This is a genomic window from Undibacterium sp. GW821-FHT07F11, assembly GCF_059418665.1.
Genome location: NZ_JBWKQH010000004.1, coordinates 273205 through 330875, shown reverse-complemented (window position 1 = coordinate 330875; position 57671 = coordinate 273205). Strand labels below are relative to the sequence as shown.

The window sequence follows — 57671 nt, the reverse complement described above, 5'->3', positions numbered from 1 at the left end:
CCAGACCCTGACATGGCAATTATCCTGGTGATACTGGGTGTGTTCTATCTTTTGGGCGGCATTGCCTTACTGCAAAAGAAAATGTTTACAAACCAGGTGGCTGCGCGATATTTGCTGATCTATGCCTTGCTGGTATTTCCATTGACCTTGGCAATCCCGCTGTTGACGATCTATAGCGAAAATATGAAGGTGCCACATACCCGTTATTTTTTTGGTGACTTCTATGCTTATGGGCCGATGATATTGGCGCTGGTCTTTGCGGTGAATTTAAGGGAAGCCGACAAGGTTCAATTCAAGCCTTACTATATGAAGGTATTTAAACTTTCCGGGCTGGCCGCCTTGTTTGTCGTCTTTTTGGTGCTGCATGAAGTGGTATATGTTATGGCGCACATGGTTTGAGTGACATGGTAGCCCCTGCTGCTCAATGAGGGCATTCCATATCGGCCTGCGAACTTATTTCGTCGCCTTGTCAATTGCCCGGTTCATGGCCTTCAGGCGCAGGTCTTCATCAGCCGCACTGGAAGCGGGAGCGTTTTTACCCAGTGCCTGTTCCATGATTTTTTTCTTCATCTCTTCATTGCTCATGGAAGCCGGGTAGTTATTATCCGCGCTCTTACCGCCATCTTCTCTGGCGACCGCAGTTTTTGGCGGCTCCATGCCTTTGGAGTCGTTGAGCTTGATTTTTTTGGTGGTGGGATTGGTATCCAGGCACAAGGTGTCTGAATACACGGTCTTGCCATCAATCGTGCAGCGGCGTACGCCTTCGCTGGTAGTGGCGGCCTGGCGCATGCCCGGGCCCTCGCTGCTGCCAATTGGCAGGCCGGTACTGTCTTTGACGTCATTGCCGATGACGGCAGCAGCTTTGCCAAAGCGTGCCCACACGTCTTGCATGGGCAGGTGACCATAGCGCATGTAATACAGGAAAGCCATGCCCAGTGCAGCCACCAGCATGGAGAGGATGGCGACTGCGACAAGACTGAGACCGCGTTGTTTTGTATATTTCATGGCAGTTCGGAGTTATTCATGCGCTGCAGGATAATTTCGCTACGTCTTTGCAAATAGCCAGAGCCCGGGTTTTTATAAAAGTAGCGTGGTTTGGGCAACATCACAGCCAGCCTGGCTGCCTGGGACGGGCTCAGATTGGCGGCACTGGTACGATAATAATTTTGGGCTGCAGCTTCCGCGCCGAAGACACCCACCCCCCATTCTACGACATTCAGGTAAATCTCAAGGATGCGCTGTTTGTCCATGCATTTTTCCAGCATATAGGTGATGATCAACTCCTCACCCTTACGAAAATAACTGCGGTCAGGTGAGAGAAACAGGTTCTTGGCCAATTGCTGGGTAATGGTAGAACCGCCAGAAACGACCTTGCCTTTTTTCTGGTTTTTTTCGTAAGCGGCTTGCATGGCTTCCCACTCCACACCCTCATGATCGACAAAGCCATCATCTTCTGAAGCGATGACCGCACGCTTGAGATGATTGGAGATGCGGTTATACGGTACCCATTTATGCTTAAGTTGAAAGTCTGGCTTTTTCTCTTGCAAGACATCCAGTTGCTGACGCATGAAACTGGTAGAGGTCGGGTTATGGTCTATCCACCACCATACATGCGCCAGATAATAGGCTTGCAAAAGCGTAAACAATAGCAAGGGCACGAGCACCAGCCAAAACAGGAGACGGCCAAATAATTTCATGCCTGGCTCGCTAGCAGGGTCGCACGCATTTCTGCCAGTACTTGAGCTGATGGCGGGCGCACGTCGCGCCACAGCGCAAAGGCTTCTGCTGCCTGTTCTACCAGCATGCCAAGGCCATCACGGCATTGGGCGCCATGGTTGGCTGCCAGCCGTAAAAAGGCCGTGGGGGCAGCGGCATACATCATGTCGTAGGCCAGCGTGTCTTTGCCAAATACTGTCGCAGCCAGAGGCGGCACATCGTCGTTGATGCTGGCAGATGTGGCATTGATGATGATATCAAAGGGCTGTTGCAAGTCTTCAAAACGACAGGCTTGCAGTTCGCAACTATCACTCAGGCTGCACGCCTGTTGCTGCAAATCCTGTGCTTTGGCGAGAGTGCGGTTAGCGATGGTCAGCGAGGCGGGTTGTTCTTGTAACAGCGGCAGCAAGGCACCACGTGCCGCACCACCCGCACCCAGCAAGAGCAGGCGCTTGCCGCGCAGGCTGACACTGGCATTACGCACAATATCGGCCACCAGGCCTATGCCGTCAGTATTGTCGCCATAGATGCGGCCTTGCTCGAACTTGAGGGTGTTAACGGCACCGGCAATCCTGGCGCGTTCACTTAATTCAGTGGCCAGTGCAAAGGCTTCCAGCTTGAAAGGCAGGGTGACGTTGGCTCCCTTGCCACCTTTTGCGATAAAGTCATGGACAGTGCTGGCAAAGCCATCCAGCGGTGCCAGCAGGCGCTGGTAATCAACTTGCTGGCCTGTCAGCTCAGCAAAGCGGGCATGGATGGCGGGTGACTTGCTATGCGCAATCGGGTTGCCTATGACGACATACTGGTCAGTGTTCAATTTGGCCCCTTGCGCAATTCAGTTTCCAGTTGCTGTTCGCGGGTGAATTTGAAGCGGGCAAACATGATGAAGACTTCATTACTGTCTGGCCCCAGACTGGCTTTTGGATAGTGCCCAAATGGCCCGGAACGACGGACAATACGCAGCGCAGCCGCATCCAGCGCCTTGTCGCCGGAAGAGACTTCTATGCGTGGGCCGCCTTCTTTTTCATAGATGGTGCCATCCTGGAAAATGGGGATGGAAATAAACATTTCACCATACAGTTTCTTGCCATCCTTTTGCGGGAAATTCAGCGTACCTGTATCTTCTATGCGTTTTTGCACAGCCTTGTAATAAATCGCATGGTCCAGGCGTTTGGTGCTGGGCGTGATATAAGTTTTGCGCGGGCGCTTGTTCTGGTCTTCTATGGTTTGCGAAATTTCTGCAGCCATGCGCGCCAGCGCCTTGGTGGTATCGACGTTATCTGCACCAGTGGACGGCTGGGGCTTGTCTTCCGTATTTTTCTTTTCCTGCTTCTCTTGACGGAAGTTGTCCTTGAGTTTGGCCTGATCCAGCAATTGCTTTTGCTGCTCTTCCAGTTCGGCAATCTTGCGGCTATTGGTTTGCAAGGCATCGCCGTCTTCGCTACGCTTCATGTCTGGCAAGGGAGATTTGCTACGTCCGCTATCATGCGCGCCACCACCGTCAAGGTCTGCCTGTGCCAATGCTTCCGCCGTGACTGGCGGTTTGGCATGCTTGGAGTTGACGAGGATGATTTCCAGGTCAGCATCACGCGGCTTGTTGTCTATGGTTTTGGGCATGACAAAATGCACCAGCAAAGCCAGCGCGTGCAAGACCAGCGAAGCAGTAATGGCAACCGTGAAAATCAGGTTTTCATGGTTGGCTTTGCCTGCCCCCAATTTGATGGTTTGAGACTTGGCTGAGCCGCTTTTTACTTTGCTGCCAGCAGTTGCAGCACCAGTAACAGAGCTTACTGATGCGACGGATACAGCCTCACCTGCCTTTGCAGGCTGATCTTGCTCGCCAGGCAGATTTTCTTGTTTGACCTGTTTCGCAGGCTTGGTTTTTTTATTCTGACTTTTCATTACTAGGCTTGTGGCTGTTCTTCGTCTGGAGTATTCGCGTCGTCATTTGCAACATCAGTTGCAACGTCTGCTGTCGCGCTCTCCGCCTCTGCTACTGTCTCTGTCACTTCTGCAGGTGCGCCTTCTTCTGCACTGAAGTCTTCTGCGACTTCTGTGCTGGTTTCATCGTCCAGTTCTTCTTCATCCAGTTCGGTGACGGTGGACAGCAATTCCAGCAGGCGGGCTTCGACTTCAAGATCAACTTCATCCCAGCGCAGGATATCCAGCCTGACCTGGGCACCGCGTGCAGTTTGTGGCATACCCGGCAAACGGATGATGAGCGGAATATCGACCAGACGCAAGACTTCGTCTTTCAAAACAACAGCTTCGACCTGGCGCTGCTCTTGCTGACCCAGCCAGCGCAGGCACCAGTAACGTTCCATATTGTTCTGGAAATCAGCATAGGCGGCATAAGCTGCATCAAAGCCGGAGACTATCGCAAACAGGTCAGCATCCTTGGGTTTGAAGGTAGCGACCAAAGGTGCCGTAATGCCATGCTGTACGCAGGCGATAATTTGCCATTGATTGACCAGATCGGTGTAGCGGCGCAACGGTGATGTGCTCCAGGCATATTGATCCACGCCCAGGCCCTGATGCGGTGCCGCATGTGTCAGCATGCGCACCTGCATGCGTGCTGTCCAGCCGCCGGGGCCACGGCCACCGGCCACGCCCTGGGCGCGGTAGATGCCAGGGATGCCATGGTCAGCCATGAGTTTGCCCCAGGTACTGTTGGCAAAGATCATCAGCTCGGCCACGATCTTGTCCAGCGGCGCACCACGTTTTCGGCGCACGATGGAAACCACGTCATCTTCTACATAGAAATTGAAATCGACGCGGTTATTTTGCTCAGGCTTCATGCCAAAGCTCTCACGCTTGGCCATACGCCCCTGTTCCAGCACTTGTGCCCATTTCCACAGTTGCGCGATATCGGCCTTGTGCGGATATTCACCGGCATCATTGGCCAGGTTATCTTCAGTGACCAGAGCATCCAGGTCATTGTGGCGCAGGTTGCTGGCCATGGGCACTGCTTCTACCTTGGTCTCAGTGCTGATGACGGACCAGTCTTCGGTATTCAGGGTTGCATACAGTGACACCGCCGGTCGGGTCTGGCCTGCACCCAGGGTGTAAGTATTGACCAGCTCATCCGGCAGCATGGTGATCTTGTCGCCCGGCATATACACGGTAGACATGCGGCCACGGGCAATATGGTCGATCGCGTCACCGCGCTGTATGCCCAGGGCAGGCGCGGCAATATGTATGCCGACGCGCAACTGGCCATTGCCGATATCGACGACAGAAAAGGCATCATCAATCTCGGTGGTAGTCACGTCATCGATAGAGAAAGCCTGTACATCAGCCACGGGCAGATCAGCAGGCAAGGCCGGTATGGTAATGGCCGGAAAACCCACGCCCTTGGGGAAATGCTCGTAATGGAATTTGGCCAGATGCAGATGCTTGGGGCTGGCAATGCCACCCACAGCCAGCATCAAACGTTGCGGCGACATTTGCATGACATCGCAGGCTTCTGCCAGGGCTTTGTATTCTATGCTGTTCTTGTCGGGCTTGAACAAGAGTTGCAGGGCCAGCGATTTCATCGCCTCTGGCAGATGGTTTTGCTTGAGTTCTTCGACATAGCCAGCCTGTATCAGGGCTTGCTGTTTTTTCTTTTCTATACCGGCGAGTGCGGCTTTTAGCGATGCTTCAGGCGCAGCCTTGTAGCGGCCACGGCCTTTTTTGTAGAAATAGACCGGCGCATTATGCAAGGCATAGATCAGGCCTGCGGCTTCGACAGGCTGCGGTGCGTGGCCAAAATATTCTGTGCCCAGTTCAGCAAAGCCAAATTCTTCCTGCCCGGCGACTTCCCATAAAAATTCCAGGTCTATCTCAGCAGCAGCAGCCTTGGCCTGCTCTATCAGGCTGGCGGGATCGGGAGAGGCGAATTGCAACAGCACATCCTTGGCTTTCACCTTGGTCCGCTTGCCACTGGCCATCTCGACCTGATAAGCCTCACCAGCATGCGTCATGATGCTGCCTGCCTTGAAATCACCGGATTCTTCGAAAAATAAATTCATTCAATACTTCTTTAATATTGTTTATGACCAAAAAGCTCAACACAGAGACACGGAGAAAGACAGGAAAAAATCCTGGATCTTTACTGCTTCTTTTTTATTCTCTGCGTCTCTTGTTTAAGATGTCTGTTGTTCTATATTTACTTTGCTTTTATCAGCAAAGCGGAAAATTATTCATATGCCTATTTCATTTCCCTCCCCCTTGAAGGGGAAGAAGTAAATACATTGCAGCTTGCGTTTTGGCTTTATCAGTTTGCCACGAACGCCGCTGGTGTCGCCAGCCGATGGATTCCTGCCTTCGCAGGAATGACGACTTTGAGAGAGCTGTCTCATTAATACGGTACCGCCTTGTTTCTCTCTACGTCCTTTTTGCATTTCTCTGCGCCTCTTTGTGTTGAGATGTCTTCGGCCTTACCGCTTTTCAATAATCCGCAAACCCTCAACCCCCGGCAAAAACACTTCCGTCACCTGCAAACAACCACCCTTGCGCCAGAACAGAGACCGGCGTGCCAGCATGCTATGCACACCTACCAACTCCGGCTGTCTTGCCACGATGCGGCGTATCAACGGGTGACTCTGTCTTAGCCTGGCGTAATGCAATTCACCACGGCGCACCAGCGGGTCGTTGAACAAGGTGCTGCCCAAAGACTTTTCACCAAGCGCATGAAACAGCGGCCATTCATTGGCCGTAGCACTCAACGGGACGATGGTGTGACCATACACCATGGCCACACCATCGCAACGCAAAAACACTTCGCGCTCATGGACTTTCATGGCGCGGGCCAAACCTATGGCAGCATATTCATCCTGCAGGCACACTGCCTTGTGCTGCGACAAACGCTGCACGCGAAACTGCTGGCACCGTGCCACCAGCCTGGCCGTCAGTGAATCGCGGTTGCTGAGCCAGTCTTCCATCAGCGCGCTGGTATCAACTGCATTCACATGGGCATACCATTGCGCGGCCAGCGGTCGCTGCATTTGCTTACTTGCCGGCAAACTCAATCGCAAAATTGCTGCTTCCAAATCAAGCCCTGCCATCTGCAAAGGCCATCACCTGATCCAGGTAATCGGCAAATTCAGCAATGCCATGGTCGCTGCCTTCAATCACGAGCTGTCTGGCTTGCGGATAATGGGCGACCATTTCGCGCCAGTCCAGCACTTCGTCACCGGTAGCGGCCATCAAAAAATAACGCTCAGGCCGGGTGATCTTTTCCACAGCCAGGGCGCGCAACTCAGCCATGTATTCAGCCTTGAATTCAAATACGCGGTCGCTATGATAATAAGTTGTCACACCAACATAGCTCTCCAGATCACGTGGCGGCTTGACGGCGGGGTTCAGCAAGATAGCTTTGCAACCGTATTTTTCTGCCAGCCAGGTCGCATAATAACCACCCAGCGACGAGCCTATGATGCAGATGTCTTCTGCCTTGTGCCCTGCCAGTAAAGCCTCAGCCTGTTGTATCGCCAGCGCTGGCGAAGGTGACAGGTCGGGGCAGGCTATCTCTTCGCTACGGCCCAGCTTCGCCATATGCGCAAGCATGACACGTGCCTTGTAAGAGTCGGGCGATGAGCGGAAGCCGTGCAGGTAGAGAATCATGCTGCAATTGCCTGATTACCGGCTTGATTACCAGCCTGCTGTGCGCGGTCTTGCAGGGCATCCAGCAATTTTTGATGAATACCACCAAAGCCGCCATTACTCATGATGAGTACATGGTCACCAGCCTTGGCTTTGCTGACTATGTCTTGCACCAGTTGATCTATCTTGTGGTGGCAAGCGACCTTGTCACCCAACGGTGCCAATGCTTCTGCCAGATCCCAGCCTAAAGCTGATTTGCCGTCTGCCTCGCCAAAACCAAATACCAGGTCAGCTTGTTCCAGGCTACCAGGCAAGGCCTGTTTCATCGTACCCAGCTTCATGGTGTTTGAGCGCGGTTCCAACACGGCCAGGATGCGGGCATCGCCAACCTTGTGGCGCAAACCTTCCACCGTCGTGGCAACGGCTGTAGGGTGATGGGCGAAATCGTCGATGACGGTGACGCCATCAGCGACACCGCGTACTTCCATGCGGCGCTTGACGCTGACAAACTGGGCCAGCGCTTCTATCGCGATTTCTGGTGTGACGCCGACATGGCGGGCAGCGGCTATCGCGGCCAGCGCATTTTGTCGGTTATGTTCGCCATTCAAATTCCATTGCACCTTGCCTTGCAACTGGTCATTGAAATAGACATCAAAGTCTTCACCGTCTTGCATGAGCAGACGCCAGGCCTGGTCATTGCCAAAGAATTCTTTTTCACTCCAGCAGCCGCGTTTCAGGACACGTTCCAGTGCGGCATTATTGCCATTCACGATCAGACGGCCTACACCGGGTACGGTGCGCACCAGATGGTGGAACTGGGTTTCTATGGCCGCCACATCGGGGAAGATGTCGGCATGGTCATATTCCAGATTGTTGAGCACGGCTGTCTTGGCATGGTAATGCACGAACTTGCTGCGCTTGTCGAAGAAGGCAGTATCGTATTCATCAGCCTCGATGACAAAAAAGTCAGAGGCGTGGTTGCCCCACAAGCGGGCAGAGATACCAAAGTTCAGCGGTACACCACCGATCAGAAAGCCAGGCGAATATCCGGCATATTCCAGTATCCAGGCCAGCATGGCAGATGTGGTTGTTTTGCCATGAGTACCAGCAACAGCGAGTACCCACTTGTCACGCAGGATATGTTCGCCCATCCATTGCGGGCCAGACACATAGGGCAAGCCGCGGTTGAGGATTTCTTCCATCAGCGGGTTGCCACGCGAGACGACATTGCCTATGACATACAAATCCGGTTCCAGCGCTATCTGCTCTGCCCCAAAACCCTGGGTCAGGCTGATGCCCTGGGATTCGAGCTGGGTGCTCATGGGCGGATAGACATTGGCATCACAGCCCGTCACTGTATGACCTGCTTCTTTTGCCAATACGGCCAGGCCACCCATGAAAGTGCCGCAGATACCTAAAATGTGAATATGCATAATTGAACCAAATTCCAGAATCCCGCAATTCTACCTGAGAGAAGGCATGTTCTTGTCACCACTCGTAACAGAAGCTGAAAACCTATGAGTGCATAGACAAAAAATCTGCATTTTTCTGCATTGAGCAGTCTTGTTTTTGGATTTAGCCAAGGTTTCAGTTATGATTACCCCATGATGATCCATACACCTAATGAAGCAGAAAACCTGCGGGCAGAGATTGCCGCGCTGGCGGCGCGCATGATAGCCGAGGATGGGGCAGATTATGGTTCGGCCAAGCGCAAGGCGGCCAAGCAGTTGCTGGGCAACCATAAAGTCAAGGGTGATGTCATGCCTGACAATGCCCAAATCGAGCAGGAAGTACGCGAATACAATGAATTATTCTTTGGCGATACTCAGCCGCAGCGATTATTGCACTTACGTCAACTTGCCCTTGAGCTGATGGAAGACATGGAGCGCTACAGCCCTTATATCGTTGGCGCAGTGCTGAATGGCACGGCAGGCAATCATTCCGATATTCATTTGCATTTATTTGCTGACAATACCAAGGATGTTGCCATCTACCTATTAAACAAAGATGTGCAATTTGAAGTTTCAGAAAGTTTCAATAATCGCAATGAAAGTATAGAAACACTGAGTTTCATGTACAAAAACGAAGGGGTACATCTGGTGCTACAAGATCAGGATGCCATACGCAGCGGTCACGGCAAGAGCACTGAGCGCGCCAATGCCGCTGCTTTGCGGGCGATTATGGCAGAGGCTGAGACAGCAGATTGAGCATCTGCACAAAAATCGCCTTAAGCAATCTTCCTGGCTTACCCCTCTACTCTGATTAATTCACCATTTACTGCGCCATGGCCGCTGCCGCCTTCTTGAAACGGGCTATACGTTCCTCCGAAGGCGGGTGACTGGCAGCGTAATTATTCATTGCACGTAACCATTTGGGCATCGCTTCAGTTCCAGACCGTTTGCGCTTCTCGCTCATTTCAGCTAATACATCAGCCAGGTGGCCGGGTGAAATCTGCCTTTGCACCAGTGCTGCAATGGCATAGGTATCGGCTTCCACTTCCATTTCACGGCTATATTCCTGGTTCAGCAAGGCCGCAGGTGCAAGGGCCGCAACCGAGCTGAAATCACCAAACATGCTACCCAGGGTGACCGTCAGCAAACCATTGCGCAACAAACGGCGCATGGCATGACGATGTTCTATATGGCCGATTTCGTGCGCCATCACACCTGATAATTCATCCGCCAGAAAACCCGTCAACTCGTTGCCGCCAGTACCAATGATGAGGGCAATCAACTGATCGGTAACAACCACGGTACCACCTGGCAGGGCAAAGGCATTCGGGCCGATTTGCGGCGAGTTGCGTACTTCCAGGTGTACCGGCACCTGTGCATCCTTGTTGCGCAAGCGACGCAATAATTGTTCGGCCTGCGCTATTGTGCGGTCATCAAGCTTGCTTGGTTTCAGCATGGATTGGTCCAGCACATTCATTATTTCGGCACCGAGGGCGCGTTCATAGCTGACAGGGACCAGAACTGCAAGCTTGTCGGCCAGCACAGGCACACCCCATTTATAAGCCGAGAACAAAATACCCGCCATGACGACAATCGCCAGCAAGGCTGCCTGCCATTTGTGCTGCCATCGCTCTACGATGGATGGGTGATAGCCAAGATACGCGAGCAGGCTTTGCTTGTCAGCCTGCGCGTGAATTTCACAATGGCTGCCATCAGCAAAATTGAGTATGCATGGCGCATCCTGAAAAGCTTCTTCCAGTTGCAACTGGCTCCTGTCTATCTGTCTGTCTATACCCTCGCCTGTCAAACTGATTCCGCTAGCCTGAAAATGCAGGATGACCTTGTGCAGCAAAGCCCGGTGATGGTCAAAATAATGTGCTTGTATCATGAATGCTTTCTACCAGGACAAATCAAAACCAAACAAATCTGCGGTACTGTCACCACTGGCCTGGCCGACTTGCCCTGATTTTCCCGTCTGCGCAACTGGCGCGTGCTGTGCTGCCAGCAACTGCTCAAAACCGGTCGCTTTCAAACTGACATGCTGCGTACGGAAGCGATAAATATTCACAACCGCAAATGGCCGGTACAAACCGAGCGTCAACATGGTCAGGATGAGGTTCTTTACCTGCATAAAATAAAAAGCCTTGTAGGGCAAATGTGAGTCTATTGCCATGCCAGGGAAACGGGTGGCATTCCAGGACTTGTTCCAGATTTTGACTTGCAATAAAGTACTACCACTGAGGAAGATAATATAGGCCAGCAATATCACCAAAAATCCTAGCGGGAACAAGAGCCAGCCATACATCTCCATAAAAAATTTATAGTTGTCCGGGGTATGGTTTTTGAGCGTGGCGATGAAAATGGCACTGCCCATCCCTACCATCATGACAAAGATCAGCAAGACCAGTCCGACAGCAAAATAAGCCCATAAAAAAGAGTTACTGGTGAGTTTGCAACTACTTTTCAAATCTGCAAAAGCCAGTTCATTATGCTGATACATGCGCATGCGTGCATGCAGCCAGGGCCAGCTTAAATAAGGGATGAAAGCAAGTGCCACAACCTCGGGCCGACGTGGCATCAAAACGCCGAGCAAGCCCGGCAATAACACCATCAGGCCGACTGGAAAATACGTTCTGTAAGCACCCGCAAGTGTGCCGTGAAATTGAAAGCGCAGACCAAGGTAACTGGTGTTGCGCAAGCGAAAACGCAAGGCACTGCGCATCATCCACGGCACGCCCAGCAAGAAAATGGCAAACAGACTCAGCGCCAGTGTTTTTGAAAAAGTGAACAGGTAGTGATAGCAGAACAGCAGTAGCACTGCGATGACCCTGCCACGAAATATGATTTTAGGATCACCATGAAAATTGAAGACCGTGCCATTCAATTGGGTGTTGCGGTCAAAATACTTGAGCCGCCTCACTTTTGCCCAGGCTGAATAAATACCCAAAGTCGCCAGGCTCAAACAGAGATTGACGATCCAGATGCGAAAATATTCTTTGCCTGTGCCAGTGAATGAAGGCTGGTATTCAGTATGCTGCTCTGCTATAAGTCCAGAGCTTGTATCTGCGGCAGCATCATGATCTGGGATAGTCATTGCGGGCAGAAGGTCTGCCGCAGGTGGCCACATATCTGTAGCCCCGGTTTGTATTTGCATGCCTGAAGTCTTTATGATCTTAGCGTGTTTGCCCTGCCCTTTTGGCGGAGACAAGGAGAAATAACATAAGACTATCAGGTTTGAAAATTTTTGCTACAAGACTTCAATACAGGCTATTGCTTTAGCAAAACCTGGATTATATCGGCCATATGGACAGACATAATCATGGCAGGCATGTAAATGGCGCATCATGGATAAAATACGCCTACATGGAAGCCAGCTGCTTTCAGTGCCGGCAACTCAAAATACAATTTGATGCTGTGTTCACCACCAGCAGCAAAGCCTTTTTCCAGTTTATCTTTTTCTGTCAGATAATCAGTTGGAGTGAAAGCGCGTTGCAACAAGGGTTTATCTTTAACATCATTCAAGACCAGTTCTATATTCGGCCATGTCTGCGCTACATCACTCTGGTTCTGGATTTGCATGACCAGCATAAAGACATTACGTTCTGGTGCCAGATTTTGCAATTCATTCGAATCGACAAAAATCTTTTCTATCTGCGCGGGCAATGCCACCTGGCAGCTCAGGTATTTGCAGGCCTGCTGCAACCAGGGTTTGGCTTCTGGCACTCTGGCGGCGAGCTGGTTACGGAAAATATAGGTAGACTGCCCCAGCAATAATGGAATCAGTAAAACGATCATCAAACCCAGCATGATGTTGGCGATGCGTTTGCGGGAGCGCTGCTTTTCTGCCTGAATGACAAAGTTGGGTTTGGCTGCCTCTTCTTCAGGATCACTGCTGGAATCTTCATTGATGGCGGCCTGATTGGCGAGCGCGGCTTCAGCCTCACCTATATAGGAATCTTTGTGCAGCCCATCAGTAGCATCATCATTGATGGAAACCGCGTCATCAGGTGACGCGACATCCACATGATCTTTATGACGCCAGACCTTGCTGATACTGTGTGCATCCGCAATTTCAGTGGCAGCAAATTCTGGCAGTTTTTCTTTGCCATCCGCCGCATCTTCTACGGCTTCGCTGACTGACCAGTCAGCTGTTGGCGGGTCCATCAGGGCGGCACGGGTTTCCAGTTCTATGCGGGACAGATCGGCTTCCTGCACCTCCTCAGACGGCAGCAAAAAGCCGCCATCACCGAGGTCAAAATCGAGAGCCGATGAGCTACTGATTACAGGTTCCTTTTTTAAACCTGCCGGTTCAGGGTCAGCCTTGAGCTGGCTGAGAGGGTCGAGCACAGGCTCAAGCTTCTGCGTCTCTGCGGTGATGAGCGCCGTGCTGATTGGAGTAAGCACAGCAGGAGTAACCACGGCGGGCCCGACTGCCGCAGGAATATCCCTGGGCATGTCAAAAGTTTCCGCCTCAAATTCCAGCTCGGCCTTGCTGATGGCGGCCAGCACTTTTGTTGCAGGCCTGGCTGTCGCGCTGCTTGCTGGCGTGCCGACAACTGCGCCCCTTTCTGGCGGCACCAGACTGTCTGGCAAGAGCGTGTCTTCTTGCGGCAGCGCATCCGGCGGAAAGAAGCGGCCCACAGGAGTGACGGGAGCTGGCGGAACTATACGCGTCTGCTCGAAATTGGCCTCAGGTTCGATCAGGGACGCCAGATGTTCTGCCGGCACTGGCTTGGCGTCCAGCTTGGATTCTGGCTTGCTTTCTGCCACAACTTCGCTTGCCGTGGCAGGCAAGACTGGTTTTGCTGCTGGCGCTGGCACCGCTGCACTGACTTGCGGCCTGGCAGTCATAACATTATTTGTCGCTGCCGTTGCCAGCGGTGATGACGACTGACTTGCAGCTGGCGCAGATGCAGGTGTTGACTTGCTGACTGGCGCAGGTTTTTGCCCCTCGACCGGAATCAGGTTTTCTACTGCATTAAAAGTTTGCTGGCATGAGCCACAGCGCACCAGGCCCGCATGCAACTTCAACTGATCATTGGCTACCTTGAAGGCAGTCTGACAGTGGGGGCAGCGGGTCGCCAGTGCCATAGTCGCCTCAGCTACTCAAAGAGCCAGACAACGCCACCCAGCCTTCATGCTCAGCCCAGACTGTGAGCTTGATGAAAGGCGCATACGCTGCTGCCACTTCTTCGGCCTGCCTTGCCAGCACGCCTGAAAGTATCAGTGAACCACCAGGAGCAACACGGCCAGCCAGCATCGGTGCCATGAGTTTCAAGGGACTGGACAGGATATTCGCCACGACCACATCAAATTTCTGCGATGCAGGATGAGCCGCACCAAAACCTTCTGGCAACGCATATTCGATCTGGCAGCTATTGCGTTCAGCATTGAAGTTGGCAGATTCAATCGCTTGCGGATCAATATCCACACCAATGACACTCGCGGCACCCAGCTTGCTGGCGACCATGGCCAGAATACCGGAACCACAACCATAATCCAGGACGGACAAATCCTTGGGTGCATGCGCTTCCAGCCATTCCATGCACAGCTTGGTAGTAGGATGACTGCCAGTACCAAAGGCCAGGCCAGGATCAAGTTCCAGGATCAGGGCGTCAGGATCAGGGGCATCATGCCAGCTAGGCACGACCCAGATATTCTTGCCGATATGGATAGGAGCAAACTGCGATTGCGTCAGGCGCACCCAGTCTTGTTCTTCTACATTGCGGGTGATGTAGGCTGGCACGACAGTCAGGCCAATGGCAGCGGCGGCTTCAGCCACCAGTTCAGCGTGATCGGCATCGATATCGGCGAGCGCAACCACACGGCTGCGGTCCCAGGCGGCTTCATCAGGCTCCATACCGGGCTCACCAAACAGCGGACGTTCAGCATCCGTACCTTCATCGGCATCTTCCACGGACACCGACAAGGCACCCGCATCCATCAAAGCGTCCGACAAAGCCTCAGCCTGCTCACGCGCTACTTCTATGACTATTTCTATCCAGCCCATATTGCTACTTTCTTATACGACGTTATTACTTCAATAGCGAAAAGCTTACCACAGAGGTGGCAGAACAAAACCAAAAGCACAGGGAAAAACTTGTGTTTTCTCTGTGCTTCTTTTTGACGGAATTTTTGCATCCCGTCTATCCCGTAGGTTGGGCTACGCTTCATCAGCCCAACACTGGGCCTCAACAAACGTATACGTTATTCAAGCGCCGAGTGTTGGGCTGGTAAACCATAGCCCAACCTACAGAACTCAAACACTTTCCTCTGTGTCTCTGTATTGAGAGGTCTTTACTCCAAATTACTTAGACTTCTTCGACAACTCCGGCATATCTGCAAGCTTATGCTCAAGGTAGTGAATATTCGTACCACCTTCAATAAACCGCGCATCTATCATCAGTTCGCGATGCAGCGGGATGTTGGTTTGTATGCCTTCTACCACCATCTCTGACAAAGCAATCTGCATGCGGCGTATGGCCTGTTCGCGGGTTTCACCATAGGCGATGACCTTGCCTATCATGGAATCATAATTCGGCGGCACGAAATAGCCAGCGTAAGCATGTGAATCTACACGTATGCCAGGGCCACCTGGTGTATGCCATGAGGTAATACGACCTGGCGAAGGGGTGAACTTGAACGGGTCTTCGGCATTGATACGGCACTCAATGGCATGGCCCTTGAGCGTAATATCGGTTTGCTTGAAGCGCAGCTTTTCATTGAAAGCGATGCGTATCTGTTCTTGCACGATATCCACACCAGTGATCATCTCGGTCACCGGATGTTCAACCTGTACGCGGGTATTCATTTCGATGAAATAAAATTCGCCGTTTTCGTACAGGAATTCAAAAGTACCTGCGCCACGATAATTGATCTTGCGGCATGCAGCAGCGCAACGGTCACCGATTTTTTCTATTATCTTGCGCGGGATGCCGGGTGCTGGTGCTTCTTCTATGACTTTTTGATGGCGGCGCTGCATGGAGCAATCACGCTCACCCAGCCAGATGGCATTGCCATGCTGGTCGGCCAGAATCTGGATTTCCACGTGACGTGGGTTTTCCAGAAACTTTTCCATATACACTTCAGGATTACCAAAGGCTGCGCCCGCTTCTGTCTTGGTCATGGTGACCGCGTTGAGCAGAGCCGCTTCAGTATGCACCACACGCATACCGCGCCCACCACCACCGCCAGCGGCCTTGATGATGACCGGGTAACCAACCTTGCGGGCGATTTGGACGATGGCTTTGGGGTCGTCGGGCAATGCACCTTCAGAACCGGGCACGCATGGCACGCCAGCCTTGATCATGGCATGCTTGGCGGATACCTTGTCACCCATCAGACGGATGGATTCAGCACGCGGGCCGATGAAGACAAAACCGGATTGCTCTACACGCTCAGCAAAGTCGGCATTTTCAGACAAAAAACCATAGCCTGGATGGATGGCCTGGGCATCAGTCACTTCAGCGGCGCTGATGATGGCTGGCATGCTCAGGTAACTCAGATTCGACGGAGCAGGGCCTATGCAAACAGATTCGTCGGCCAGCTTCACATATTTTGCTTCGCGGTCAGCTTCAGAGTGCACGACCACGGTTTTGATACCCATCTCGCGGCAGGCGCGCTGGATACGTAGCGCGATTTCACCACGATTGGCGATAAGAATTTTTTCAAACATGATTTAACTTTGCGGTGGCAATGGTTGCAATTGCGTGAGCAGAAAACCCTGTCCAGTATTATTGCCCTCAACACGGGCATTGGACTTCAGTTCGCGCACGCGCGCCTGGATCAGCCAATCACGAACAGCGGCTGGCCGTATTCAACAGGCTGACCATTTTCAACCAGAATCTGTTTGATCGTGCCTGTGAAATCGCTTTCGATTTCATTCAGCAATTTCATTGCTTCGATAATGCAGAGGGTGTCGCCAGCATTCACGCTTTTGCCAATATCAGCAAAAGGAGCTGCGCCAGGCGCGGAGGAACGGTAGAAAGTACCAACCATAGGGGATTTGACAATATGACCATCCGGCACGACTGGTGCTGCTGCAACAGGTGCGGCCGCAGCGGTGGCCGGGGCTGCTGCAGGCATCATTTGATGCTGGGGCTGCTGCATCATGACGACCTGATTTTGCGGCATCGCAGAAGATTTGACGATGCGGACTTTGCCTTCACCTTCAGTTACTTCCAGTTCAGCGATATCTGATTCTGCTACGAGGTCGATCAGGGTCTTGAGTTTTCTTAAATCCATGTGGAATCCCCTTGAAAAAAGTGGTTCTGAATTAATTGGGACGCGCAATACTGAGCATGACAATAGCTCAGAGAATGCCGCCGAAGTTTGGATTATATACGAAATAAGCTGGCATTATCAGCAAATTACGCGAAGATGCGAGAATTTAAATATTTTTCAGGGAAAAGTCAATCGCCAGACGGTAACCTTCAGTACCGAGGCCGCAGATGACCCCTTTGGCAATTGCAGACAAGTATGAATGATGTCTGAAGGCTTCTCTTTGATGTACATTTGATATATGTACTTCAATAAACGGGATCGCCACGCCTGCCAGGGCATCCCGCAAGGCAACACTGGTATGCGTCAGGCCGCCCGGGTTGATGATAATAGCATCGACTTGCTCATTTCGTGCAGCATGTATGCGGTCAATTAATGCGCCTTCATGATTACTTTGAAAAAATGACAACTCTGCGCCCGCTGCTTTTGCCTGCTCCTGTGCCGCTGCTTCTATCTCGGCCAGGGTGGTAGCACCATAGGTAGCAGGCTCGCGCGTACCGAGCAGGTTCAGATTGGGGCCATTCAGCAGCAATAGTTTGCGCGCCATAGTCACATTCAATTTGACGAAGATGGCCGCATTTTGCCGCTAATCGACGCAGATTGGCAAGGAAAAACGATGCGACTTCTATTTTTCCAAAGAATATTTGGCAATATCGGTATGCAATTCATCCATCTTCAGACGGCCCAGATAAGATTTCACGACCTTGCCCTCGCTATTAATCAGTACAGTAAACGGCAAACCGCCACCGGTGTTACCCAATTGGCGCGAAAGCTCAGAACCTTCCATGCCCGCAGAAAACAAGGGATAGCTGATTTTATATTTTTTTGCAAAATCAGCAATATTTGTCGGACTATCTATGCCCAGCCCAAGTATCTGTATGGACTTGCCTTTGAATCCATCTTGCATAGCTGACAATTCAGGCATTTCCTGAACGCAAGGTGCACACCAGGTTGCCCAAAAATTAACCACCAGGAATTTCCCCTGCCATTCAGTCATGGATTGTGGTTTGCCCTCACTATCCTTGAACTGCTGCGCCATTAATTGCGCAACCGACTTGTCAGCCGGCGGCTTGGGCGTGGTCTGGCGGTTGCCCGCATAAATCCCCAAACCCCCAAACAACAAACCCAGCGCCACGGCCAGGGCAATAAACTTCTTATTCATAAATACCCGCTCACGTAAATCCAAAATCACTGCTCAAGGCTGGGATATTAGCTTAGAACCGGATATTGCACATCACTCGCGAACTTACGCAGCAAACCATATGACTGCATACCAAGGACAATTTAAAGGAAATATAACGAGGCAGCAGAATTGCAACAAATTGCAAAATCACTTAAATCATTAAATATTTTACATGCATTAAATGCTAGCCTATTAAGCATCTATTTAAAGATGACTTCGTACCTATCACCAAGGGGCATAAAATGCTTGCGAAAATCACTACCGACAATCGTTATCTGTTCAAAACTGAATATCAGCTGCTTTCTACCGGCAAAGTCACACTTACTTTCACGGCCACTGGCGGCGGTATGGCACAGTTGCAATTATTGGTAAGGGACAAGGACAACAAGAATCTCATCACTGTCGGCACTCCGGACGATACGAGCAACCCACTCAGCACTGCAGGCGGCAGCGTCATTTATAGTTTCGACCCACCGGCAGGCAGCTCACCTGGCGGATATGTATCGTGGAACATGTTCGTCACCGGGAATGTCAGCACTGACAACACAACCATCCACGTTAATGTCAGTCAGGTGGGACGTGCGCCATTGCGTGAAGCCGACATCACAGTCACTCTGAATGACGGTGAAAATGCAGCGCATGTCGGCTACGACGGTCTCAGTTTCAATTAAGGACGCATCATGAAGAGCAAACTGATGCAGATCTTCGTCTGCGGCTGCCTGCCTGTATTGTTACTTGCCTCTGGTGCTGCATTTGCACAAGATGTTATCGTCGGCAACGACAGGTATGAACTTGTCGAAAAACTTCAGCTCACCAATGGCGAAATATTATTCAGAGTCAAGCCCAGAACCACCCTGGCGATGACGCGGGCCGCTCCTGCACCTGTCAATCCGGGAACTACTACAACAAAGACAAGCAATGATCCGGCTGTAGCACCCAAAAGCGAGGATGCTGACGCAAGTAAAACCACTAAAGTCGATATCGTCAAAGCCATACCAGAGTATTTCAAACAGCAAGATGCAATTATGGATTCGTCAGGCTTGAGCCTGCTTGGAGTCACTGCCGCCGATATTAACCGGCCAACGACCCCACATGACGTGCTGATCGCCGCAGCCCGCGGCGTGGACCCGTCTGGCAAGATCAATGATGGCATAGGCCTGGAATTTGCCCCATTGCCCTTGCTTGCACCCCAACTCATCATTGGTGGTGCAACTTATGCGGACGACAAGAACTGGCTGATGCGTGCGGCAACCAGAACCTCAGTCGGGCTGGCAACTGCAAAATCAGAAAATCCTTTGGTCGGAAGCCAGCTTGCAGCCTCAATACGCATAGGCCTGATCGATGGAGGGGATACGCGTCTGCTATGGAAGCCACTCAATGACTGCGCTATTCAGGAGATCAAAAAAAATCCCTTTGTTATTGATCCCCGGAAAACAGTAACAAGTCCTCCTGAGACCGACCCGGAAGATACGACCGCCAAGGCTATCACCAAATGCTATAAGGAAAACGCCGGCGTCAAGCAGGCTGAAGCAGACCGCTGGAAACAACCGGCCTGGTATGTAGGCTTTGCCAAGGCCTGGTATACAGGTTCAAGTAATCAAGTCCAGGATGCACTGCCAGGTGCCAAGGTATTGTGGACATCCTACTCATGGGGCTGGGACAATCACGAGACCAACCCTGTCGACCAAAGCAAGCGTCTGCTGCAATTTTATGCTGCAAGAAAATGGGATGACCGCATTCAAGACCCCAAGGATACCAACAAGCTCAGCACTGAAACACGCACTGATATTGTTGCCCGTTTCAAGGTTGGCAAAGGTAAATGGAATGCGTTTATCGACGGCGGCCTGGCTCGCGTGGATACTGCGGGGGTGTCTACCCAGAATATACGCCGCATCGGCTATGGTGCCGAATACCAGATCGCCGACAACACCTGGCTCATCATAGGCAGCATCAGCGAACGCGGATATGCCACTGCAGATGGCAAACGCACCCTGATCAACACTGGCATCCGTTTCGGTCAAAGCGATGTGCCTGTAATTTTTCAAAAGCCAAAGGAAGATTCGGTCAAGTAAGGGAGCGATTACGAACCACGACGATTCCCAGAAATACTGCTTGATGGTGGCGAAGCTGTCGATAGTAAAGCGCTGTTGATAAAGCTAAGGACAAAATTATCTTCACATAAAAAAGGAGTATGCCATGTGCCCCGCCGAGCCCAGTGATCCAGAACAACAACCGTCAAGCAATAATGAAGCAACGATGCATCCAATAGCATCCGAAGGGAACACAGGAGACACGCAACCGCCTCCAGAGGCAGATAAACTCAAAGCAATGCCTGCGAAAAATTTAAGCATTGCGCTTAATATGTTGGGGCATCTTGTAACACCTTTGGGTGCAATGACATTACTCTTGCTTACGGTATATTTACTACTGCAATCCAGCCTCACCGAGCAAGACTACAATAGCAATCACAACGATGAACTGCTAAAAAATAGATACAAACAATGTAGTGTTTTAGACGTTGCACTGAGTGATCTTACAAAGGCTAAAAACACAGAAGATACATTTACTATTCGAATAACTCAGGAGGCTCTTAAATCCTGCGAAAAAAACATCAAGGAAGATCCGAACCTGGTTAATTATTTGGCTTCAGATTTTTTCAAAAAAACTGACATTGCAAAAAACAAAATTGGACGGCAAGAAAATGATAAAAAAAAGGAGTCTGCAACACAAGCTAAAGATAACGAAGTTCAAGAAAAAAAGAATAGATTGGAAAAATTTTTCCTGTCCAAGGATAGTTCTGGCAATTACGTCTATAAAATCAGCCTTGCTGCAATGTATTACCTCATCATTTTGTGCATTGTTATATTAATTATTCAGATCATTAATCTACTGCGTCTATCCAATAAATACACCGCAGAAATCATGGAGATTCTCAAAAAAGGGACCGTGACCACTGAAGCGGCAACAACTGGAAAATCAGCCGCATCCACTATGTTGACAGCGGCCTTGTTTTTAACACCTGCCATCTTGGGAATAGGGCTTGCAGTCAAACACGACCCAATTAACCTGAATACTTCAAGCGCAGGTAAAACTATAAATATCCAGACCAAACTGATTGATTCCAAAGGCAATGAACTTGAAGATGGAAAATTACCAATCAAGCTATTACCTGACATAAGTATTGAAGCTACGGCGGCATCTCTGCCAATTAACCTGCGACCAGAAATTACGACGAAAGCCACGGACCTGAGCTACAACTCGAAGACTCCTCTTGATCTACATTTAGAAAATAAAGTCAATGTATCCATGCCTGCATTAGAAGAAAAATTGAGTAACAATCTCACAAATCAGGCGACGATCATTACCTTTTTAAATAAACTTGCAAGTAATCCCCCTCAAATTAACATGGACACGAAAGAAATTTCTAATCAATTAAAAAACTTCAATTACACCCAAAGTAAAAATGCTGAAACCCTGAATAATCTGAGCATTGAACTTCAAAAGTTATCGAAAAGCGATAAAGCTAGTATAAAGTCCGCAGCACTAATGTGTGAGTATGAAGGCAAGTGCCCTTAAGATATGGACGTAGAAGAATGAACAATCAGCTTGACTACTCATTCTTTCTACAAATTCAAATGGCTCCGAACTCAACTAATGCGCCCCACCCGCATCCACAGGTACAGCCGATTTCTTGGGCTTGGTCAACCACACCAGGCCTATAAGTCCTATGAACATATAGGCTGACAGCCAGAAAATATCGGTTGCGGCCATGGTACTGGCCTGTACGCTGATAGTGCGGTCGATGATGGCGTAGACGCCTTGTTCTGGTATGCCTTGCTGCATCAGGCCTTGCACGGTTTGCACAAAGTTGGGGAAGCTGCTACCGGTGTTCTCGGCGATCTGGGCATGGTGCAGGGTGCTGCGGCTGTCCCAGATGGTGGTCATGATGGAGGCCCCCATGCCACCGCACATGATACGCACGAAGTTCGATAAACCCGATGCTGCCGGGATTTTATCCGGTGGCTGGCCTGACAGGATGATAGACGTCAATGGGATAAAGAACATCGACATTGCCGCGCCCTGTATCAGCGTGGGAATCAGCAAGGTATAAGTATCCACTTCGGTATTAAATCGCGAGCGCAGGAAGAAGACCAGCGCAAAACCCAGGAAGGCAGCAGAGGCGACTTTTCTGGCATCCACCTTGGGCAAGATCTTGCCTATGATGGGTGACAAAATAATCGCGAAGATGCCGACTGGTGCCATGACCTTGCCCGCTTCCGTCGCGGTGTAGGCCAACTGCGTTTGCAACCACAGCGGCATGATGACGAGACTGCCAAAGAACAGGCCATAACCTATCGAAATCGCCACCACCCCTGCACTGAAATTGCGCCCCTTGAACAGCGACAGATCAACCACAGGATGATCTTGCCCCAGTTCCCAGACCACGAAATAAATCAGACCTATCACAGCAATTACGGTCAACAGGATGATCTCGCCAGAATTAAACCAGTCCAGCTCCTTACCCTTGTCGAGCATGATTTGCAAAGCACCGACCCAGACCACCAGCAGGAACAAACCAACCTTGTCGATAGGCAGGCTCTTGATGGCAGATTCGCGCTTGCGATAGATGGACCAGGTGGCCCAGGCAGTAAACAAACCTACCGGGATGTTGATATAAAAAATCCAGGGCCAGGAATAATTGTCGGAGATCCAGCCGCCAAGCAGCGGCCCCATGATGGGGGCGACCAGGGTCGTCATGCCCCATAGCGCCAGCGCCATGGAGCTTTTCGCGGGCGGGTAACTGCCCAGCAACAAGGCCTGCGACAACGGGATCATGGGGCCAGCTACCGCACCTTGCAAAATACGTGCTGCAATCAATATCTCGATATTCGGCGCCATGCCGCACAGCCAAGAGGAAATGACAAATAGCAGGATGGAAGACAAGAATAACCTGACCTGACCAAAGTGGGTGGTCAACCAGCCCGTCAGCGGCACGGAAATCGCATTCGCCACCGCAAACGAGGTAATGACCCAGGTGCCTTGCTGAGGAGAGACACCGAGGTTACCGGAGATGGCCGGTATCGAGACGTTGGCAATCGATGAATCCAGCACATTCATGAACACCGCCAGCGACAAGGCCAGCGTGCCCATTGCCAACTGCCCACCTTTCAGTGGTGGATGCGGTGCCTGAGGACGTGGCGTGCTCATTACGCACCCTTGCCTGTGGTTTTAATTGCGGCAGCGCTGTGACTTTCTTTGTGATCGTCTTTATGATCTTTAGTGCCCGGCAAATTCGCCGCGATAATCTCGGCGATACGCTGGTCAGCATCTTTACCATTTTGCTCAAACACTGCAGTCTGGTAGGCAGGAACGGTGCGTGCCGCTGCAGTTACCGGTGCGCCCTGCTGCTGCGAGATATTGACCTGCACCTGCATGGAGACACCGATGCGCAATGGGTGCGCTTCCAGCTCTTTAGGGTCGAGGCTGATGCGCACAGGTACACGTTGCACAACCTTGATCCAGTTACCGCTGGCATTTTGCGCAGGCAGCAAGGCAAAGGCAGAACCGGTACCGGCTGACATGCCAAGCACCTTGCCATGGTAAGTCACGTCGCTACCAAACAAATCAGAATGCAATTCCACATCCTGGCCTGTACGCATATGGGCAAGCTGCACTTCCTTGAAGTTGGCATCTACCCACAAGGTATTCAAAGGCACGATGGACAACAAGGGTGCACCGGGGGCGATACGCTGGCCGACTTGCACGGCACGCTTGGCGACAAAACCATTCATGGGTGCTGGCAGGCTGGTGCGGCTCAGGGCCAGCAGGGTTTCACGTACACGGGCGGCAGCGCGCAAGACATTCGGGTGCTGGGTGACGGTGGTGTTTTCTGTCAGTGTGCGATTGGATGTCAGTTGTTCATTGGCCGCTTGCAAGGCAGCTTCTGCACTCTTGACGGCATTGCGGGCATGCTCCAGTTCTTCAGCAGAGACAGCACCTGTGCTCAGCAACTGGGTACGGCGTGCCAGGTCAGATTTGACTCTTTCGACTTCGCTACTGCGCAGACTGACATTGGCTTGCAGACTGCCATTATTGGCAAACAGTACGCGCACTTCACGTACGGTCTGTGCCAGTTGGGCTTCGGCCTGATCAACAGCCACCTTGGCATCGGTCTTGTCGAGCTCCACCAGAGGCTTGCCTGCCTGCACAACATCAGTGTCATCAGCATGAATGGCGACTACCGTACCGGCAATTTGTGACGTCACTTGCACGACATTGCCGGCGGCATAGGCATCTTCAGTATGTTCAAAATTGCGGCCTACTGTATACCACCATGCGGCATAGGCAGCAATTGATGCCAGCACGATGAGGGTGATGATGATCAGTAGCACGCGGCGCTTGCCATTTTTTTCTGGTGCGTATTCAGCCTGAACAGGAACATTGACAGGTTTGTTTTGATCTGGGGCGTTCATAACGCGGCCTCCGCTGTGTTTTTAACTTGAGATTGAATGATGTTTTTATTACTGCTGGCGGCAGTGGAATTAGTCGCAGGCAAGGCCTTGCTTTCATAACCGCCACCAAGCGCCTTGATCAGGTTAATGCGCGCTTCTGTATGGCGCGCAGCCAATTCCAGCGAGAGTTTTTGCTGGGACAGCACTACACTTTCCGCAGCCAGCACGGGCAGCTTGTTGGCAGTGCCCGCCTTTTGTCTTTGCTGTGCCAGTTGCAGCCCTACACGGGCAGCTTGTTCTGCAACCTGCTGCTCTACCAATTGTGACTGGCTGGCTTGCAGTATCTGCACCTGGTCTGCTACTTCATGCAGGGCATCGGTCAGGCTCTGGTTATAGGTCGCCACAGCCACGTCATAAGCCGCGACCTTGCCCTTCAATTGCGCACGCAGGCGGCCACCTTCAAATATCGGCAGGCGTATCGCCGGGCCAACACCTATGATGCTGCTGCCGCTATTGAGCAAATTACTCAGGCCCAGGCTGGATAAACCGGCAAAACCAACGATATTGATATTGGGATAAAACTGGGTCTTGGCGACATCGACATCACTTTGCCCCGCTTCTACACGCCAGCGGGCAGAGACGATATCAGGACGGCGGCCCAGCAATTCCAGCGGCAAATTACCTGGCAATGCCGTGTCTGCCACGGGCTGGAATTTGGGTGTGGCGATCAGCCTGCCTTCTTCTGGACCCAGACCCTGCAAGGCAGCGATCTGGTTGCGCGTCAATGCCATGGCTTCTTGCCATTGGGAGATTTCATTTTTAAGGCCAGACAATTGCACCAGGTTTTGCTGTACTTCTACCTTGGTATCAAGACCGGCTTTGACACGTTGTTGCGTCAGGCTGTCAAACTGTTCACGCACTGCCAGTTGTTGCTTGCTGAGTTCCAGTTGTGCATTCTGACGTGCCAGTTGCAGCCAGGCGCGGGCAATGGCATTGCTCAGCATCAGACGCACACTTTGCGCTTCGGCTTCTGCCACTTTTTCCTGCGACATGGCGCTACGCATTTCTGCACTGTGCTTGCCCCAGAAATCCAGTTCATAAGAAGCATTGAAACTGATCTGGTTATTCGTATTGTGAGTACCTGCCAGTGGCGGCGGCACCAGGCCATGCTCGGTAAAACGCTGGTAAGTGCTGTCCACACCAAGATTAACTGAAGGCAATTTACTCGCACCCACAGCAGCAGCTGCTGCCTGTGCAGCCTGCAAACGCGCGGCGGCAGCCTGCAGGCTGGGGTGATTTTCCAGCGCGCGGCCTATCAATGCCTGCAACTCTGCACCACCTATGCCTGTCGCCCATTGCAGGTCGGGCCAGGCCGCATTACCGCCCTGATCAGGGAAAGCCCCTGTTTGCGCTGTCAGGGTCTTAAGCTGCGCATGGCTTTCAATACCCTGATAGCTGACGCAGGCCGACAGCAGGCACAATGCAGATGCACTGAGCAGCAGGCGCAGGCTGGCTGCGGCTCTGACTGGCTGGAAAAGAGATTTTTTCATATGGATGATGTCAAAAAACGATGTCAAAAATTAATGACTAAAATTGGCGGATGAATTAATTGCCCAAGCAACTAATTATTCTTTGCCATCCATGCTTCAAGGGTAGATCTGTTGGCCAGCAATTTGCGCAAGAGATACTTGAGAAAATTGATTTCCTCAGACGCAAAACCTGTAAAACCCACATCCAGCACTTCTGAATACACGGCTGGCAATTGCGCCGCCAGGGCCTTGCCACTGGCGGTAAGGGCCAGCTTGAACAGGCGTTTGTCGTTGTCATCCACGATGCGCTGTACATAGCCCTTGGCTTCCAGCTTGTCGAGCGTGCGTTTCATAGCAGCAGAATCGATAAACAGCTCGCGCGCAAGATCAGCTGCCGTATGGCAAGTGCCCATGGACAGCATCATGAACACACTCCCTTGAGCGTGAGTGATATCAAGGCGGCGCAGCGACTCATCAATCGCCCGGGACAGCATGGTGCGGGAACGGGCCAGCAGATAGCCGACGCTTTCTTCAACCTGATGGGCAAAAAACTCTGAATTTTGATTTTCGTGGTTCATGGCAGCAACAATATTCATTGACTAGTCAATAGTTTATACCAGTTTAAAAAATTTTGCAGGAGGACCAAAGATTCACACCCATGGAAGCAAAGTGGGGATAAATAAAATGAATTTACAATGATATTTATTCAAGCATTTAATTCTTGTAACAGTCCAAATGCCCGCAAACTACTTGCCTGGCCAAGAAGTGACACTGGAAGGAGGGAGATATACTTGTCAGGCAGGGCCAGTTGGAGCACAGGTCCTGCCTGCTGACTTTCTGAAAGTCAGTGGAGGCGGAGATGTGGGAAGAATTACTTTTTCAGTTCAGGTGCATCTGTCAATGCTTGCTGTAATTTCAATAACATATCTTCAGTCGCACGTCGTCCAGTCAGATTGAAATCTTTCTTGAACTCATCAAACTCGGCCGCTCCTTTACCATAGACTGTGGTTTCGAATATCAGCTTGCCTTGGGTATCAGTCACTTTGCAATTCAACTCGGCCTGAAACTTGGTTGGTGGCCAGGTCAACATACTGGGCGAAGAAGAATCCGTTGTTAAAGTAGGTGTGATAATCAAAGTCACATTGTTCTTTGCGACAGTATCGGCCTCAGTACCGGATTTTAATCTGGTGACCTTAGTAAAGACATTGCTCAAGACCCGGTAAAAACCAGTTTCGATATCGCGATATGGCTGATAACGGACTTTATCGCCACCACCGCCATCTGTAGTCACTTCTTTGCTAAGTTGTTCAGCAGTGATGACATATGCAACGCTTTTATTGATTTGCTGTCCCTGTACTGGTGGACCTAGTTTTTCCATGCTTGGAGAAACTACGTAAGGATGGGCGCAAGCACTGAGTATGACAGCGGCAAATGCGATGAAAATGAGTTTAGGAAAGCGCATGGGTATTTATTTAGTTGGTTTGGGAATTGAAAAATTTATTTGATTGCTTCTGAAAAAGCCTTGTCTTCATACAAAAGGCCAAGCAACTTTTGCACGGCAACAGTGTATTCCTGGACTGCCTTAGGAATCGCTACAGCACCGGCAAAAGACGACGGGAATTCCTTTCTGACAAATTTGACTTTGTCATAGGTAGTAACCCCATTACGCTTGACAACAAAACGCGCCTCTACTGTCACGTATCCCACGCTGAAACCTGCAGCCTCAATATCATTCTTCAACAAGATGCCCGATACTTCCAGATTGCCACCTTGGGTATAACGGTTTGCCAGCGTCAGTTCCTGCTGTATAGCCGCAGCCACATAGCCACCATAAGAATTATTGTAAGGTGAACTCATGGAAGAGCCGCGAATGGAAAGCGGATAAATATTCCCCGCACCAAGCGTAGAATCAAACTGCCCCACACTGACTTTGGAATCCCCTAGGTTTTTCAAGTTTTGTACATTTTCCATAGAGGCCAAATATGGCGGTGCCATCATGGAGCAGCCTGCGCTCAACGCAGCAACGCCCAAGCTCAGGGCTAATTTCTTTACATACATGTTTATTCCTGAATTGATTGCTCAGCTCCAAGCTCGCCGTTAGCAATAGCCAAGCGATAGACGGAACTCAAGCCGATAGATGAAAGAAATTTTAAAAATTTAAAGCATTGGCACGATACCTGATTGCTAAACATCAATCAACAACCCTCCGCTTCTGTTATTAAGCCAGAACAAATATTGCTCGATTTTTTATACCAACTGGTCTATCGAAGCATGGACTAGCGTTCGGGCGTATCCAGATTCAAGAAACCTGCCAAAACTGTATCAACCAAATAATGTTTGCAAATGCTCAGGGTTGCGCATCTGTTGCTGCAGCACTGCCGCATTGACATGCTTGCCATCAAGTATTTTCATGCAATTTGATGGGTATTGTCCGATGGCACCAAACCAAGTATTTCTCCAGATTTCCAAGAAAATCATATCTAATTGCCAATGCGTTCTATAATCATTACATATTTAGCATTTTCTCAACGATGAGACGCTTTCCTGCTAGTAATAATACGCATTGACAAATAATGGAGGGCTACATTTCATGACGACCATGACAGCCTTGAATACCGACCTCCCAGAACCTGCACAAAAAAAATTTCCGATTACCGCCCTGGCAATCGGTTTTGTCGTTCTGGTCTGCATGTCCCTGATCCTGGTACAAGCCTGGGTCACCTGGCGTGCCCGCGAAGTGCAATTGGCGGAAACCGAAAGGGCAACTTCCAATCTGGCGCGTTCTGTAGGCCAGCATGCTTACGATACGATCAAAGGTGCCGACACTGTCCTGGTTGGCCTGGTCGAACGGCTGGAAGTAGATGGCACGGGAGAATCAGCTCTCGCGCGTTTCCATGCCCTGGCGGTAAAGCGCGTCGAAGAATTACCACAGTTACACGGCATTTTTGTCTACGATCAAAGTGGTAACTGGGTTGTCAACTCTCAACCTGCTCTCAAGAAAAATGCAAACAATTCTGACCGGGAATATTTTATCTATCATCACGACCACGCTGACCGCGGTGTCCACATAGGTCCGCCTATCAAAAGCAAATCTACTGGTGAATGGATCATTACCGTTTCCCGCCGTTTTAATAAAAGTGACGGCAGTTTTGCTGGCGTGGTACTGGCTACCATACAGATGACTTATTTCAAGAAATTTTACGAGCAGTTTGATATAGGTGAGACCGGTGCAATTTTCGTTGCACTGAGTAATGGCACGGTGCTGTTGAGGCGACCTTTCGAAGAGAAATCCCTGGGCAGGGATATTTCGCAACTACCGCTATTTCGCGACTACCTCCCCGCCGCCAAAGTAGCCACCAAGACCTTTACCTCCGGCCAGGATGGCATCACACGCATCAACAGCTACCGGCAACTGGACAGCTATCCGCTGGTGGTTTCAGCTGCATTATCCAGGGATGAAGTGCTGGAAGAATGGAAATCGAATGCCATTATTCATGCGATTGGCGTGGCATGTCTGGTGTTTGGTCTGGCCATTATAGGATCGCGCCTGATCAGGCAAATAGCGCTGCGCGTGCAGGCAGAAGATGAATTGCAAAAAGCCCGCAGCTCGCTGGAACAATTAAACCGGACACTGGAAAAACTGGCCATGCAGGATGGCCTGACCGGGCTTGCCAACCGGCGTCAGTTTGACATTGCCTTAAAAGATGAATTCAGCCGCGCCATGCGCAATGCCAGTTCACTGGCACTGATCATGATTGATGTCGATTGCTTCAAACAATATAACGATATCTACGGCCACGCCGCCGGTGATGAATGCCTGCGCGCCATCAGCAAAGTCGTCGCTGCTGGCAAGCACAGGCCAGGAGATTTGAGTGCACGTTATGGCGGCGAAGAAATGGCTATCTTATTACCCGGTACCGATGTAGCCGGTGCCATGAAAGTCGCTGAAAACATACGTCAGGCAATTTACCAGCTGGAACTGAAACACTCAGGCAATGCCACCGGCGTGGTCACCGTCAGCGCTGGCATTGATGCCTTTGTGCCCGTCAGGGAAAACAATCTGCCTCTGCAACTGATAGAAGCTGCCGACAAGGCACTGTATTACGCCAAATCCCAGGGGCGCAATTGTATTCGTGTTGGAAATGGACATTTGGCCTGAATCAAACACCGGGAATGAACTTGCGTTTATAATTATTCCGGTAATTTATAAAGGAAGTTCTGCACTTTCATGAAAATGTCCCGTCCATCCCGTGTTCTTGCGGTGTTTGTCATGCTGTGGAGCCTGCTGTTCATGCAGCTGGCCGTAGCAGCTTACGCCTGTCCGGGAATGGCCACGTCCAGTGCCGCCGAGGTTTCCATCACTGCCAGCGTGGCGATGCCGGATTGCGCAAGCATGGATCAGGATCAGCCTGCACTTTGTCATACGCATGCAGAAAATCCGTTTGGCAAGCAATCCGCCGATAAACCAGCCTTGCCTGATATACCAGCTTTTGTCAGTGCCAGCCTGCTGCTGATACTGCCTGCTTTTGATACGCTTCAAGCACCTGTTTCTGTATCCTCTATTCCAATCTCACTGGCACGTTCGACTGCGCCACCGCTCGCCATACGCAACTGCTGTTTCCGCATTTAATTTCCTGAACGCCTGATTCATCGTCACCAGCTTTTGCTGGTGTACGTCCTGTTTCTTCGTCTGGAGGTTTTATGTTTTTATTTTCTATATTGCCCCATCACGGGCGCGTATACCCTGCATGTATTTTTCTTGCGGTATGCGCACTGCTACCTCTGGGTATCTCAGCAGCAGAATTGAGTCTGCCACAAGCCCAGCAACTTGCGCTGGCGCGTTCCAGGCAATTGTCTGCCCAGGACCTGGCCATCAGCGCAGCGCACGATATGGCCGTTGCTGCCAGCCAGTTACCCGACCCTGTGCTCAAAGCCGGTATTGACAACCTGCCTGTCAGTGGCCCTGACCGTGGCAGCCTCACGAATGATTTCATGACCATGCGCCGCATAGGTCTGATGCAAGAAATTACCCGCAGCGATAAACGCCAGCTACGTGCCGAACGCTATGAACGTGCGATCGATAAGTTCCAGGCAGAAAAAACGCAGTCCATGCTCGGTATTAAGCGAGACACTGCCATCGCCTGGCTGGATCGTTATTACAGCGAGCAAATGCTGGTGCTGGCCAGCGAACAGCTAAGCCAGGCCAGGCTGGAAATCCAGGCCGCAGAGCTAGCGTATCGGAGTGGTCGCGGCAGCCAGGCAGATTTGCTGGCTGCCCGCAGTGCACTGGCGCTGACGGAAGACCGCAACAGCGACTTGGCAAGACGCGCGCGCAATGCCAGCATCATGCTGGCGCGCTGGACTGGCGAGACCGCCGCTGAGAGTCTGGGTGAATTACCCGCGATGGACAAGGTGGATCTGGATACAAATGCATTGGAATCCACTCTTGAGCACCATCCGCAAATCAGCATCTTGAACAGGCAAATTGAGCTGGCTGATACCGAAGCAAAACTGGCCGAAGCAAACAAGAAGCCGGACTGGAGCATAGAAGTCGCCTACCAGCAACGCGGCCCTGCCTATTCCAACATGATATCGGTTGGCCTGTCGCTGCCATTGCAATGGGACCAAAAGAACCGCCAGCAACGCGAACTTTCTTCACGTCTGGCTATGGCGGACCAGGCCAGGGCAGAACGTGATGAAGCCTTGCGCAGCCATATTGCCGAAGTCAGCAGCTTGCTCAATGAATGGCAAAGCAAACGCAGCCGCGTGAGCCGTTATGACAATGAATTACTGCCCCAGGCCGGGCAAAGGGTACAAGCCATCCTGGCCGCTTATCGCGGCGGCAAATCCAGCCTCAGTGACTTGCTGGCAGCACAACGCAATCAAACCGACATGCATCTGCAAGCCCTGCAACTGCAGGCGGAAACGGCAAGCTTGTGGGCGCAACTACGTTACCTGACGCCATCGAATGAAACAAAAACCACGTCAAGCGCCAACAAGGAATAAGCATGAAAACCAAACACATATTATTTGTTGCCATTACCACCTGCTTACTGGTTGCTGCGGCTTATGGTCTGTATCAACTGGGCAAACATGAAGGTATGCAGCATTCATCATCAGATAAAAATACAGGTCTGCCAGATGCTCGCGCAGTGAAAAAAATCTTGTACTGGCATGATCCCATGGTACCGGGTCAGAAATTCGACAAGCCAGGCAAATCGCCCTTCATGGATATGCAACTGGTGCCAGTGTATGCAGACAATGCTGATACGGCGAGTGAAAATTCCGTCAGCATCAATCCGCGTATACAGCAAAATCTCGGCATACGTATAAGCAGCGTGATACTGGGCAAACTCAACTCAGCAGTGCAGGCAGTTGGCAGTATCGCCTACAATGATCGCGATGTCGCTGTGCTGCAAGCCAGGAGCAATGGCTTTGTTGAAAAACTCTATACGCGCACGCCTCTGGACATGGTGCGCAAGGGTCAGCCGCTGGCAGAACTCTATGTACCAGACTGGATTGCTGCACAAGAAGAATTTTTGGCAGTGAAAAACATGCAAGGCCAGGCGATCACTGGCTTGCTGGATGCTGCACGTCAACGCATGCGCCTGGCAGGCATGACGGATGAACAGATACGCACAGTAGAAAGCAGTGGCAAGCTGCATGCGCGCATCACGGTCAATGCCCCGCTGAGTGGCGTGATGACAGAATTGTCCGTGCGCGAAGGCATGGCCGTGAGCATGGGCACACCCATGTTCCGCATCAATGGTGTAGATACGATCTGGGTAAATGCCGACATCCCGGAAAGCATGGCGCACAAAGTACAGATAGGCAATTTAACAGAAGCAAGGACAGCATCGCTGCCTGGCATGGTTTTCCGTGGCAAGGTCACCGCTATACTGCCACAAGTGGATAGCAATACACGTACTTTGAAAGTGCGCATGGAACTGGCTAATTCTGCTACCGGTGCTGCTGGCGCACGGCTATTGCCAGGCATGTTTGCCGCCCTGAGTTTTACCGCTACGGCGCATAAAGATACTCTGCTGGTACCCAGTGAGGCTATCATCAGCACAGGCACCCGCAACGTGGTGATCCTGGCGAAGGACGGCGGCAGGTTCATGCCTGTCGATGTGGAGGTAGGTGAGGAAGCCAGTGGTCAGACTGAAATACTTAAAGGCTTGCAAGCCGGGCAAAAAGTTGTAGCCTCCGGCCAGTTCCTCATCGATTCAGAAGCCAGTCTGAAAGCGAGCGTGGCGCGCATGGAAGGTGCCACTTCTGCGGCTTCTGTAACTGCCCCCTCGGGAGTTGAAAATTGATTGCACAACTCATACGCTGGTCCATCATCAACCGTTTCCTGGTCTTGCTGGCCACACTGATGTTAACGGCTTGGGGCATCTGGGCTGTGGTACGAACACCCGTGGATGCCATCCCTGACCTGTCGGATGTGCAAGTCATCATACGAACAAGTCTGCCGGGCCAGGCACCGCAGATTGTGGAAAACCAGGTCACTTATCCACTGACGACGACCATGCTTTCGGTACCTGGTGCCAAGACCGTGCGCGGTTATTCTTTTTTTGGTGATTCCTTTGTCTATGTCTTGTTTGAAGATGGCACGGATTTGTACTGGGCGCGTTCACGCGTGCTGGAATACCTGAACCAGGTACAGGCCAGGTTACCGGCACAGGCAAAAACTTCACTGGGTCCGGACGCTACAGGGGTAGGCTGGGTCTACGAATATGCACTGGTTGACCGCAGCGGCAGAATGGACTTATCACAACTGCGTGCCTACCAGGACTGGTTCCTGAAATTTGAATTGAAATCGCTGCCGAATGTGTCAGAAGTTGCCAGCATAGGTGGCATGGTGCGCCAGTACCAGATCCAGCTGTCCCCGGATAAAATGCGCGCCTATAACATCACGCATGGCAAGATCATCGAAGCCGTGCAAAAAGCCAATCAGGAAAGCGGCGGCTCCGTACTGGAACTGGGTGAAGCCGAATACATGGTGCGTGCCTCTGGCTATTTGAAGAACCTCGACGATTTTCGCAAAATACCGCTGACGACGACAGGTGCCGGTGTGGTCGTCAGCCTGGGCGATGTAGCGCGCATACAGGTGGGGCCAGAAATGCGGCGCGGCATTGCAGAGCTAAATGGTGAAGGTGAAGTCGCTGGTGGTGTGGTCGTCATGCGCTCGGGTAAAAATGCCCTGGCCACCATAGCCGCCGTCAAAGACAAGCTGCATCAACTCAAGCCTGGCCTGCCACCTGGCGTGGAAATTATTCCCGTGTATGACCGCTCTGGCCTGATCACGCGGGCAGTGGAGAATCTACAGCATAAACTGCTAGAAGAATTCATCGTGGTAGCCGTGGTCTGTGTCGCATTTTTATTTCATCTGCGTTCAGCCCTGGTGGCGATAGTATCGCTGCCTCTGGGCATACTCGCAGCTTATATCATCATGCATTACCAGGGAGTGAATGCCAATATCATGTCCCTGGGTGGCATTGCCATTGCGATTGGCGCCATGGTCGATGCTGCAGTCGTCATGATAGAAAATGCACACAAACATATCGAAGCCTGGCAACATGCGCACCCGCATGACAAACTGGCGGGTGAACAGCATTGGCAAGTCATTGCAGAAGCCGCCGCAGAAGTGGGGCCAGCGCTGTTTTTTTCTTTACTGATCATAGTCTTGTCCTTCATTCCGGTATTCACGCTGGAAGCGCAGGAAGGCCGCCTGTTTGCGCCGCTAGCCCTGACCAAGACTTATGCCATGGCAGCGGCGGCAGGTCTGGCAGTGACCCTGATTCCTGTGCTAATGGGCTACCTGATACGTGGCAAGATACCATCTGAACACAAGAACCCCTTGAATCGCTTGTTGATTGCGTTATACCGTCCCTTGCTGGAAAAGGTTTTGCAATTCCCCAGGATCACTCTGCTGTTGGCTACATTGATAGCCGTGTTGACAGTCTGGCCGCTGGCACGCCTGGGTGGTGAATTCATGCCGCCTCTGGATGAAGGCGATCTGCTTTACATGCCTACTGCACTGCCTGGCCTGAGTGCAGGCAAGGTGAGCGAGCTCTTGCAACAGACTGACAAACTGATCAAGAGCGTGCCTGAAGTACAGACCGTGTTTGGCAAGGCTGGAAGGGCCGAAAGCGCGACTGATCCGGCACCGCTGGAAATGTTTGAAACTACCATACAGTTCAAACCGCGCGATCAATGGCGCGCAGGCATGACACCGGCAAAGCTGCTGGAAGAACTCGACCGTACCGTCAAGGTACCTGGCCTGTCCAACATCTGGGTACCACCAATACGCAACCGCATCGACATGCTGGCGACCGGTATTAAAAGCCCGGTAGGTATCAAGGTCGCTGGTGCTGACTTGAAGGAAATCGACAAGATCACCAGCGAGATAGAACGCATCGTCAAAAGCGTTCCCGGTGTCAGCTCTGCTCTGGCAGAACGCCTGAACGGTGGCCGGTATATTGATGTGGATATCAACCGCGACCTCGCTGCACGCTATGACTTGAATATCGCCGATGTGCAGAGCATCATCGCGGCAGCCATAGGAGGTGACAATATCGGTGAAACGGTGGAGGGTTTGCAGCGTTTCCCCATCAACCTGCGTTATCCGCGTGAGCTGCGCGACTCTGTAGAAAAACTGCGCCAGCTACCGGTGTTGACTGCAAGAGGTGCGCAGATCAGTCTGGGGGATATTGCCAGCATACGCATCAATGATGGCCCGCCCATGCTGAAAAGCGAAAATGCCAGATTATCCGGCTGGGTGTATGTCGATATCCGCGATCGCGATCTCAGTTCGACTGTGCGCGAGATGCAGCAACGGGTCAGCAAAGAAGTTCGCTTGCCTGCGACTTACTCCCTGTCCTGGTCGGGCCAGTTTGAATACCTGGAACGCGCCACCGCCAAACTCAGGATCGTCGTACCAGCCACACTGCTGATTATTTTTGTATTGCTGTACCTGACCTTCAAGCGCCTGGACGAAGCTGCGCTGATCATGGCTACCCTGCCCTTTGCGCTCGCGGGTGGTGTCTGGCTATTATGGCTGCTGGAGCATCAATTATCAGTCGCCAGCGGGGTTGGTTTCATCGCCCTGGCAGGTGTCTCGGCAGAATTTGGTGTCATCATGTTGCTCTACCTGAAGCAGGCCTGGAACCAGCGTCTGATGCAAGGTCAAAACAGCGAACAGGATTTGCTCGGTGCCATACGCGAAGGCGCAGTGTTGCGCGTGCGCCCCAAGGCTATGACAGTGGCTGTCATCATCGCCGGACTGGTACCCATCATGCTGGGCAGTGGCACAGGTTCAGAAATCATGCAGCGCATTGCCGCCCCCATGGTGGGTGGCATGATCACTGCGCCGTTACTGTCGATGTTTGTAGTACCTGCGGTGTACCTGCTGATGCGCAGGCGCAGCTTGAAACAAGAATAAGATGGATACCAGGACACGCCACCTTGCGGTGGCGTGTCAATATTGTAGACCAGAATCACGCTGTCAATTTCAATTGCAGACTGTTCGTAGTATAAGTTGGCGTTGCAGTAAATCCGTCAACCGTGATGCTGCTAAATTTACCTTTCAGGCTGCCAGCATTGATGACGGTGAGAGTATCGCCAACGCTGGGTTTATAGCCATTCTGGAAGCGTATGCGCAAGCTGCCGCCAGCGATGGTGACTGTGCTGCCAACCTCCATCTGGCTTTGCGCGCTACGCAGGTTAATCTCCAGTGCACCGCTGGCCAACTGTGTGTATTTGCCTGCGATAGCCAGATTGCCTACGGTATTGACGACCACGCTGGCGGCGCTATACACATCGCCATTACCAAAAGCCGTGGCAGAATTGGCTTCAACCGTACCGGCATCGACTTGTGTGCCACCAGTCCAGCTATTACTGCCAGCCAGTTTCAATATCCCGCTACCGAGTTTGCTGAGCTTGCCGTTGCCATTGATATCATTGCGCCAGATATCCATGGCATAGAAACCACCCTTGCTTGCATCCATGTTGACGATGACATTGCCGACAAAACTGCCGTAACCGTCTGCTGCTGCAAACAGGTTCAGCCTGCCCCAGCCCTCGGCATCATCCATGATGGGGTAACCAGATGCCATGACTGTGGTTTTCAGGACCACGCGTCTTTGCGCGTCGCTCAAATAGGGCAAGCGGGTTTCCAGCAAGACTTCTGCGCCTTTCGGTACGACTGCCGCCACATTGGTGGCAGCGATGGGGGCAAAACCATAGGTCATGCGGCGCAGGTAATTGGCCTTATTGCTGACATAGTCAGCAAAGCGGTCTGTGCTTGCAGTGGCAGAATGGGCATAGGCATTGAAGCTGTCTGCCGTGGTATTGGTTTGCGTGATCAGGGTGGCGCGGGCCTGTGCATAAGCTGCAGTTTTCTTCGATGCATTGGCGGCGTCATACAAATTGGCAGCAGCCACGGCTTGCGCCTGTATGCGGCCACTCATGACATCCAGTGGTGAATGCATGCCTGCCATGATGCGGTTCTCACCCAACTCCAGGCCACGGCTCAGCAACTCCTGGAAACGCTCGGGCACCAGATAAGCCATGGCAATGACATCGCGGGTCGCTTCTGCCGAATGACCGCTGGTGAAGCCGCCATCGGTTGCCGGTGTCGTGCTCTTGGCTGGTGCCAGCGATGGGGCGACGATGACCTGGTTACTCCAGCGGTAAGGGCGCGCATACTTATAAAAGCGCTTGGCTGGTTCGGTCGAGCCATTATTGCCTATCAGCGACACCAGATCGACGGCATTGCCAAAGTTGGCATTGGCCGTGCCACCTACGCCTATATTATTACCACTGTCATTGTATAAAACCGTGCCTGCATCTGCGGGTATGGCAGTGATGCTGGTAGTTTGCTGGGCTGCACTGCGCCATGCAGCTGTCAATGGACCCAGGCCATCGGTCACGCTATAACCTTTGCCACGGCGATCATCAAGGTAAGCAGCCAGTTCCTGCCCGGGCGTGCGTTTGCTGGTGAGGCTGGCAACGTAACTGATGTTGGCATCATGCACAGGGCGATTCAGGATAGCGCCATCTGGCGTGCCGTCATTTGGCACACCTGTCCATTTGGACGTGACCACTGCCGGGAAATTATCTACCGCAGGCGCAGTCACACCGGCATCCACGAGCAGGGTCAGCGGCTGCCAGATCGCCAGAAAGCCGGACAGCACGCGCACACCGGCATTGGTTTCCAGCGTCGCATATCTGGCGTCCCCTCGCTGGTTGCTGGCGACAGTATCGACAAAGGCTGGCACACCGGCAGGCACGGGTGCACTGTCAACCACGCCAGGATCTGCAGGTGGTGCTGGTATCACCAACGGGCCTTCAATAACGACAGTATCTGTCGACACGGTGTTCGAGCCGCCACCGCAAGCCATCAGGCCAAGTGCGGTGCTGATCATCAGGGCCAGGGACAGGCGTTTCAAGCAGTGAGTAGAATTCATGATGCAGGTCTGGTGTGAAGTGGAAAAGTCCGGCGATCATAAGGTATGCACATGACTGTTGTATGACAACCGATCACAAAACTAATTAAGTTTGTCAAAACGACCTATCACGCTCACCAATAAAGCGCTCTTATTCGCTCTACACTGACATTTTCATGACAATGTTGTAGGATGACTGCCTTGCAAACAGAATACCCAAAACCATGTCTTACCGCTTTACAGCTACCCTGCTCGCTTTGATATTAGGTTTCTGCCAGCTGGAAAGCCGGGCGCAATCTGCAACGCCCGTTCCCGCATTGAAAGACAGTGCCAAATTCCCCATCGGGGTCGCATTGAATGTGGGGAATGAGCTTGGTGATATGGCCGACATCAAGGAAAGTGCCGCACTGATCAATGCGCAGTTCAACAGCATCGTCGCAGAAAACGGCATGAAAATGCGCTTCCTGCATCCCGCCTTTGATACCTACGATTTTGCAGCCGCCGATGCGCTGGCAGATTATGCGCGCGGGCATGGCATGATCTTGCATGGCCATACCCTGATCTGGCACCATGACTATCAGTTGCCAGCCTGGATGAAAAACTATCAGGGTGACTGGCAGGCAATGTTGCGTGACCATATACAGCAAATCTGCAGGCATTTTGCAGGCAAGGTGAAGAGCTGGGATGTCGTCAATGAAGCGATAGATAACAAGCATCCCAAACAATACCGTGCCACGCTCTTTCTTGAAAAGCTGGGCCCGGCCTACATAGAACAGGCCTTCATCGCCGCCCATGAAGCCGACCCTGCAGCAGTGCTGTACTACAACGACTTTAACATGGAGAGCAAAGCCGACAAATTGCAGTTCATGCTGGATATGGTGGATGATTTTCAGCGCCGTCATATTCCCCTGCACGGCATAGGTTTTCAGATGCATGTCAGTGTTGATAGCCCGGATATCGCACAGATCAAAAGTGCGCTGCAGGCAGTGGCTGCACGTGGTCTGCAGGTGCGCATTTCAGAGCTGGATGTCAGCCTGAATCAGAAACAAAAGGCAGCGAACCTGGATCCGGCTCTGGCGCAACTGCAAAAAGCCAGATACCAGGAAATTGTCAGTGCCTATCTGCAAAGCGTACCGCCTGCCCAGCGCGGTGGCATCACTTTCTGGGGTTTGCTGGACAAGGATTCGTGGCTGGTAGAAAGCAAACCCTACCCCGACTGGCCCCTGCTGTTTGACGATAAAGGACAGGCAAAGCCAGCATTCTGGGGAGTGCTGGAAGGTTTGAAGGAATAAGAATATCAGTCGCTCTTGTCCTGGTTATTACTGACGATAGCAGGCCCCAGATAACTGGGCGGCAGCTTGCCATTGTCCAGCACTATCTTGTCGATCACAATGCCTGGGCGTATGCCATATACATGCAGGCGGTGCTTGCCCGCAGCCAGCTTGCCCAGGTTGGCGCGGATCATGCGTGTGGCATTCAAGACACCCTGCGCCCAGTCGGCACTGCCATCTTTGACATCCAGTTGCACCAATTGTGGCGCGCTATCATCAATGGCGATTGCCATTTCCAGCAAACTGCCACTTAGAGCATGCGTGGGGATCAGGTAAGCAACAAAGTCGTAATTATCTGGCTGCACCAATGTGAAATCATAATCAAGCCGAGGTGCCGTCGTCACTGCCTGTGCCAATGGTATGGCTGAAGCAGTTGTCGGGAACAGCGCCATTGACCCAGTGCCTGTGCGACCCAGACCAGGTATCAGTTCCCAGCGCATGCTGCCGTGGGTACGTTGCTGATACTGCTCGGCTTCCATCGCCGTGACAGCTAATAAATTGGTTGATGATGCAGGAGGAATTTCAACAGCTTTCATCGGTCCTGCAGGCGACTGCCATTTGGCAATGCGCATGGATTTCCATTGTTCATCCGCCGGTTCTGCTGCCATGATGCCACGCCATTTGCCGCCTGCCAGTTGGCTATCCCAGTATGCATTGATTGCGCCCAGTCGCTGGTCAGCGGCGATAGCGGCTGCGCTATTGCCACGTTCGGTTTCAAAATAGCGGATATTCGCCAGCGCCGCTGCATGCACGGGATAGGCCAGCAGCTCAAAAAAAGCATCTTGTTTGTCTGCGGGTATTTGCGGACGCAGTTTGTCTGCGCGGCTTTGCAATTGCCGGAATGCGGCCAGCCTTTGCGTGATTTCTGCAGCACTCAACTCACTGGGACGCGGGCTTGTTTTTGGCAACCACCATTGCAAATGTTCTGGCTTGCGCTGGTAATTCAACTGGTAATACTCAGCCAGGATGGCGGCAATTTCTGTCGCATGGACATGGCCAAATTCACGCGCTGCCCATTGCGGTAGATAATCCGACAATTGCGCGCGGGGCCAGCGCTGTATATCCCAGGCCATTTGCAAAAAGAATTCTGTGCCAATTTCTGCCGGTTTCAAGTCACCGACATTGGCTATCCATATCGTGCGGGCACCGGCATCATAAGACTTGCTCATTTCTTCCCAGATCTGGGCTGGTGGTGTCGTGCCCAGCCACAGATAAGACAGCGGTGCACCAAGATAAGACAAGTGGTAATACACGCCGAAACCACCGGCACGCTGGTGTTCATCGCTGTTGGCAAAACTGCGCACATAGCCAAAATTATCATCCGGCCAGATGATGGTGACATCATCCGGCACCTGCAAGCCCTGGCGATACAGTGACAGTACTTCCTTATAGGCGCAAAACATTTGCGGCACTTGCTGTATGTCGGGATTCACATATTTGTTCAGCAAGCGGCGCTGGTCGCTAAAGATGGTTTCTAATACCTGCTTGCGTTCTGTATCGGTCTTTGGGCCCTGCATTTTGGAATCATGTATGCCGCGCATGCCCAGGGTATAAATATTTTCGTAACGGCCATTACTGCGCAGGCGCTCTTCCCAATAAGCACGCACACCTTCTGCATTGCTGACGTAGTTATAGCTTTCTGGCGCGGCCTTCCACTCGCCAACATTATTGCGCAGCATGGGCTCAGCATGCGATGAACCCATGACGATGCCATAGTCATGTGCCAGTGCAGCATTTACAGCCAACTGGTTAAAGGGCGGGCTGACGGCATGCATGGCTGGCCAAAGGGTATTGGCTTTCAGGCGCAGCAACAGCTCAAATACCTTGGCATATGTTTTAGGGCCTATGCCTTTATGTTCAGGTTCAAAGTTTTTTGCTGCCCATACATGCAAGCCCCAGTCTTCATCATTGATGAAGATGCCACGATACTTGACCGAAGGCGGTCCAAAACGCCGCGTACCTGCCGCCATGTACAGCACATTTTTTTTCTCCGGCACCACATCAGCCCACCAGTGCCAGGGCGACACCCCTATGGCTTGCGACAATTCATAGATGCCAAAAGCGGTACCGCGCGGGTCACTACCGATAATGGCTACCGCATGATCAACACCGGGCATGGGTGCGGCGTCAGTGGCAATGATGAAGCTTTCCCAGGCACCGCGCAGCTTGCCAATATCCAGCTTGCCTGCTGCCACCAGACCATCCAGCAATGGGGACTTGCCCAGCGTGCCAACCAGTATCAGGTTAGCGGGTGCAGCAGTCATAGCTGAGCCGATTACGGGCTTGCGTCCTGTGACGCGCCCAAAATCGCGCGCCAGATCCGCCGCCGCCAGATGCACCGCCCTGGCATCACCATCAGCAACCAGAATATTGCTGCGCTTGCTGGTATCAGACAAAGCCACATGACCGGGCCGGGCCACACTGCTGATCCAGTAGTCATCGACCTGCGCCTGTGCCAGATTGCAAGCCAGCAAAGGCAAGACCAGCAATCGTACAATGAACTGGCGCAGTCTGGCTGGTGCAAGCATGGTGTAGCCCTGTAGAAGAGATCGGTATGCTGCATTGTAGAAGATCATGAATTAACACTAACACGCACATAGCGGCAGAGCGCAAAAAATCGGCAAGATGATTGCAGGCAGGATGCAGCAAGCACTTCAGGTAATTTTTTGAAACAGTTTCCTGGTTGTTAAATACCCCTGCATCCCGTATCTTTGCTGCATCTTCGCCTACCACTGATTGCCATGACACCATCCCGCCTTGCCACAGCAATGACTGCCTGCCTGATCATTAGTCCGGTCTGGGCTGCCGATCTCGCCTATAAAAAACTCTCAGGTAATACCTTTGAATTGGTACTCAGCAGTGACACCAGCCTGACCGTAGACGAGGCACAAGTCATGATGTCGGAGCCTGCGACAAAATTGTGTAATGGCAAAATACCGGAATTTGGCAAATACAAATTTAGCCGTAATGAGCCTCTGGCAGGGCAAGCCGCAGATGGCAAAACCACGTTCAACATGGTGCAAATGCTGAGCTGCGTAGCAGACATACCAGAACGCCCCAAGGTAGTGAGTAGCAAACTCAGTGAAGATGACATCATCAAATTCAAGATAGAAGGCAAGAAACTCACCAATGCCTATATGTCAGCCATAGACAATGGCTACTATGAAACTGCCTACAACATGCTGGGCAGGCGTTTGAAAAATACTAACACCCTGGAAGAATGGCAAACCCGGGTTGCTGCCTATCAGGCGCAAATTGGCAAGCAAACCAACCGTGACCTGTGGCGCGTCACCGTCTACGAAAACCCCGCCAACTCACCGGAACCCGGTACCTATATCGCAGTTGACTATGAAACCAGGCAAAGCATCGCTCCTGTCACCTGCGGCTATCTGGTCTGGTTTTTGCCAGCAGGCAGCAAGAACAACTTCAGCCTGATGCGCGAAGAATATGGGCATATCTCTGAAGACATCCAAAAATCTACTGCGGCCAGTGATATGGGTAAGTTGCGTAAGCAGATGGGGTGCAAGGTATAATTATCTGGATTGATCCATGGCTTGGCATTACAGATAATGGTCTAGAAAAAAATGAAAATCAAAATCCGGCAACGTGATTTGTATGCCATCAGCATAGTCTCACTTGTGGACGTGTTGATCTTCGCGTCCTTTGGTAAATTTTTTCACGCAATTGCTTTTTCAGTCAGTGCGCTGGTATTCTTTTTATTAGCGAGAAAATCCTGACTGATAAAAATGACTACCTACCATGCTTTCCGTGCGCGCCTGTTTCACATACTGCATAAACCTTCGCGCTCGAATGCGCTGACCCGTTACATCAACTACTTCCTGGCTACCGTCATCCTCATCAATTGTATTGCTGTTGCACTTGAAACCGTGCCCTCAATTGCTGGCCCAAACAAAGTCTTGTTTCATATCATCGAAATTTTTTCGACCAGCCTTTTCGTGGTTGAATACCTGCTGCGTTTGTGGGTATGTGTAGAGCAAGGCCGGTTTGCTTCGCCCATCAGCGGTAGGATCAAATATGCTCTACAGCCCCTGTCTTTGCTCGACTTACTGGTGATTCTGACCTTCTGGGCACCGTGGGATTTGCGTTTCTTAAGAATATTCCGCCTGACCAGACTGTTACGGGTACTTAATCTCGAAGGGCTGGATCATTCGTTTAAATCCGTCAGTAGTGCTTTGGCAAAAAGAAAGCATCTGCTCATCGTTGCCATCCTGATGATGGTGATTACCGCGTACTGCTTTGCCGCCTTACTGTATCTAATTGAGCACAGTGTACAGCCAGATAAATTCAGCAGTATTCCTGAGACGCTATGGTGGGCCATCGTGACATTGACCACCATAGGCTATGGCGATATCACGCCCATCACGCCTGTGGGCAAGTTGCTCTCTGGTGCGATTGTTTTAATCGGCATAGGAATTTTTGCACTGCCAACCGCCATCATGACGGCCGCAATACTGGATGCAGGGACTGACCATCATAAAAAGAATTGTCCCCATTGTGGGGGCGATGTCACTCAAGGCTGATACGGATTAATTCATGAGCCTTATTCGTCTGCTACAGCCAGCCTGTTATGTCTGAACCACTCAGCAAAACCCTGATCCTCCAGCGCATAAATGCCTCTGGATTCTTTCCAGACCAGATTCTTTTCACGCAAGCCATCGATAGCGGTTTGCACTGTCGCTTTCGATAACTTCTTGGTTTCTGTGATGTCCATGTAAGCTGCCATGGATTCGTCGGAAAACGGTATCCAGTGTTCACCCTTGCTGATGAGCACACTTAGCACGGCTTTCTGTATCGCTGTCAGGGCATCAAACTCGCTGGCGAATTCCTCCCACAGGCGGTTATTGATTTTTCGGGCACCGTCTTCCAATATTTCTGACAGACTTTGCGCCTGGCCGTCGAGGGCGATGTGGGCGATCAGGTCGCGCAGCATCTCTGGTCTGTGTCCCAGTAACTGGAATGCTGCCCAGACACTTTCTGCACGCAGCTTATTACCCCTGGCCAGGTTGCCATTCGCCCATTTGGTGAAGGCATCCGTGTACGACTTGTTGAGCAATGGGAAAGGCGTAATGCTGGAACCAAAGAAAGGCTGAGTGCGGTTCAGCACCAGGTGGGCAAGTTTGTCGCGGTTGGAACCGGTGAATACCAGCATCAGGGCAGGCAGCTCGGCACTCAGGTTGAGAGTGTCGCGGGCGGATTTGAGTGCGAACATGGCATTCAAGCCTGCCGGGGTACTCAGGGCATGCTGGGCCTCATCGACGATCAGCACGACAGGTTTTTTGACCTGATGACTGAGTTCTGCAATCACATCTGAGAGCGTGACATTGTCTGGTAAACCCGGCTGGTTGATATCAATGGTCAATGTCCCCAGCACATTGACCCTGGAGAGACCCACAGCTTTAGCGGCCTTGCTGATGATGCCTATGGTGTCCGCCAGATGTTTTTTGATGGCCTCGGTAATAATCAGTGCCGGGTCGCGCTCTTTGTTAGCCCACAAGTCCACATACACTGGCTGCCAGCCACGCTGACTGATCTCTGGCACCAGGTCTTCCCGCAAGAAGGTACTCTTGCCGACACGCCTTGGCGCAGCCAGGAACAAGCCTGATCGAGCATCACTCAAACCCTTGCCTTGCAGCCTGTTGCAAAGTTCCTGAGCCAACTCAGGGCGGCGAAAAGTAAAGGAAGTACTCATGGGCTGATGACCTTATTTTCTCTATTATGCTTTATTATGTCTGGAAACATAAATTATGTATTCGAGCATAATAAAGCATAAATTGTTCTAAGTTCAAGATATTTTCACAGTCTGAGTACCGTCAGAAACAGTCGCCCCATGTCATATCCGGTTTGACGGATGCGCTATGCAGGCGGTGTACTTGTTACAGCTTCAAGCATGAATCATGAGGCAAAGGAACAAACAAGTTCCGGCGCAAGAGCATGCAGGTAACTGCGGGCATCAAAGACCGCACCTGGCGCGTGCGCCCCGCTACGCTCTTTCACTTCACCCTGCAAAATCCGCTGCACTGCCTCGCATATCAGCGGTGCAGTAAAACCATAGATATCACGCCCCTGCGCTACCAGATTGCGTGTCACCCCATCCTTGCTTGCAATCACCTCAACCAGGAAAAGCTGGGCGGACTTGCCGCTTTCGTCAGCCGCTGCGGGTGGCGGCGTCAATGGGTCTCGTATATCTTGGAGAGCAGACAGATTCAGATAAGTATGCAATTGCCCTATCCTGAGATGCTGCTTCATCAAAATGACTTCAGAAAACGGCACTTCAATGGCATCCAGACGCCCGAAGGGTTCTGCATAATCCCAGGCAATTTCAGCCGCAGGCAGGGCCATCGGCAGCAACTCGCCGTCACTGACCACCAGGCGATGCGCAGTATTACGGGCACCCGTGATGCGTGTCCCTTCGGTCGGATGCCAGCTATCCAGTGCGATGCCTATGCGGATGTCGTCTACAGCATCCCAGTCGCCGATGACTGCAGTAGCCAGCAAGTCGGCAAGACCGCCGTAAAACCCCATGGCGGGGAGAACCAGCACGCCTGTTTCCCGTGCCGGGCTATCAAATTTCTTCAAGGTGTCATGTGCACTCATCTGCTCTGCGCTGACATCCAGATAATGCACACCATTGCGCACTGCGGCTGCAGCAAGTTGATCCGCGGTCTCCAGGAAGGGGCCTGCGCAATTGATGAGGGCAGCTACACCATGTAAGGCATCATCAAGTGCTACGTTATCGGCTATGGAGACAGACCTGGTCTGAATGCCGCGCTCTGCATAGCCAGCAGCAGCCAGCTTGATGCTGTCGCGGGCCAGGGCTACCGGCACCATGCCGCGCCGTACAAGTTCATCCACCACAAAGCGCCCCGTATGTCCGGTGGCACCAAAAACAGCAACTTTGTTATTTACTGAGGTTTTCATCGTTTGACTCCATGTTTGTTGTCACATTTACTTCATATTTATGTTTACGTTTAAGCGATACAGACCGGTATGTTTTATAAGATACATACAGGTCTGTAGCATGTCAAGCGATTATGTTATAATTTTTTCCCATGAATACTTCAAAGACCGGCAATGCATCTGCTACCTCAGAGGTAAAAGAGCGCATTCTTGAAACAGCATCCCGCCTTTTCTATAGCCAGGGCGTAAGAGCCGTGGGCGTGGATTTGGTGGCGGAGCAGGCTGACGTGGCAAAAACCAGTATCTATCGCCATTTCGGCACCAAAGATGATCTCATCGCCGCTTTTCTGCAACGTGAAGATGAAGACTTCTGGCAATGCTGGGGTGATGTTCATGCGCGCCATGCAAATGATGCCGCGGCCGAACTTGATGCGCATTTCCAGTGGATAGGTGAGCGGGTAGCACGCCCCAATTATCGCGGCTGCCCGCAAATCAATGTCGCTGCAGAATTTCCTGACCAGAATCACCCTGCCCGCAAGGTCGCACACACCCATAAGCATGAATTGCGACGCAGGCTTAAAGAAATTGCAGTACGCCTGGATGCAAAACGCCCGGATGAGCTGGCTGGTCAGTTGGCAGTGCTGATCAACGGTGCCTTTGTCAGTTCGCAGATGTTCTTTGAAGGGGAAGCCACGGTATTGTTAATAGCGGCAGCACATGCTCTGGTCGCGGCGGCCAAAGAATAAGGGCAGCCACATCACCTGGATATGCACATCGCTGACAATATGAATCCAGCACAAACCGCCACGACACAAGTTGCGATAAAGACCTACCAGGATTATTACAAACACTGGATGCAAAACGCCGGGCTGGAAATGTTAGCCCTGCCAGATGCTGCCAGCAAATTACAGGCAGCTGCACATCCCCTGCCACTTGCTTTGCTGGCCTACTATCATTGCGCTGGCAATAGCTCTATCAACACCACATATAATGAACTCTTGTTACCCGAAGATTTGTACGTAGAACAAGAACACCTGATCTTCATGCATGAAAACCAGGGTGTCGTCGATTGGGGCATACGTCTGCAAGACCTGTCACAAGATGACCCGCTGGTGTGGCAAAGGAATAATGATGACCAAGCCTGGTATGCAGAAGATCATCAGCTCAGCAGCTTCTTGATGGCTTGCTGGTACTGGACTGAATTTGGGGAAGAAAAGTCAGCCGAGTTTTTTAAACTTTCATAGCATGTAAATTTGCTGGTTTGCAGGGTACGTCATACGCAGCTATCCTGGCGAATACGATTAGCATTCATCAAAAACTGCTGCGCATGGCGTACCTGCAAAATCGCCATACATGCCGGCTCACAAGAATAATGCTTCTGTCCGGCAGAGCAATAAAAACCGGGTTCGCACAGCATGACCAACTGGCAGTTTCCTGCTACTGTAATTCACGCATCCAGCTCGTGCAATTTCGCCATGGCATCAGCCAGGCCATGATTACCGTTTTTTCTGAGAGCAGGCAAACTGTCTTGTATCAGGCTCACAGGATCGCCCTGCCCCAATTTGAATTGCGCCTGGCAAGACAAGACTTTGGCACGAAAAGGCACGATGAATTTTGCCAGTTGTTCTGCCCTCGGGCTTTCTTCTATCTTCCATGGTTGCGGCTCATTGGCATCCATATGGCTGATCAGGGTTTCCAGCGCAGACCAGGCAGCAGCAGGACCTTCTTCCAGACAAATCTCCACTTCAAAATGGGCGACTTGATAATTCCAGGTGGGCGCATAGCGACGGTCGCTGAGCCAGGCGGAGGAAATATAACCCTCGACACCGGTGAAGGCCAGCAAGGCGCGCGGATTCTTGCGTATGATTTCCAACTGCGGATTGTGGATGGAAAAATGTCCTACGAAACTGGCATTGCCTTCAACATCCCTCTGCAATATCAGCGGCAAGGGTGAAGCTTGTATATTCACACCGTCAGCACTGATGACCAGGGCCAGGGGATTGCGGGCGATCATCTGATCTATTTCATCTGTGGTTTTTGGCTGGAAAATTTCGGGGTTGTTCATTTTTGACTCCGTATTGAATTTATAGCTATGGTAATCTTGCCACAGACCTACAACAAGACCTGCTCCTGCAATGCAAGATTTCAAAAATGAACAAGCCAGACTGGACTGGGATGATTTGCGCATCATCCTGGCTGTCGCCAGGACAGGCAGTCTGAATCAGGCCGCACTTGCGCTGGGCAGCAGTCATCCCACGGTTTTTCGCCGCGTGCGGGCGATAGAGAAAAAACTCGCGGTCAATCTATTTGAACGCAAACGCTCCGGGTACACGCCGAGTGCCGCTGCCAGCGAAATCATCGCCGTGGCACAACAAATTGAAGATGACATCCACCGACTGGAACTGGGCATCGCCGGGCTGGATGAAAAACCTGCAGGCAGCGTGCGGCTGACGACGACGGATACGCTGATGTTCCAGCTATTGCCCCCCATATTTGCCAGCGTACAGCAGCAATTGCCAGGAATATGTCTGGAAGTCAGCACTGGCAACAGCATGTTTTCCCTGGAAAAACGCGACGCAGACATTGCCATTCGCGCTGGCGGTGATCCCCCCGGGCATTTGATCGCCCGTCGCGTATGCGATATTGCCTCCTGCATTTACTATCCCGTCGCCTGGCCAGACATTTCTGGCAGCGACATGAATGATATGAGCAAGCACCCCTGGGTCATGGTCGATGCCACACTGGCCCATCTGGATTCAGCCAAGTGGCTGGCCACGCAAGGCTTGGCAGAGCGTGCGGTATTTCGCTCCAACAGTCTGACAGGTGTCGTAAGTGCTGCCAACGCCGGCATGGGCATGGCTATCTTGCCCTGTTATCTTGGTGACCGCGCCCCTGCACTCAAACGCCTGGGTGCGCCTGTGGAAGAATTTCTTTCCACCTTGTGGATACTCAGCCATCCCGACTTGCGCCGTGTCAGGCGCATCAATGCCTGCATAGAAAAACTCCTGCCTGCACTGGCCGCGCATCGGCAATTATTTGAAGGCAATTTGCCAGCAAACTGACGCAAAGGCTTGATGCGTTTCTTTCCTGCACCGGGAAGAAACGCGCTTATCTGGCAAGCGCCCTGAGTGTGCCATCCAGGTCAGCAACCAGCACAGCATCTGCGGTCAATACGGGGCGGGCGAATACACCGCCGGTGATAAAACTGCCGCTCAGGCTGGAAGGGTGATACTGCCAAAGCTGCTTACCGGTAGCGGCATCCACTGCGTAAAAACCGCTACGTAAAGTCACATCCGGGAAATAATAGGGACTGGCCGAAATAGCACCTATGTACAAGACACCATCGGCCAGCAGTGGCGTCATCCAGCTCCAGCCTCCTGTATTGAACTTCCATATTTCTTTGCCGGTAGCGCTCTCAAAAGCAGATAACTTGAGTGAATCTGAACTGCCTACGTAGAGCATGCCTGCATCTGCGACTGCCGTGGATTCTACCCAGGAACCATCGGCATAAGGTGCGATCCATACTTCTTTGCCGCTCTTGGCATCAAGTGCAAACAAAGCAGGCTTGCGGCCACCAAAAACTATCTTGCCATTGGATACGACAGCACTCGACTGTATGACTTTTTTGGTGTCATAGCGCCATTGCTGTTTTCCGCTGTTACGCTCCAGGCAGTAAAAGAAATGATCCCAACTGCCGACGCAAACCTGCCCATCCGCCAGCATGGGTGTGGCCCGGATACGGCCTGCAGTGGCAAATTTCCAGCGTAGACTACCGCTCTTAACATCAATGGCGTACAAATTACCATCGGCGCTGCCAACGAATACCATATCACCATCAACTACGGGGGAAGATGCCAGATAATCGTAGTCAGGCTCCCCGAGATTGGAAGGCAGGTGACGCACAATGTCCGCACTGCCAAGCTTAAATTTCCACAAGAGCTCGCCGTTACCATTATCAAGCGCATACAGGTACCCGTCATCGCTGGAGAACAAGACCATGTTCTGGTAAAACGCTGCGCCGGAACGTATCGCCGCGCCACTACGATAGCGCCAGACCTCTTTTCTTTGACTGGTGTTGAGTGCATGGAAGTAACCATCGTCACTGCCAAAGTAGGCTATATCGCCGCGTGATGCCAGGGGTGACCATACCTGTGCATCGGTCTTGAACTCCCATAGCACATCCCCTTTATTGACAGCGTGTGCAGCATGGGTAGATAGTAGCGTGCAAAGCAAAAGCATGGAAACCACAACATAGTTCAACATCGCTTATCTCCTTTTGAATAGTAGGTATCTGACCTTTATTAATAAAATAAGTTCTTACCCAGAATAAATAATCAAGCCTTGACGTTGCGCCGACAAGGAGCTTGGTGAGACAATCAGTTTCCATCTTAAGATTTCATTAAATGAAAACAAACCCACCCAAGGTATTGGCGTTGGACCTGGAAGGTACGCTGATCTCAAACGCCATGAGCCAGATCCCGCGTCCTGGTCTATTTGAATTTTTGGAGAGTTGCACGTTGCTTTTCCCGCGCCTGGTTATGTTTACAACCGTCAAGGAAGACAAGTTCCGGCACATCGCCCGTTTGCTGGTAGAAGAAGGCAAGGTACCTGCATGGTTTGCCGATATCGAATACGTCAACTGGCAAGGTGAAACCAAGAATCTGGAATTTGTACCTGATGCGGCAGTCGCCGATGTCATCCTGGTTGACGACTTTGAAATCTATGTACACCCTGGGCAGTCTACGCAATGGATGCAGATAGAGTACTTTGATTATCCTTATTCTGAAGACGACAGGGGTTTGTTTACGATGCTGGAGAAGCTGGAGAGACTGGTCGGCAAGAGTACTTGAAAATGGAAAATTTACGCACTATCAGCAAGTATCTGGAAGAAAAGGGTTTACAAATCGAATTGCGCGCACCCGAGCACATGCTTATCAGTAAATCTGAAGACACCATGCTGGATTTACGTATCGTACAAAATCGCTTAAATCTACTGCGTTGGGACTACATACCCGGTCCTGGCGAAAATGATTTTTCGATCTTTATTGATACCCTGGATGAGGCGACGCTAAAAATCTGGAATTACTTCTTCGCTCAAACAGTAAAAATCAAGGACTGGGATATCGCGCTGCACCGCTATCCCTATTGGTCACTGGCGCAAATGCAGTACAGATTAGCGAATCTGGTCCATATAACAGAAGAGCAGCTTGAGGCTATTAAGGAAGAGCGCCAAAATCGGCTCGACCACACATCCTTAGAATCTCTTTCGCGCCTCGATAACGCTGAAAAAACGCAATTCATATGTTGCGGCAGCCACCTGATAAGCTGCGACAAATTAATGATACGGCGTGATATGCAGGAAGCATATGCTGTGCGTATGAAATAGCAATGCCACCTGATCCGATATGGACAAATGAAAACCTAATCGTTGGGACTGCCTTGTTTTTCACTCTCCGATCGTATTCCCTGCCAAATCATGGTCACACCAATTAATATCGTCCCGGCACCCAGTACTACTTTGCCATCGCGATCACCAAACAGCATCAGAATAAGGTGCTCCAATGCACATCCTCTTCTACAGCCAGGAAGGGTGCTGCCATTGGCGAAAATCAAACCTGCACCATACAAAATCGCAAGCAAGCCCAATACACATATTCCAATTCGTAAAAACAAATTCATTTAATCAATACTCCAGCTCTACGCCCTATTTACAATCATGGTGATATTCACCAGTTAATCTATACTTCGCATAAAAGAAACTCTCATACAGCAAAGCCTTGCTCTTTGAGCGCCAACTGACATAAAGACTGGTAGGTGTAGCGGCTGAAACAGCATTGATGTGCAATTCATCGGCCATCGTCATCGCCCGCTTCATGTGCAATGGATCACTGACTATCATTACGTTTTGCAACTGTTGCGCCTGCATGAGCTTGCAAGCCTGCACCAGGTTTTGGTAAGTGTTTGTCGATATCTCTTCTATCAATATCTTTTCTGCGGGAACGCCCTGGACAATCGCATACTGGCGTGCTGCAGCCGATTCTGAGAGCTTGTCACCCTCACTCAAACCACCAGTGAAGATGAGGTAGTGCACCTGGCCGTTTTTGTATAGCTGAATGCCATGCTTGATACGTTCGGCAAACACGGGCGATGGTTTATCTTTCCAGACCGATGCACCCAACACAATTGCGGCATCGGCTTTGATTTTTTCAGGTGCAGCAGAATGCTGAGCCAGTAGTGCAGGATAAAAGGCAATATTCAACATGGCCCATATAAAACCCGCCAGCAGCAAGGCAAATACCAGCAGGATAATGCGCTTGATGCTGAAATAGCGACGCAGGCTATTGAGGTAAGAGCACATTCTGGCTTACTGCTTTCTCAACACGCGCCAAGGCTTGCTGGTCTTTGGATCGATGGGTACACGTTTTTCATTACTCGCATAATCATCTTCAAATACTGCCCAGCTTTCGCCGCGTTTAATCAGGTACCAGAATGGCAGCTTGCGTCCTTCAACACGCAGCGGGGTGCCATACAAATCCAGTTCCGACAAATCGCGTGACAAACTGGCTTGGGCCGGTTTTCCATCTATGCTGAGTTTGCCGTTTTGAAAGCACCACTGCTCTTTTTCTTCACTGACAAAGCAGCCTTGTATGATGCGCGCCAGGTAGAGGTTTGCTTCATTCTGATCCAAAGTGCCCAGACGCTGATACGGGCCTTGCTCTATCCTGCTTTTGCCATCACCCAACAGCCAGATTTTGTCGCCTTGCTGACGCAGGCAATATTCAGTCTCATCCCCTTCATGCCAGGCAAGGTTCTGTTTGATGAGTCCATCTTTTATGGTCAGGGCAACTCGTTGGCTGTCCGTCGCAGTCATGGCAGCAGTCCAGCTGCCATGTTTTTTCAACAGCGCCAGGAAGTGGCTGGTACTCCAATAGCCATCAAGCTTGCGCAAGGCAGCATTGCCGGTACAGACTTTGCCTGGTGCAGCCATGGCATTGGAAACGCATAGCAGCAACAAAGGGGATAACAACAAGGCAGTGAATCTGAAAAATGTGGATTGCATGTTGTGCCTGCTCTTTTACTATCAACAAGAATTGAATGATTTTATCAGAGCAGGCAGGCAAACCTTGACTAAAGCTATCCAGATCACCGAGCCTACCTGACCAGATTGGCCGTCATCGTAATATCAAAATCCTGTTGCTTGTCTGGCGTTTCTTTTTGCAGCCTCGCCTGCTGGTTCAAGCCTGTAATGAGTTTTGGCTTGGCGATCACCTCATCTCCTTTTTTAACTACCATGTCTATGGTCACTGAATTTTTATACTTGTCTGCAGGCGCTGGAATGAGGGTGAAACTGAAGTCCCACTTTGCCTGACCATCTTCAGACTGCATGGCAATGCTGGCTTGCGTACCTTGCTTGACTACTACACGAGGTGAACTTTTTATACCAGCTACCTTGATATCCATCGCCACAGAATAACTATCCACTTCTGATTTTCCCACATCTTGACCAGCCTGGATGGGTGCGGCGACTGTGCTCGCCGGTGTAGCAGCCCAGGCACTATAAGCACTGGCACCGCACAGACAAGTCAATACCATATAGGCACTGATGCGTTTCAATTTTCCAGGACTGTTTTTTTGCAATTGCATGATTCTCTCCTTTAAGGGATGACGGGAAGGCCAATGACAGGCCAGGGCACTGGGGGTAATACTTAACTGGGTTTTCAGCATGGCTTCGGCATAGGTGCGCCTGGCTTGCGGCTCTCGCGCTATCACGCTGGCGTCGCAGGCCAGTTCCTGATCAAGGCGAAAACATCTGGCGGCGACATGCACGAATGGATTAAACCAGAACAGGCATTGCAGCAGCGCGAACAGGGTATTGGCAATGACATCACCCCGGCGTTTATGCACCAGTTCATGACGGATGATGAGTGCCTGTTCTGCCGCGCTGTAACGTTCAAAAAAGTCGGCAGGTACTATAATTTTTGGCTTGAAACAGCCTGCCAGGACAGGGCCAGTATCCACATCACTGGCAAGATATACATCATCAGCCCTGGTGAGTTTGCCCAGCCTGCGCAAGAAATGCAGGTGCTGCATCCCGAACAGTGTCAGCATGACAAAGCTACCGATGAGCCATGCACTGACCAGGATTACTGGCCAGACACTGGCAGACTGAATTTCCAGCAAAGTTGTACCGGGAATGAGTTGATTCACCGGCGCATTCAAATCCACAGCCATGTCCAGATATTGATGATGCGGGAAAAGCATCGCCATCAAGCTTAACGGCAAGATGACCCAAAATTGATAGCTGATACTGGCGCCCACCAGTTTGCGCAAGGGCTGCCTGATCAACAGGATGAGAACAATAAGGCTACTGATGATCAGGCAAGCCAACAAGCCTGTCTGCAAAAAAATATTACTCATCACCCAGCTCCTTGATCAAACGTTTCAGTTCAGCGATGTCCTGTTTGGATAATTTCTTTTGTTCGCTGAAATGCGCCACCAGCGGGGCGATGCGGCCATTGAACATGCGGTCCAGAAAGCCTTTGCTCTCCGACATCAGCCATTGTTCACGCCTGAGTATGGGGGAGTACAAAAAACGCCTGCCATCCTTCTCTGCAGCTATCGCCCCTTTTTTGAGCAGACGGTTCAGCAGCGTTTTGACGGTGGCGTCTTGCCAGTCCTGTTGCTGCGCCAGAGCTGCGCTGACCTCTTCGGCTGACTGGGGGTGCTGCTGCCACAGGGTTTCCATGACAAGCGACTCTGCTTCGCTGATGGCGATGTTTTTCATTACTGGCTCCAGGCTTATTTATAAGCTTCAATCTCGAATTCAAATCATTTACACATGTAATCGATGAGGAATGATTACATGTGTAATCATTGAAGTCAATAAAAAATTCAAGACACTTGCATGAGCACGGGCTTGATTTTTATCATTCGCCTGAAAACTGAGCTTGCATGCTTTTACATTGCCTTGCATAATTGGTCTTACCAATTTTCACACTGGTCGACCAACCATCTGTTAGGAAAGCATGATGAAGCAAATGCCTGGAATGATGGCCCAGCTGGCAGCTGCCTGCCTGTTGTTGTCCAGCCTGAGTGCGCACACCTGTGCGGCTGATGCTGACGCTGGCAAGCCGCGCTACCAGAATCCCATCATTCATGCCGATTATTCTGATCCCGATGTCATACGCGTTGGCAATCGCTACTACATGACTGCATCAAGCTTCAACAGCGCCCCCGGCCTGCCACTGCTGGAATCGGCAGATATGGTGCACTGGCAGTTAACCGGCCATGCCCTGTCCCAGCAATTACCGTTGGCAGATTTTGTCAGGCCGCAGCATGGCAAGGGTGTGTGGGCACCCTGCCTGCGCTATCACGATAATCGCTTCTGGATTTTTTACCCTGACCCCGATAAAGGTATCTACGTGATGACTGCAGAAAAGTTCAGCGGTCACTGGACTACGCCACATTTGCTGCTGGCAGGCAAAGGCATCATCGACCCTGCTCCATTGTGGGATGAGGATGGCAAGGCCTACCTCTTGCATGCCTGGGCCAAGAGCCGTGCCGGTTTCAATAATGTACTGAGCCTGCGCCGCATGAACAACGAAGCGACACAATTGCTGGATACCGAAGGCAAGATCGTCATTGATGGCAACAAGCTGCCTAACTACAAGACGCTGGAAGGACCAAAGCTTTACAAGCATCAGGGCTACTACTATGTATTCGCCCCCGCAGGTGGCGTCGAAGAAGGCTGGCAATCGGTATTCCGTTCGCACAATATCGAAGGCCCGTATGAAGACAGGATCGTCATGGCACAAGGCAAGTCATCCACCAATGGCCCGCATCAAGGTTCCTGGGTACAAACCCCGCAAGGTACAGACTGGTTTTATCACTTCCAGGATAAGCGTGCGTATGGCCGCATCGTGCACCTGCAACCCATGCACTGGAAAGATGGCTGGCCTGTCATCGGTGACGATACCAACTACGCTGGCACAGGCGAACCGGTGCTCAGTCATGCCATGCCACTGCCAAGTAAATTCCCTTCTGTGCAACCGGCCACTACGGATGAATTCAAGAGCAGCAAACTGGGCCTGCAATGGCAGTGGAATGCCAACTGGAAACCTGAATGGTTTTCACTGACAGCCAGGCCACAGCATTTGCGCCTGCTGACACAATCTGACACCAGCTATGCCGGACGCAAAAACCTGTGGGATGTGCCTTCGCTGTTATTGCAAAAACTGCCTGCAGAGCAATTCACGGTAGATACCAAGCTCGACGTCAGTCATCTGAAAGACGGTAGCAGCGCTGGCTTGGTCATGTACGGCTTTAACTATGCCTGGCTGGGTGTACGTCAGCAAGACAAGGAAAAACAATTGCTCTTGTCCACTTGCGACAAGACAGAATCAAAATGCGAAGAAGTCACCCGTGCCAGCCTGCCATTGAGAAGCAACATCGTGTACTTACGCATGGTAGTGCAGGCGGGTGGCAAGACCCGTTTCTATTACAGCACCAATAATCAGCAATTCAATGCAATTGGCGATGTGTTTACCGCCACCATGGGGCGCTGGGTTGGCGCGCAAATGGGGCTGTTCAGCGTGCGTGCTGGTGAGGCAGCATCTGCTGTCGGTGATGATTCTGTGGATGTGGATTATTTCAGGGTGAAGATAAATAATTAATCGCCAGAATCAAAACACCCCCGATTTGGGTTTGGGTTTGGGTTTGGGTTTGGGTTTGGGTTTGGGTTTGGGTTTGGGTTTGGGTTTGGGTTTGGGTTTGGGT

52 protein-coding genes (1 of these 52 running past the window's edge) are annotated in these 57671 nt (G+C 51.4%); 19 read left to right on the top strand and 33 right to left on the bottom strand.

Features of this window, described 5'->3' with window-relative positions; translation table 11 throughout:
• A protein-coding gene (locus AC07OI_RS11990) for a hypothetical protein (protein ID WP_495257382.1) crosses the window boundary here: on the top strand, positions 1-399 show its 3' portion. It extends 24 nt beyond the left edge of the window; only the last 399 of its 423 coding nucleotides appear in the window; its start codon lies off the left edge, out of view; its stop codon occupies positions 397-399.
• Between the two features lie 54 nt (positions 400-453).
• On the opposite strand, the gene AC07OI_RS11985 is transcribed toward AC07OI_RS11990, so the two are convergent.
• The 8 genes from AC07OI_RS11985 to mpl all read right to left on the bottom strand — a co-directional run bounded on the left by AC07OI_RS11985 (position 454) and on the right by mpl (position 8735).
• A complete protein-coding gene (locus tag AC07OI_RS11985) occupies positions 454-1005 on the bottom strand; it encodes a hypothetical protein (RefSeq protein WP_495257381.1) in 552 nt (183 codons plus the stop codon).
• Positions 1002-1697, bottom strand: a complete 696-nt coding sequence (gene mtgA, locus AC07OI_RS11980) for a monofunctional biosynthetic peptidoglycan transglycosylase (protein ID WP_492701947.1) — start codon at positions 1695-1697, stop codon at positions 1002-1004. The genes AC07OI_RS11985 and mtgA overlap by 4 nt, the downstream gene beginning before the upstream one ends.
• A complete protein-coding gene (gene aroE / locus AC07OI_RS11975; protein WP_495257380.1) occupies positions 1694-2533 on the bottom strand; it encodes a shikimate dehydrogenase in 840 nt (279 codons plus the stop codon). The genes mtgA and aroE overlap by 4 nt, the downstream gene beginning before the upstream one ends.
• Positions 2530-3618 (bottom strand): TonB C-terminal domain-containing protein, encoded by a 1089-nt coding sequence (locus AC07OI_RS11970; protein WP_495257379.1) that lies wholly within the window; start codon positions 3616-3618, stop codon positions 2530-2532. Before AC07OI_RS11970 ends, aroE begins: the two co-directional genes overlap by 4 nt.
• A 2-nt stretch (positions 3619-3620) precedes the next feature.
• Entirely contained in the window at positions 3621-5729 is a 2109-nt protein-coding gene (locus AC07OI_RS11965) for a ribonuclease catalytic domain-containing protein (RefSeq protein WP_495257378.1), read from the bottom strand.
• Positions 5730-6137: 408 nt separating this feature from the next.
• Entirely contained in the window at positions 6138-6704 is a 567-nt protein-coding gene (locus AC07OI_RS11960; protein WP_495257377.1) for a chorismate--pyruvate lyase family protein, read from the bottom strand.
• 46 nt (positions 6705-6750) lie between these two features.
• Positions 6751-7323: a YqiA/YcfP family alpha/beta fold hydrolase gene (locus AC07OI_RS11955; protein ID WP_492701957.1), complete on the bottom strand. Its 573-nt coding sequence runs from the start codon at positions 7321-7323 to the stop codon at positions 6751-6753.
• Complete coding sequence (gene mpl, locus AC07OI_RS11950) at positions 7320-8735, bottom strand: UDP-N-acetylmuramate:L-alanyl-gamma-D-glutamyl-meso-diaminopimelate ligase (RefSeq protein WP_495257376.1); 1416 nt, start codon at positions 8733-8735, stop codon at positions 7320-7322. Before mpl ends, AC07OI_RS11955 begins: the two co-directional genes overlap by 4 nt.
• A gap of 171 nt (positions 8736-8906) precedes the next feature.
• Between mpl and AC07OI_RS11945 the strand changes: the two genes are divergently transcribed.
• Positions 8907-9509 carry a hypothetical protein gene (locus AC07OI_RS11945; RefSeq protein WP_492701961.1) on the top strand — a complete coding sequence of 201 codons (603 nt, stop codon included), beginning with the start codon at positions 8907-8909 and terminating at the stop codon, positions 9507-9509.
• A 67-nt stretch (positions 9510-9576) separates the two neighbouring features.
• On the opposite strand, the gene AC07OI_RS11940 is transcribed toward AC07OI_RS11945, so the two are convergent.
• The 8 genes from AC07OI_RS11940 to AC07OI_RS11905 all read right to left on the bottom strand — a co-directional run bounded on the left by AC07OI_RS11940 (position 9577) and on the right by AC07OI_RS11905 (position 18195).
• A complete protein-coding gene (locus AC07OI_RS11940; protein WP_495257375.1) occupies positions 9577-10641 on the bottom strand; it encodes a M48 family metallopeptidase in 1065 nt (354 codons plus the stop codon).
• 9 nt (positions 10642-10650) lie between these two features.
• Complete coding sequence (locus tag AC07OI_RS11935; RefSeq protein ID WP_495257374.1) at positions 10651-11907, bottom strand: YjgN family protein; 1257 nt, start codon at positions 11905-11907, stop codon at positions 10651-10653.
• Positions 11908-12095: 188 nt separating this feature from the next.
• Complete coding sequence (locus AC07OI_RS11930; RefSeq protein ID WP_495257373.1) at positions 12096-13844, bottom strand: DUF3426 domain-containing protein; 1749 nt, start codon at positions 13842-13844, stop codon at positions 12096-12098.
• 7 nt (positions 13845-13851) lie between these two features.
• Positions 13852-14763, bottom strand: a complete 912-nt coding sequence (prmA, locus tag AC07OI_RS11925) for a 50S ribosomal protein L11 methyltransferase (protein WP_492701969.1) — start codon at positions 14761-14763, stop codon at positions 13852-13854.
• 297 nt (positions 14764-15060) lie between these two features.
• Positions 15061-16428, bottom strand: coding sequence for an acetyl-CoA carboxylase biotin carboxylase subunit (gene accC, locus AC07OI_RS11920; RefSeq protein ID WP_492701971.1), 1368 nt, complete (start codon positions 16426-16428; stop codon positions 15061-15063).
• 110 nt (positions 16429-16538) lie between these two features.
• The gene (accB, locus tag AC07OI_RS11915; protein ID WP_492701973.1) at positions 16539-16997 is read right to left on the bottom strand and encodes an acetyl-CoA carboxylase biotin carboxyl carrier protein; all 459 of its coding nucleotides are present in this window, start codon (positions 16995-16997) and stop codon (positions 16539-16541) included.
• Between the two features lie 145 nt (positions 16998-17142).
• Positions 17143-17580 (bottom strand): type II 3-dehydroquinate dehydratase, encoded by a 438-nt coding sequence (gene aroQ, locus AC07OI_RS11910; protein ID WP_495257372.1) that lies wholly within the window; start codon positions 17578-17580, stop codon positions 17143-17145.
• A gap of 78 nt (positions 17581-17658) precedes the next feature.
• Positions 17659-18195 carry a TlpA disulfide reductase family protein gene (locus AC07OI_RS11905; RefSeq protein WP_492701976.1) on the bottom strand — a complete coding sequence of 179 codons (537 nt, stop codon included), beginning with the start codon at positions 18193-18195 and terminating at the stop codon, positions 17659-17661.
• 263 nt (positions 18196-18458) lie between these two features.
• Between AC07OI_RS11905 and AC07OI_RS11900 the strand changes: the two genes are divergently transcribed.
• From AC07OI_RS11900 to AC07OI_RS11890, 3 genes are all read left to right on the top strand, one after another.
• Positions 18459-18887 carry a hypothetical protein gene (locus AC07OI_RS11900; RefSeq protein WP_495257371.1) on the top strand — a complete coding sequence of 143 codons (429 nt, stop codon included), beginning with the start codon at positions 18459-18461 and terminating at the stop codon, positions 18885-18887.
• 9 nt (positions 18888-18896) lie between these two features.
• The gene (locus AC07OI_RS11895; RefSeq protein WP_495257370.1) at positions 18897-20288 is read left to right on the top strand and encodes a hypothetical protein; all 1392 of its coding nucleotides are present in this window, start codon (positions 18897-18899) and stop codon (positions 20286-20288) included.
• 124 nt (positions 20289-20412) lie between these two features.
• Entirely contained in the window at positions 20413-21792 is a 1380-nt protein-coding gene (locus AC07OI_RS11890) for a hypothetical protein (RefSeq protein ID WP_495257369.1), read from the top strand.
• 75 nt (positions 21793-21867) lie between these two features.
• Here the strand turns inward: AC07OI_RS11890 and AC07OI_RS11885 are convergent, their stop codons facing one another.
• The 6 genes from AC07OI_RS11885 to AC07OI_RS11860 form a co-directional block, all read right to left on the bottom strand.
• Positions 21868-23424 (bottom strand): DHA2 family efflux MFS transporter permease subunit, encoded by a 1557-nt coding sequence (locus tag AC07OI_RS11885; protein WP_495257368.1) that lies wholly within the window; start codon positions 23422-23424, stop codon positions 21868-21870.
• Positions 23424-24689 carry an HlyD family secretion protein gene (locus AC07OI_RS11880; RefSeq protein WP_495257367.1) on the bottom strand — a complete coding sequence of 422 codons (1266 nt, stop codon included), beginning with the start codon at positions 24687-24689 and terminating at the stop codon, positions 23424-23426. The genes AC07OI_RS11885 and AC07OI_RS11880 overlap by 1 nt, the downstream gene beginning before the upstream one ends.
• Positions 24686-26218: an efflux transporter outer membrane subunit gene (locus tag AC07OI_RS11875; protein WP_495257366.1), complete on the bottom strand. Its 1533-nt coding sequence runs from the start codon at positions 26216-26218 to the stop codon at positions 24686-24688. The genes AC07OI_RS11880 and AC07OI_RS11875 overlap by 4 nt, the downstream gene beginning before the upstream one ends.
• 71 nt (positions 26219-26289) lie before the next feature.
• Entirely contained in the window at positions 26290-26775 is a 486-nt protein-coding gene (locus AC07OI_RS11870; RefSeq protein WP_495257365.1) for a MarR family winged helix-turn-helix transcriptional regulator, read from the bottom strand.
• Positions 26776-27068: 293 nt separating this feature from the next.
• Positions 27069-27659 (bottom strand): hypothetical protein, encoded by a 591-nt coding sequence (locus AC07OI_RS11865; protein ID WP_495257364.1) that lies wholly within the window; start codon positions 27657-27659, stop codon positions 27069-27071.
• Between the two features lie 35 nt (positions 27660-27694).
• Complete coding sequence (locus AC07OI_RS11860) at positions 27695-28255, bottom strand: hypothetical protein (RefSeq protein WP_495257363.1); 561 nt, start codon at positions 28253-28255, stop codon at positions 27695-27697.
• 532 nt (positions 28256-28787) lie between these two features.
• On the opposite strand from AC07OI_RS11860, the gene AC07OI_RS11855 reads away from it, so the two are divergent.
• The 5 genes from AC07OI_RS11855 (at position 28788) to AC07OI_RS11835 (ending at position 36641) form a co-directional block, all read left to right on the top strand.
• Positions 28788-30356, top strand: a complete 1569-nt coding sequence (locus tag AC07OI_RS11855) for a sensor domain-containing diguanylate cyclase (RefSeq protein WP_492701989.1) — start codon at positions 28788-28790, stop codon at positions 30354-30356.
• 69 nt (positions 30357-30425) lie between these two features.
• Positions 30426-30827, top strand: coding sequence for a hypothetical protein (locus tag AC07OI_RS11850; RefSeq protein WP_492701991.1), 402 nt, complete (start codon positions 30426-30428; stop codon positions 30825-30827).
• A 173-nt stretch (positions 30828-31000) separates the two neighbouring features.
• Positions 31001-32203, top strand: coding sequence for a TolC family protein (locus AC07OI_RS11845; protein ID WP_495257362.1), 1203 nt, complete (start codon positions 31001-31003; stop codon positions 32201-32203).
• Positions 32204-32205: 2 nt separating this feature from the next.
• Entirely contained in the window at positions 32206-33513 is a 1308-nt protein-coding gene (locus AC07OI_RS11840; protein WP_495257361.1) for an efflux RND transporter periplasmic adaptor subunit, read from the top strand.
• Entirely contained in the window at positions 33510-36641 is a 3132-nt protein-coding gene (locus AC07OI_RS11835; protein ID WP_492701997.1) for an efflux RND transporter permease subunit, read from the top strand. Before AC07OI_RS11840 ends, AC07OI_RS11835 begins: the two co-directional genes overlap by 4 nt.
• 55 nt (positions 36642-36696) lie before the next feature.
• Here AC07OI_RS11835 and AC07OI_RS11830 read toward each other — a convergent pair whose 3' ends face one another.
• The gene (locus tag AC07OI_RS11830; RefSeq protein ID WP_495257360.1) at positions 36697-38667 is read right to left on the bottom strand and encodes an acid phosphatase; all 1971 of its coding nucleotides are present in this window, start codon (positions 38665-38667) and stop codon (positions 36697-36699) included.
• A gap of 203 nt (positions 38668-38870) precedes the next feature.
• On the opposite strand from AC07OI_RS11830, the gene AC07OI_RS11825 reads away from it, so the two are divergent.
• Positions 38871-39938, top strand: coding sequence for an endo-1,4-beta-xylanase (locus AC07OI_RS11825; protein ID WP_495257359.1), 1068 nt, complete (start codon positions 38871-38873; stop codon positions 39936-39938).
• 5 nt (positions 39939-39943) lie between these two features.
• On the opposite strand, the gene AC07OI_RS11820 is transcribed toward AC07OI_RS11825, so the two are convergent.
• Entirely contained in the window at positions 39944-42505 is a 2562-nt protein-coding gene (locus AC07OI_RS11820; RefSeq protein ID WP_495257358.1) for a glycosyl hydrolase 115 family protein, read from the bottom strand.
• A 213-nt stretch (positions 42506-42718) separates the two neighbouring features.
• Here AC07OI_RS11820 and AC07OI_RS11815 point away from each other — a divergent pair, with 213 nt between their 5' ends.
• Together AC07OI_RS11815 and AC07OI_RS11810 are read left to right on the top strand one after the other, a co-directional pair.
• Positions 42719-43510 (top strand): DUF4019 domain-containing protein, encoded by a 792-nt coding sequence (locus tag AC07OI_RS11815; protein WP_495257357.1) that lies wholly within the window; start codon positions 42719-42721, stop codon positions 43508-43510.
• A gap of 213 nt (positions 43511-43723) precedes the next feature.
• On the top strand, positions 43724-44518 hold the full coding sequence (locus tag AC07OI_RS11810) for an ion transporter (RefSeq protein WP_495257356.1): 795 nt from the start codon (positions 43724-43726) through the stop codon (positions 44516-44518).
• 20 nt (positions 44519-44538) lie between these two features.
• Here AC07OI_RS11810 and AC07OI_RS11805 read toward each other — a convergent pair whose 3' ends face one another.
• Both AC07OI_RS11805 and AC07OI_RS11800 read right to left on the bottom strand, forming a co-directional pair.
• Positions 44539-45687, bottom strand: coding sequence for an ATP-binding protein (locus AC07OI_RS11805; protein WP_495257355.1), 1149 nt, complete (start codon positions 45685-45687; stop codon positions 44539-44541).
• A 203-nt stretch (positions 45688-45890) separates the two neighbouring features.
• On the bottom strand, positions 45891-46916 hold the full coding sequence (locus tag AC07OI_RS11800; RefSeq protein WP_495257354.1) for a saccharopine dehydrogenase NADP-binding domain-containing protein: 1026 nt from the start codon (positions 46914-46916) through the stop codon (positions 45891-45893).
• 131 nt (positions 46917-47047) lie between these two features.
• Between AC07OI_RS11800 and AC07OI_RS11795 the strand changes: the two genes are divergently transcribed.
• Together AC07OI_RS11795 and AC07OI_RS11790 are read left to right on the top strand one after the other, a co-directional pair.
• A complete protein-coding gene (locus AC07OI_RS11795; protein ID WP_495257353.1) occupies positions 47048-47641 on the top strand; it encodes a TetR/AcrR family transcriptional regulator in 594 nt (197 codons plus the stop codon).
• A 39-nt stretch (positions 47642-47680) separates the two neighbouring features.
• Positions 47681-48139, top strand: a complete 459-nt coding sequence (locus tag AC07OI_RS11790; protein ID WP_495257352.1) for a hypothetical protein — start codon at positions 47681-47683, stop codon at positions 48137-48139.
• Positions 48140-48342: 203 nt separating this feature from the next.
• Here AC07OI_RS11790 and AC07OI_RS11785 read toward each other — a convergent pair whose 3' ends face one another.
• Positions 48343-48960: an FMN-binding negative transcriptional regulator gene (locus tag AC07OI_RS11785; RefSeq protein ID WP_495257351.1), complete on the bottom strand. Its 618-nt coding sequence runs from the start codon at positions 48958-48960 to the stop codon at positions 48343-48345.
• Between the two features lie 70 nt (positions 48961-49030).
• On the opposite strand from AC07OI_RS11785, the gene AC07OI_RS11780 reads away from it, so the two are divergent.
• Positions 49031-49957 carry a LysR family transcriptional regulator gene (locus AC07OI_RS11780; RefSeq protein WP_495257350.1) on the top strand — a complete coding sequence of 309 codons (927 nt, stop codon included), beginning with the start codon at positions 49031-49033 and terminating at the stop codon, positions 49955-49957.
• 46 nt (positions 49958-50003) lie between these two features.
• Here the strand turns inward: AC07OI_RS11780 and AC07OI_RS11775 are convergent, their stop codons facing one another.
• A complete protein-coding gene (locus AC07OI_RS11775) occupies positions 50004-51158 on the bottom strand; it encodes an outer membrane protein assembly factor BamB family protein (protein ID WP_495257349.1) in 1155 nt (384 codons plus the stop codon).
• Between the two features lie 140 nt (positions 51159-51298).
• Here AC07OI_RS11775 and AC07OI_RS11770 point away from each other — a divergent pair, with 140 nt between their 5' ends.
• Both AC07OI_RS11770 and AC07OI_RS11765 read left to right on the top strand, forming a co-directional pair.
• On the top strand, positions 51299-51745 hold the full coding sequence (locus AC07OI_RS11770) for an NIF family HAD-type phosphatase (protein WP_495257348.1): 447 nt from the start codon (positions 51299-51301) through the stop codon (positions 51743-51745).
• A 2-nt stretch (positions 51746-51747) separates the two neighbouring features.
• Entirely contained in the window at positions 51748-52281 is a 534-nt protein-coding gene (locus AC07OI_RS11765) for a hypothetical protein (protein ID WP_495257347.1), read from the top strand.
• A gap of 35 nt (positions 52282-52316) precedes the next feature.
• Here AC07OI_RS11765 and AC07OI_RS11760 read toward each other — a convergent pair whose 3' ends face one another.
• From AC07OI_RS11760 to AC07OI_RS11740, 5 genes are all read right to left on the bottom strand, one after another.
• A complete protein-coding gene (locus AC07OI_RS11760; protein WP_492702027.1) occupies positions 52317-52574 on the bottom strand; it encodes a hypothetical protein in 258 nt (85 codons plus the stop codon).
• 25 nt (positions 52575-52599) lie between these two features.
• The gene (locus AC07OI_RS11755; protein WP_492702029.1) at positions 52600-53253 is read right to left on the bottom strand and encodes a YdcF family protein; all 654 of its coding nucleotides are present in this window, start codon (positions 53251-53253) and stop codon (positions 52600-52602) included.
• A 6-nt stretch (positions 53254-53259) separates the two neighbouring features.
• Complete coding sequence (locus AC07OI_RS11750; RefSeq protein WP_492702031.1) at positions 53260-53955, bottom strand: hypothetical protein; 696 nt, start codon at positions 53953-53955, stop codon at positions 53260-53262.
• Positions 53956-54047: 92 nt separating this feature from the next.
• Positions 54048-55313 (bottom strand): M56 family metallopeptidase, encoded by a 1266-nt coding sequence (locus AC07OI_RS11745; protein ID WP_495257346.1) that lies wholly within the window; start codon positions 55311-55313, stop codon positions 54048-54050.
• Entirely contained in the window at positions 55306-55680 is a 375-nt protein-coding gene (locus AC07OI_RS11740; RefSeq protein WP_492702035.1) for a BlaI/MecI/CopY family transcriptional regulator, read from the bottom strand. The genes AC07OI_RS11745 and AC07OI_RS11740 overlap by 8 nt, the downstream gene beginning before the upstream one ends.
• Positions 55681-55921: 241 nt before the next feature.
• Here AC07OI_RS11740 and AC07OI_RS11735 point away from each other — a divergent pair, with 241 nt between their 5' ends.
• The gene (locus AC07OI_RS11735; RefSeq protein ID WP_495257345.1) at positions 55922-57568 is read left to right on the top strand and encodes a glycoside hydrolase family 43 protein; all 1647 of its coding nucleotides are present in this window, start codon (positions 55922-55924) and stop codon (positions 57566-57568) included.
• Positions 57569-57671: the final 103 nt, after the last annotated feature.

Coding starts and splice junctions, on each gene's coding strand:
- AC07OI_RS11985 (WP_495257381.1), bottom strand. CDS start 1,005: ATGAAATATACAAAACAACGCGGTCTCAGTCTTGTCGCAGTCGCCATC.
- mtgA (WP_492701947.1), bottom strand. CDS start 1,697: ATGAAATTATTTGGCCGTCTCCTGTTTTGGCTGGTGCTCGTGCCCTTG.
- AC07OI_RS11970 (WP_495257379.1), bottom strand. CDS start 3,618: ATGAAAAGTCAGAATAAAAAAACCAAGCCTGCGAAACAGGTCAAACAA.
- AC07OI_RS11965 (WP_495257378.1), bottom strand. CDS start 5,729: ATGAATTTATTTTTCGAAGAATCCGGTGATTTCAAGGCAGGCAGCATC.
- AC07OI_RS11960 (WP_495257377.1), bottom strand. CDS start 6,704: ATGCAGCGACCGCTGGCCGCGCAATGGTATGCCCATGTGAATGCAGTT.
- AC07OI_RS11955 (WP_492701957.1), bottom strand. CDS start 7,323: ATGATTCTCTACCTGCACGGCTTCCGCTCATCGCCCGACTCTTACAAG.
- mpl (WP_495257376.1), bottom strand. CDS start 8,735: ATGCATATTCACATTTTAGGTATCTGCGGCACTTTCATGGGTGGCCTG.
- AC07OI_RS11945 (WP_492701961.1), top strand. CDS start 8,907: ATGATGATCCATACACCTAATGAAGCAGAAAACCTGCGGGCAGAGATT.
- AC07OI_RS11940 (WP_495257375.1), bottom strand. CDS start 10,641: ATGATACAAGCACATTATTTTGACCATCACCGGGCTTTGCTGCACAAG.
- AC07OI_RS11935 (WP_495257374.1), bottom strand. CDS start 11,907: ATGCAAATACAAACCGGGGCTACAGATATGTGGCCACCTGCGGCAGAC.
- AC07OI_RS11930 (WP_495257373.1), bottom strand. CDS start 13,844: ATGGCACTGGCGACCCGCTGCCCCCACTGTCAGACTGCCTTCAAGGTA.
- prmA (WP_492701969.1), bottom strand. CDS start 14,763: ATGGGCTGGATAGAAATAGTCATAGAAGTAGCGCGTGAGCAGGCTGAG.
- accC (WP_492701971.1), bottom strand. CDS start 16,428: ATGTTTGAAAAAATTCTTATCGCCAATCGTGGTGAAATCGCGCTACGT.
- accB (WP_492701973.1), bottom strand. CDS start 16,997: ATGGATTTAAGAAAACTCAAGACCCTGATCGACCTCGTAGCAGAATCA.
- aroQ (WP_495257372.1), bottom strand. CDS start 17,580: ATGGCGCGCAAACTATTGCTGCTGAATGGCCCCAATCTGAACCTGCTC.
- AC07OI_RS11905 (WP_492701976.1), bottom strand. CDS start 18,195: ATGAATAAGAAGTTTATTGCCCTGGCCGTGGCGCTGGGTTTGTTGTTT.
- AC07OI_RS11900 (WP_495257371.1), top strand. CDS start 18,459: ATGCTTGCGAAAATCACTACCGACAATCGTTATCTGTTCAAAACTGAA.
- AC07OI_RS11895 (WP_495257370.1), top strand. CDS start 18,897: ATGAAGAGCAAACTGATGCAGATCTTCGTCTGCGGCTGCCTGCCTGTA.
- AC07OI_RS11890 (WP_495257369.1), top strand. CDS start 20,413: ATGTGCCCCGCCGAGCCCAGTGATCCAGAACAACAACCGTCAAGCAAT.
- AC07OI_RS11885 (WP_495257368.1), bottom strand. CDS start 23,424: ATGAGCACGCCACGTCCTCAGGCACCGCATCCACCACTGAAAGGTGGG.
- AC07OI_RS11880 (WP_495257367.1), bottom strand. CDS start 24,689: ATGAACGCCCCAGATCAAAACAAACCTGTCAATGTTCCTGTTCAGGCT.
- AC07OI_RS11875 (WP_495257366.1), bottom strand. CDS start 26,218: ATGAAAAAATCTCTTTTCCAGCCAGTCAGAGCCGCAGCCAGCCTGCGC.
- AC07OI_RS11870 (WP_495257365.1), bottom strand. CDS start 26,775: ATGAACCACGAAAATCAAAATTCAGAGTTTTTTGCCCATCAGGTTGAA.
- AC07OI_RS11865 (WP_495257364.1), bottom strand. CDS start 27,659: ATGCGCTTTCCTAAACTCATTTTCATCGCATTTGCCGCTGTCATACTC.
- AC07OI_RS11860 (WP_495257363.1), bottom strand. CDS start 28,255: ATGTATGTAAAGAAATTAGCCCTGAGCTTGGGCGTTGCTGCGTTGAGC.
- AC07OI_RS11855 (WP_492701989.1), top strand. CDS start 28,788: ATGACGACCATGACAGCCTTGAATACCGACCTCCCAGAACCTGCACAA.
- AC07OI_RS11850 (WP_492701991.1), top strand. CDS start 30,426: ATGAAAATGTCCCGTCCATCCCGTGTTCTTGCGGTGTTTGTCATGCTG.
- AC07OI_RS11840 (WP_495257361.1), top strand. CDS start 32,206: ATGAAAACCAAACACATATTATTTGTTGCCATTACCACCTGCTTACTG.
- AC07OI_RS11830 (WP_495257360.1), bottom strand. CDS start 38,667: ATGAATTCTACTCACTGCTTGAAACGCCTGTCCCTGGCCCTGATGATC.
- AC07OI_RS11825 (WP_495257359.1), top strand. CDS start 38,871: ATGTCTTACCGCTTTACAGCTACCCTGCTCGCTTTGATATTAGGTTTC.
- AC07OI_RS11820 (WP_495257358.1), bottom strand. CDS start 42,505: ATGCTTGCACCAGCCAGACTGCGCCAGTTCATTGTACGATTGCTGGTC.
- AC07OI_RS11815 (WP_495257357.1), top strand. CDS start 42,719: ATGACACCATCCCGCCTTGCCACAGCAATGACTGCCTGCCTGATCATT.
- AC07OI_RS11810 (WP_495257356.1), top strand. CDS start 43,724: ATGACTACCTACCATGCTTTCCGTGCGCGCCTGTTTCACATACTGCAT.
- AC07OI_RS11805 (WP_495257355.1), bottom strand. CDS start 45,687: ATGAGTACTTCCTTTACTTTTCGCCGCCCTGAGTTGGCTCAGGAACTT.
- AC07OI_RS11800 (WP_495257354.1), bottom strand. CDS start 46,916: ATGAAAACCTCAGTAAATAACAAAGTTGCTGTTTTTGGTGCCACCGGA.
- AC07OI_RS11795 (WP_495257353.1), top strand. CDS start 47,048: ATGAATACTTCAAAGACCGGCAATGCATCTGCTACCTCAGAGGTAAAA.
- AC07OI_RS11790 (WP_495257352.1), top strand. CDS start 47,681: ATGAATCCAGCACAAACCGCCACGACACAAGTTGCGATAAAGACCTAC.
- AC07OI_RS11785 (WP_495257351.1), bottom strand. CDS start 48,960: ATGAACAACCCCGAAATTTTCCAGCCAAAAACCACAGATGAAATAGAT.
- AC07OI_RS11780 (WP_495257350.1), top strand. CDS start 49,031: ATGCAAGATTTCAAAAATGAACAAGCCAGACTGGACTGGGATGATTTG.
- AC07OI_RS11775 (WP_495257349.1), bottom strand. CDS start 51,158: ATGTTGAACTATGTTGTGGTTTCCATGCTTTTGCTTTGCACGCTACTA.
- AC07OI_RS11770 (WP_495257348.1), top strand. CDS start 51,299: ATGAAAACAAACCCACCCAAGGTATTGGCGTTGGACCTGGAAGGTACG.
- AC07OI_RS11765 (WP_495257347.1), top strand. CDS start 51,748: ATGGAAAATTTACGCACTATCAGCAAGTATCTGGAAGAAAAGGGTTTA.
- AC07OI_RS11760 (WP_492702027.1), bottom strand. CDS start 52,574: ATGAATTTGTTTTTACGAATTGGAATATGTGTATTGGGCTTGCTTGCG.
- AC07OI_RS11755 (WP_492702029.1), bottom strand. CDS start 53,253: ATGTGCTCTTACCTCAATAGCCTGCGTCGCTATTTCAGCATCAAGCGC.
- AC07OI_RS11750 (WP_492702031.1), bottom strand. CDS start 53,955: ATGCAATCCACATTTTTCAGATTCACTGCCTTGTTGTTATCCCCTTTG.
- AC07OI_RS11745 (WP_495257346.1), bottom strand. CDS start 55,313: ATGAGTAATATTTTTTTGCAGACAGGCTTGTTGGCTTGCCTGATCATC.
- AC07OI_RS11740 (WP_492702035.1), bottom strand. CDS start 55,680: ATGAAAAACATCGCCATCAGCGAAGCAGAGTCGCTTGTCATGGAAACC.
- AC07OI_RS11735 (WP_495257345.1), top strand. CDS start 55,922: ATGATGAAGCAAATGCCTGGAATGATGGCCCAGCTGGCAGCTGCCTGC.